General features: G+C 41.1%; 53 protein-coding genes, 1 tRNA gene, 1 pseudogene and 1 riboswitch (2 of these 56 running past the window's edge). Of the genes and pseudogenes, 19 read left to right on the forward strand and 36 right to left on the reverse strand.

Translation table 11 applies throughout. The annotated features are described in order from the left end of the window. The 4 genes from RMY00_RS17265 to RMY00_RS17275 all read right to left on the reverse strand — a co-directional run. A protein-coding gene (locus tag RMY00_RS17265; RefSeq protein ID WP_322648695.1) for a plasmid replication protein, CyRepA1 family crosses the window boundary here: on the reverse strand, positions 1-62 show its 5' portion. The gene continues 3,085 nt to the left of window position 1, outside the view; 62 of the gene's 3,147 nt are visible here — the first part of the coding sequence; the start codon lies at positions 60-62; its stop codon lies beyond the left edge, outside the window. A gap of 337 nt (positions 63-399) precedes the next feature. Then, entirely contained in the window at positions 400-531 is a 132-nt protein-coding gene (locus RMY00_RS36195; RefSeq protein ID WP_416212076.1) for a type II toxin-antitoxin system YoeB family toxin, read from the reverse strand. A 158-nt stretch (positions 532-689) separates the two neighbouring features. Then, complete coding sequence (locus RMY00_RS17270) at positions 690-1,034, reverse strand: HNH endonuclease signature motif containing protein (protein WP_322648696.1); 345 nt, start codon at positions 1,032-1,034, stop codon at positions 690-692. Between the two features lie 27 nt (positions 1,035-1,061). Next, positions 1,062-1,433 carry a group II intron maturase-specific domain-containing protein gene (locus tag RMY00_RS17275; RefSeq protein ID WP_322648810.1) on the reverse strand — a complete coding sequence of 124 codons (372 nt, stop codon included), beginning with the start codon at positions 1,431-1,433 and terminating at the stop codon, positions 1,062-1,064. Positions 1,434-1,938: 505 nt separating this feature from the next. Between RMY00_RS17275 and RMY00_RS17280 the strand changes: the two genes are divergently transcribed. After that, positions 1,939-2,196 (forward strand): hypothetical protein, encoded by a 258-nt coding sequence (locus tag RMY00_RS17280; protein ID WP_322648697.1) that lies wholly within the window; start codon positions 1,939-1,941, stop codon positions 2,194-2,196. Continuing rightward, positions 2,186-2,611 carry a type II toxin-antitoxin system VapC family toxin gene (locus tag RMY00_RS17285; protein ID WP_322648698.1) on the forward strand — a complete coding sequence of 142 codons (426 nt, stop codon included), beginning with the start codon at positions 2,186-2,188 and terminating at the stop codon, positions 2,609-2,611. Before RMY00_RS17280 ends, RMY00_RS17285 begins: the two co-directional genes overlap by 11 nt. Positions 2,612-3,297: 686 nt before the next feature. Here the strand turns inward: RMY00_RS17285 and bchB are convergent. The 7 genes from bchB to rpmI all read right to left on the reverse strand — a co-directional run bounded on the left by bchB (position 3,298) and on the right by rpmI (position 10,356). After that, entirely contained in the window at positions 3,298-4,824 is a 1,527-nt protein-coding gene (gene bchB, locus RMY00_RS17290) for a ferredoxin:protochlorophyllide reductase (ATP-dependent) subunit B (RefSeq protein ID WP_322648699.1), read from the reverse strand. 695 nt (positions 4,825-5,519) lie between these two features. Continuing rightward, a complete protein-coding gene (locus RMY00_RS17295) occupies positions 5,520-6,089 on the reverse strand; it encodes a peptidylprolyl isomerase (RefSeq protein WP_322648700.1) in 570 nt (189 codons plus the stop codon). A 120-nt stretch (positions 6,090-6,209) separates the two neighbouring features. Then, a complete protein-coding gene (locus RMY00_RS17300) occupies positions 6,210-8,192 on the reverse strand; it encodes a primary-amine oxidase (protein WP_322648701.1) in 1,983 nt (660 codons plus the stop codon). Positions 8,193-8,330: 138 nt separating this feature from the next. Then, on the reverse strand, positions 8,331-8,855 hold the full coding sequence (locus RMY00_RS17305; RefSeq protein WP_322648702.1) for a tetratricopeptide repeat protein: 525 nt from the start codon (positions 8,853-8,855) through the stop codon (positions 8,331-8,333). A 99-nt stretch (positions 8,856-8,954) separates the two neighbouring features. Then, a complete protein-coding gene (locus RMY00_RS17310; RefSeq protein ID WP_322648703.1) occupies positions 8,955-9,770 on the reverse strand; it encodes a transporter substrate-binding domain-containing protein in 816 nt (271 codons plus the stop codon). Between the two features lie 12 nt (positions 9,771-9,782). Next, entirely contained in the window at positions 9,783-10,139 is a 357-nt protein-coding gene (gene rplT / locus RMY00_RS17315; protein WP_229453438.1) for a 50S ribosomal protein L20, read from the reverse strand. Positions 10,140-10,158: 19 nt separating this feature from the next. Next, complete coding sequence (rpmI, locus tag RMY00_RS17320; RefSeq protein WP_109007939.1) at positions 10,159-10,356, reverse strand: 50S ribosomal protein L35; 198 nt, start codon at positions 10,354-10,356, stop codon at positions 10,159-10,161. A 236-nt stretch (positions 10,357-10,592) separates the two neighbouring features. On the opposite strand from rpmI, the gene RMY00_RS17325 reads away from it, so the two are divergent. Next, positions 10,593-11,870 carry an APC family permease gene (locus tag RMY00_RS17325; RefSeq protein WP_322648704.1) on the forward strand — a complete coding sequence of 426 codons (1,278 nt, stop codon included), beginning with the start codon at positions 10,593-10,595 and terminating at the stop codon, positions 11,868-11,870. Between the two features lie 409 nt (positions 11,871-12,279). Here the strand turns inward: RMY00_RS17325 and RMY00_RS17330 are convergent, their stop codons facing one another. The 4 genes from RMY00_RS17330 to RMY00_RS17345 all read right to left on the reverse strand — a co-directional run bounded on the left by RMY00_RS17330 (position 12,280) and on the right by RMY00_RS17345 (position 15,537). Continuing rightward, positions 12,280-14,340: a ribonuclease R family protein gene (locus RMY00_RS17330; protein WP_322648705.1), complete on the reverse strand. Its 2,061-nt coding sequence runs from the start codon at positions 14,338-14,340 to the stop codon at positions 12,280-12,282. A gap of 183 nt (positions 14,341-14,523) precedes the next feature. Beyond that, the gene (rpsR, locus tag RMY00_RS17335) at positions 14,524-14,739 is read right to left on the reverse strand and encodes a 30S ribosomal protein S18 (RefSeq protein WP_012411240.1); all 216 of its coding nucleotides are present in this window, start codon (positions 14,737-14,739) and stop codon (positions 14,524-14,526) included. Positions 14,740-14,741: 2 nt separating this feature from the next. Continuing rightward, positions 14,742-14,936: a 50S ribosomal protein L33 gene (gene rpmG, locus RMY00_RS17340; protein WP_012411241.1), complete on the reverse strand. Its 195-nt coding sequence runs from the start codon at positions 14,934-14,936 to the stop codon at positions 14,742-14,744. A gap of 43 nt (positions 14,937-14,979) precedes the next feature. After that, a complete protein-coding gene (locus tag RMY00_RS17345; protein WP_322648706.1) occupies positions 14,980-15,537 on the reverse strand; it encodes an RDD family protein in 558 nt (185 codons plus the stop codon). A gap of 843 nt (positions 15,538-16,380) precedes the next feature. On the opposite strand from RMY00_RS17345, the gene RMY00_RS17350 reads away from it, so the two are divergent. Next, on the forward strand, positions 16,381-18,048 hold the full coding sequence (locus tag RMY00_RS17350) for an MBL fold metallo-hydrolase (RefSeq protein ID WP_322648707.1): 1,668 nt from the start codon (positions 16,381-16,383) through the stop codon (positions 18,046-18,048). Between the two features lie 270 nt (positions 18,049-18,318). On the opposite strand, the gene RMY00_RS17355 is transcribed toward RMY00_RS17350, so the two are convergent. The 8 genes from RMY00_RS17355 to RMY00_RS17390 all read right to left on the reverse strand — a co-directional run bounded on the left by RMY00_RS17355 (position 18,319) and on the right by RMY00_RS17390 (position 24,483). Continuing rightward, a complete protein-coding gene (locus tag RMY00_RS17355; protein WP_012408115.1) occupies positions 18,319-18,630 on the reverse strand; it encodes a DUF6679 family protein in 312 nt (103 codons plus the stop codon). A gap of 215 nt (positions 18,631-18,845) precedes the next feature. Beyond that, complete coding sequence (locus RMY00_RS17360) at positions 18,846-19,004, reverse strand: hypothetical protein (RefSeq protein ID WP_322648708.1); 159 nt, start codon at positions 19,002-19,004, stop codon at positions 18,846-18,848. 210 nt (positions 19,005-19,214) lie between these two features. After that, on the reverse strand, positions 19,215-19,433 hold the full coding sequence (locus RMY00_RS17365) for a hypothetical protein (protein WP_322648709.1): 219 nt from the start codon (positions 19,431-19,433) through the stop codon (positions 19,215-19,217). A gap of 269 nt (positions 19,434-19,702) precedes the next feature. Then, positions 19,703-20,491, reverse strand: coding sequence for a Nif3-like dinuclear metal center hexameric protein (locus RMY00_RS17370; protein WP_322648710.1), 789 nt, complete (start codon positions 20,489-20,491; stop codon positions 19,703-19,705). A 38-nt stretch (positions 20,492-20,529) separates the two neighbouring features. Continuing rightward, on the reverse strand, positions 20,530-21,279 hold the full coding sequence (locus RMY00_RS17375) for a hypothetical protein (RefSeq protein ID WP_322648711.1): 750 nt from the start codon (positions 21,277-21,279) through the stop codon (positions 20,530-20,532). A 302-nt stretch (positions 21,280-21,581) separates the two neighbouring features. Beyond that, a complete protein-coding gene (locus RMY00_RS17380; protein WP_322648712.1) occupies positions 21,582-21,995 on the reverse strand; it encodes a secondary thiamine-phosphate synthase enzyme YjbQ in 414 nt (137 codons plus the stop codon). A 73-nt stretch (positions 21,996-22,068) separates the two neighbouring features. Further along, positions 22,069-23,175 carry a glycosyl transferase gene (locus RMY00_RS17385; protein ID WP_322648811.1) on the reverse strand — a complete coding sequence of 369 codons (1,107 nt, stop codon included), beginning with the start codon at positions 23,173-23,175 and terminating at the stop codon, positions 22,069-22,071. A gap of 114 nt (positions 23,176-23,289) precedes the next feature. After that, positions 23,290-24,483, reverse strand: a complete 1,194-nt coding sequence (locus RMY00_RS17390) for an aminotransferase class V-fold PLP-dependent enzyme (RefSeq protein ID WP_322648713.1) — start codon at positions 24,481-24,483, stop codon at positions 23,290-23,292. 167 nt (positions 24,484-24,650) lie between these two features. Here RMY00_RS17390 and RMY00_RS17395 point away from each other — a divergent pair, with 167 nt between their 5' ends. From RMY00_RS17395 to ftsH2, 8 genes are all read left to right on the forward strand, one after another. Then, complete coding sequence (locus RMY00_RS17395) at positions 24,651-26,111, forward strand: TM0106 family RecB-like putative nuclease (RefSeq protein ID WP_322648714.1); 1,461 nt, start codon at positions 24,651-24,653, stop codon at positions 26,109-26,111. Between the two features lie 130 nt (positions 26,112-26,241). Further along, entirely contained in the window at positions 26,242-27,426 is a 1,185-nt protein-coding gene (locus RMY00_RS17400; protein WP_322648715.1) for an esterase-like activity of phytase family protein, read from the forward strand. A 286-nt stretch (positions 27,427-27,712) separates the two neighbouring features. Next, positions 27,713-29,341 carry a serine/threonine-protein kinase gene (locus RMY00_RS17405; protein WP_322648716.1) on the forward strand — a complete coding sequence of 543 codons (1,629 nt, stop codon included), beginning with the start codon at positions 27,713-27,715 and terminating at the stop codon, positions 29,339-29,341. Positions 29,342-29,442: 101 nt separating this feature from the next. Further along, positions 29,443-30,969 carry a serine/threonine-protein kinase gene (locus tag RMY00_RS17410; protein ID WP_322648717.1) on the forward strand — a complete coding sequence of 509 codons (1,527 nt, stop codon included), beginning with the start codon at positions 29,443-29,445 and terminating at the stop codon, positions 30,967-30,969. 110 nt (positions 30,970-31,079) lie between these two features. Further along, a tRNA-Asp gene (locus tag RMY00_RS17415) sits at positions 31,080-31,153 on the forward strand. 138 nt (positions 31,154-31,291) lie between these two features. Beyond that, positions 31,292-32,737, forward strand: a complete 1,446-nt coding sequence (gene gltX, locus RMY00_RS17420) for a glutamate--tRNA ligase (RefSeq protein ID WP_322648718.1) — start codon at positions 31,292-31,294, stop codon at positions 32,735-32,737. Positions 32,738-33,047: 310 nt separating this feature from the next. After that, complete coding sequence (locus tag RMY00_RS17425) at positions 33,048-33,542, forward strand: hypothetical protein (protein WP_322648719.1); 495 nt, start codon at positions 33,048-33,050, stop codon at positions 33,540-33,542. 357 nt (positions 33,543-33,899) lie between these two features. After that, positions 33,900-35,786, forward strand: a complete 1,887-nt coding sequence (gene ftsH2, locus RMY00_RS17430; protein ID WP_322648720.1) for an ATP-dependent zinc metalloprotease FtsH2 — start codon at positions 33,900-33,902, stop codon at positions 35,784-35,786. A gap of 195 nt (positions 35,787-35,981) precedes the next feature. Here ftsH2 and RMY00_RS17435 read toward each other — a convergent pair whose 3' ends face one another. Both RMY00_RS17435 and RMY00_RS17440 read right to left on the reverse strand, forming a co-directional pair. After that, complete coding sequence (locus tag RMY00_RS17435) at positions 35,982-37,151, reverse strand: hypothetical protein (RefSeq protein WP_322648721.1); 1,170 nt, start codon at positions 37,149-37,151, stop codon at positions 35,982-35,984. Between the two features lie 109 nt (positions 37,152-37,260). Continuing rightward, positions 37,261-38,565, reverse strand: coding sequence for a glycosyl hydrolase family 18 protein (locus RMY00_RS17440; protein ID WP_322648722.1), 1,305 nt, complete (start codon positions 38,563-38,565; stop codon positions 37,261-37,263). A gap of 144 nt (positions 38,566-38,709) precedes the next feature. Between RMY00_RS17440 and RMY00_RS17445 the strand changes: the two genes are divergently transcribed. After that, positions 38,710-39,288 carry a hypothetical protein gene (locus RMY00_RS17445; RefSeq protein WP_322648723.1) on the forward strand — a complete coding sequence of 193 codons (579 nt, stop codon included), beginning with the start codon at positions 38,710-38,712 and terminating at the stop codon, positions 39,286-39,288. A 197-nt stretch (positions 39,289-39,485) separates the two neighbouring features. Here RMY00_RS17445 and RMY00_RS17450 read toward each other — a convergent pair whose 3' ends face one another. Further along, positions 39,486-40,796: an aminopeptidase P N-terminal domain-containing protein gene (locus RMY00_RS17450; RefSeq protein WP_322648724.1), complete on the reverse strand. Its 1,311-nt coding sequence runs from the start codon at positions 40,794-40,796 to the stop codon at positions 39,486-39,488. 956 nt (positions 40,797-41,752) lie between these two features. Between RMY00_RS17450 and RMY00_RS17455 the strand changes: the two genes are divergently transcribed. Beyond that, positions 41,753-42,994, forward strand: coding sequence for a VCBS repeat-containing protein (locus RMY00_RS17455; RefSeq protein ID WP_322648725.1), 1,242 nt, complete (start codon positions 41,753-41,755; stop codon positions 42,992-42,994). A 110-nt stretch (positions 42,995-43,104) separates the two neighbouring features. Here the strand turns inward: RMY00_RS17455 and RMY00_RS17460 are convergent, their stop codons facing one another. The 8 genes from RMY00_RS17460 to RMY00_RS17495 all read right to left on the reverse strand — a co-directional run bounded on the left by RMY00_RS17460 (position 43,105) and on the right by RMY00_RS17495 (position 49,574). After that, positions 43,105-43,872, reverse strand: a complete 768-nt coding sequence (locus tag RMY00_RS17460) for an MBL fold metallo-hydrolase (protein WP_322648726.1) — start codon at positions 43,870-43,872, stop codon at positions 43,105-43,107. 3 nt (positions 43,873-43,875) lie between these two features. After that, on the reverse strand, positions 43,876-44,475 hold the full coding sequence (locus RMY00_RS17465; RefSeq protein WP_322648727.1) for an aminodeoxychorismate/anthranilate synthase component II: 600 nt from the start codon (positions 44,473-44,475) through the stop codon (positions 43,876-43,878). A gap of 254 nt (positions 44,476-44,729) precedes the next feature. Next, positions 44,730-45,185 (reverse strand): diacylglycerol kinase family protein, encoded by a 456-nt coding sequence (locus RMY00_RS17470; protein WP_322648728.1) that lies wholly within the window; start codon positions 45,183-45,185, stop codon positions 44,730-44,732. A 153-nt stretch (positions 45,186-45,338) separates the two neighbouring features. Beyond that, positions 45,339-45,866, reverse strand: a complete 528-nt coding sequence (ybeY, locus tag RMY00_RS17475) for an rRNA maturation RNase YbeY (protein ID WP_322648812.1) — start codon at positions 45,864-45,866, stop codon at positions 45,339-45,341. 110 nt (positions 45,867-45,976) lie between these two features. Continuing rightward, complete coding sequence (locus RMY00_RS17480; protein ID WP_100899181.1) at positions 45,977-46,132, reverse strand: DUF3285 domain-containing protein; 156 nt, start codon at positions 46,130-46,132, stop codon at positions 45,977-45,979. Positions 46,133-46,334: 202 nt separating this feature from the next. Then, positions 46,335-47,457, reverse strand: a protein-coding gene (gene prfB / locus RMY00_RS17485; protein WP_322648729.1) for a peptide chain release factor 2 whose coding sequence is annotated in 2 segments (ribosomal slippage) — positions 46,335-47,384 and positions 47,386-47,457 — 1,122 coding nt in all. Because the reading frame shifts where the segments join, the coding sequence is not laid out codon by codon here. A gap of 115 nt (positions 47,458-47,572) precedes the next feature. Next, positions 47,573-48,713 (reverse strand): PCRF domain-containing protein gene (locus RMY00_RS17490; RefSeq protein ID WP_322648730.1). Its coding sequence is split into 2 segments (ribosomal slippage): positions 47,573-48,637 and positions 48,639-48,713, totalling 1,140 coding nucleotides; the frame shifts between segments, so codons are not numbered across the junction. A 132-nt stretch (positions 48,714-48,845) separates the two neighbouring features. Further along, a complete protein-coding gene (locus RMY00_RS17495; RefSeq protein WP_322648731.1) occupies positions 48,846-49,574 on the reverse strand; it encodes a Bax inhibitor-1 family protein in 729 nt (242 codons plus the stop codon). A 337-nt stretch (positions 49,575-49,911) separates the two neighbouring features. On the opposite strand from RMY00_RS17495, the gene RMY00_RS17500 reads away from it, so the two are divergent. Continuing rightward, positions 49,912-50,697: an RNA polymerase sigma factor SigF gene (locus RMY00_RS17500; protein WP_322648732.1), complete on the forward strand. Its 786-nt coding sequence runs from the start codon at positions 49,912-49,914 to the stop codon at positions 50,695-50,697. A 58-nt stretch (positions 50,698-50,755) separates the two neighbouring features. Here RMY00_RS17500 and bchD read toward each other — a convergent pair whose 3' ends face one another. Next, positions 50,756-52,786, reverse strand: a complete 2,031-nt coding sequence (gene bchD / locus RMY00_RS17505; protein WP_322648733.1) for a magnesium chelatase ATPase subunit D — start codon at positions 52,784-52,786, stop codon at positions 50,756-50,758. Between the two features lie 90 nt (positions 52,787-52,876). Here bchD and RMY00_RS17510 point away from each other — a divergent pair. From RMY00_RS17510 to rnc, 4 genes and pseudogenes are all read left to right on the forward strand, one after another. Next, positions 52,877-53,110: pseudogene (locus RMY00_RS17510) on the forward strand (Uma2 family endonuclease); the annotation flags it as partial. Positions 53,111-53,231: 121 nt separating this feature from the next. Continuing rightward, positions 53,232-53,840: a hypothetical protein gene (locus RMY00_RS17515; protein WP_322648734.1), complete on the forward strand. Its 609-nt coding sequence runs from the start codon at positions 53,232-53,234 to the stop codon at positions 53,838-53,840. 514 nt (positions 53,841-54,354) lie between these two features. Then, positions 54,355-55,140 (forward strand): NYN domain-containing protein, encoded by a 786-nt coding sequence (locus RMY00_RS17520; RefSeq protein WP_322648735.1) that lies wholly within the window; start codon positions 54,355-54,357, stop codon positions 55,138-55,140. A 150-nt stretch (positions 55,141-55,290) separates the two neighbouring features. Then, a complete protein-coding gene (rnc, locus tag RMY00_RS17525) occupies positions 55,291-55,977 on the forward strand; it encodes a ribonuclease III (protein WP_322648736.1) in 687 nt (228 codons plus the stop codon). Positions 55,978-56,035: 58 nt separating this feature from the next. Here rnc and RMY00_RS17530 read toward each other — a convergent pair whose 3' ends face one another. Then, positions 56,036-57,226, reverse strand: coding sequence for a sensor histidine kinase (locus RMY00_RS17530; RefSeq protein WP_322648737.1), 1,191 nt, complete (start codon positions 57,224-57,226; stop codon positions 56,036-56,038). A gap of 417 nt (positions 57,227-57,643) precedes the next feature. Then, a riboswitch (cyclic di-AMP (ydaO/yuaA leader) is annotated at positions 57,644-57,671 on the forward strand; it runs 169 nt beyond the window's last position.

Raw genomic sequence — 57,671 nt, forward strand, 5'->3', positions numbered from 1 at the left:
TCTATACCACTACTCTTGACTAATTCTTCAAGGTGTTGGGGGTGTAAATAGTGCAGATGCATAGGGAAAGACCCGAAGAGAAGACGATGAGATTAAAACATTAACATGCATCTGCTTTTTTTATATAAGAGATATTGCGAGGCTTTTATGATGCTTTTTTTACTTAGTTACGGGAGACACATCGGTTAAGCTTCTAGTAAGTTATTCTGCCTATTAGATCCCCGAAGTAATAATTTTGTATTGTGATATTTGTTCGCTATTAATTTTTATTTATCAGTAAATTTTTCTATTAAGGAATGCGATCGCTTGAGGGGTTGCAGCAGCGATCGCTACAGGTTAACATCTTGCAAGATAAACTTTGTCAAAAATTATAGACGCATAGTGGCTTGTAGCTATGTGCTATGGTTCAGGTTTGCCAATACCTGTAAAAGGTTCTCGCATAATCGCTTCAACCAAGTTAAAAGCGCGAAGCGCAGTTTTGTGGTTTGTCTCTACCCAATAGGCAAAGTCCTCTCGAAATCTGGATGAAATACAACATCTCGAACTTTATTGTCTTAAGGTTGGGTTTCATCCTTCTTCGCCAATTCCCAACTCCTGACGTAGTTCGTTAATATTGGTAGGGTCGAGGTGTGCATTACTGCATCACCCCTCCCATTCGGAACCGTGCTTGCAACTTTCACCGCACACGGCTACTTAGTGTGTTGTCCATTTGTCATATCGGACTTCCTGACAGCATGACCTATGAAATTAGGAATATCATGTATCCACTCCCAGTTATATTTATTCCAAAATTGAGAAAGTTTCTCTCGGAATTTTGAGTGGTCTTTCTTCCTAATTTCTTTTAAGTCAAGTGCGGTCTTTTCGTCGTGACAATGCCGATGTAATAATTGCAGATTTTTATACTCATCCTTGCCTCTTAATGCTCTGGGGATTTTGTGATCTACTTCTAAAACATCCCGTTCTTGGAAGCTTAACCCGCACCAAGGACATTTACCCTTTTGAAGTTTTAGCAACTTAGCCTTACGATTAGGCATTTGGGGGTGTGTCCCTAGTCTTTTACTCTAGTAAACTGTGTCGCCATCGTAAGGGCTTTTATCGCTTTTAACTTTTACATAGTCAGTGCTACTGCAAGCAAACTCACTATGATTAAGTAACCGGAAGGGGTTCACTCGCCCTTGCCTGGTTGCGAATACCCAGTTATCGTTGCCAATGGAAGTCCAATATTTGATGTGTCCATCATTTATGTTTCCACATCGGTGTTTTGCCCACCGTCGAAGTTTCAGGTATGTGAGGTAGTCTTGTTTCGCAAGTTCTCCGACGTTTTTTGCATCGGACTTTGAGTAATAAGAAGTCCATCCCCTTATTACAGGATTTAGGTCTTTTATGAGAGCCATTTGGGGCGATGACCTATGTTTAAAGATGATTCTTTTGATCGCAGTCCCAAAGTCCTGATAGACTCTACCTTTGTCGGATTTTCCCGACCCAAGGGTGTGGCTTTATGCCACTAGCTTATAACCCTCTTTTATAGCTCTGAAGAAATTTTTCAACTTCTCTTCCAAAAGCAATGATGTACTGCTCTGACTAAAGTTGTCCTGAGTAATGCTACTAAAAAATCGTTTCGCTAAGATATCAGCGAAACAATTGAAATTAATCTCAAAATTAAAAATTGTTAACTCGCGAAACTAAGCCCCGACATCTTCTTTCGCAGCGTACAACATCTCAGAGTTGATTTCTTTGAAACTGCGATCGCGATTAAATTTATTAGTTCTGCACTAGATTTATATTTTGTTAACTGAAATTATTACTGAATAGTAGGTAAAACTTATAATTTACATTTTACAAATAGTTGCGATTATTTTCAAGGTAGACAAAGACTTTCTTCTACTTGCTATACCTATATATAATGGGATTATTGAATATCCATAACTGGTGAATAAAATGGCTAAAACATTAACAATACAGTTGTCAGATGACTTAGAAAGGAAATTAACTGCTCAGGCACAAAAGCTCAATCTATCTTTAGAAGATTTAATTCTACAATCCTTATCTCAATCAGCTAAACAGGAAAATATCTCCGAATTCGATCCAATTTTACCTTTACTAGGTACATTAAATTTTGATAATTCTGATGTAGGAGAAAACCACGATCAATATCTCCAGCAAACTTTGCAACAGGAGTTAAAAATTGGCGAATAAAGTCTTTATAGATACATCTGGCTGGGCTAATTTATTTATTGCAACTGAGTCCCACCATGAACAAGCAAAGCAGTGGTTTCAACATAAACGTCAGCAAAATCAAGCAATGGCAACAACTAATTATGTTGTTATTGAACTAGTGGCTTTGCTGAATAGCCCTTTACGCGTACCTCGTCCCCAATTATTTAAATACGTAGAAGCTGTCAGAACTGCTACCTATATCAATTTAATTTATATTGAACCAACAATAGATTCAGCAGCTTGGGAGCTACTCAAAACGAGAGAAGATAAAGCTTGGTCTTTGGTGGATAGCACTTCTTTTATAGTCATGCAACAGCTTGGGATTAAAGAGGCATTAACCACAGACCACCACTTTGAACAAGCTGGCTTTATTCGTCTGCTGAAGTCAGAATAAGTAATAAGAAAAGGCACTCATTAAGATATGCCCTTTATTATTAAAAATCTCTAACCCTTTAACCTACGCCCCGACAGCTTCCTTCGCGGCGTACAATACCTCAGCGTTGATTTCCTTGAAACCGCGATCGCGGGCAAATTTCTCGGTGTTACACTAGATTTATATTCTGTTCCTTCTTTACAGTTTGGGGACGTTGTAACGCCACGTTTTCCTTAACAAAACCCTTTCAATGTATGATTAGCCCTTAGTTATTGTTCAGACCTGGTATTCCGTTCTATCCTGCTTAAAAGGTCAATAATTGCTGTTAAAGCTGCTGTCAGAATATATATAATAATACAGGTAATAATTATAGAAATAAAAGGTAAGAAAATAAATATATTACCTGTACCAAACCTGACAAATTGACCGACAAATTGACCAAATACTGAAAATATTACAATAAAAAAAATGACTACAATAAAAAAGCCGACAAACTGAAGGATCTTGAGTGTAGTAACTAATCTGGTATACAGTCTATTTTCGTTATATCTGCTGGGTAATTGATTGTTGCTCATAAGTATACCATTTTTAATAAATTAGTTTGGCATTAAAATTTATTTCATAATAAGCAGAAGAGTGTTTTTTCAAATAAACACTCTTCTATGGAATTCTAGCTATCAGTTTTATAGCTGATAACTGAATTCTCATTAAGCTCCGACAGCTTCCTTCGCGGCATATAATACTTCAGCGTTGATTTCTTTGAAACCGCGATCGCGGGCAAATTTTTCAGTATTTCGCTTCACTTTGCCGCGAACAAATCCCGGAATCTTATTTAATTCTGCTTGACCATCTTTTGTCCAATTCAAATCAGAATCAGCAGAAATCCCTCTAGTAATAACTTCTTTAGTATCGTGACCACCAAAGATTTCTAACAGGTGATCTTCCATTCCCAAAGTGAAGGAATTGTAGATCAAATCTGTAATCTGATTCGTGCCTTCGTAACCCATAAATGGTTTGTAACCAATGGGGAAGTTTTGGACATGGATTGGTGCTGCAATTACGCCGCAGGGAATATCCAAACGTTTACCAACGTGGCGTTCCATTTGAGTGCCGAAAATGGCAGAAGGTTCGACGCGAGCGATCGCATCCCCAATTTCACCATGATCTTCGGAAATTAGCACTTCATCGCAATACTCGCTCACCTGTTCGCGGAACCAGTCTGCATCATATTTACAGTAGGTTCCAGCCCAAACAACATGAATCCCCATTTCTCGCGCCAGAATTTTGGTGATGGCGGCGGCGTGGGTGTTGTCACCAAAAACCACAGCTTTTTTGCCAGTCAAGTTTTGACAGTCAATAGAACGGGAGAACCAAGCAGCCTGAGATACATGCAAGGTTTGCTCATTAATGAAGTCTTCGTAGTCAACTTCTGCACCTTGAGCGTTAATTACCTGCTGAATCTTGCGAATACAACGGGCAGTTTCCACTACACCCATTGGAGTAATGTCTATATAAGGTGTGCCAAATTGTTCTTCTAGGTAACGCGCTGTGGTTAAACCGAGTTCACGGTAAGGCACTAGGTTAAACCAAGCTTGGGACATCTTTTTCAAGTCGTTCACCGATGCACCTTCAGGAATTAAGGTATTTACCTCAATACCCAAGTCAGCCATCAACCGTTTGAGTTCGGTGCAGTCGTGATTGTTGTGGAAACCAAGGGTAGTAGTACCGATAATGTTCACCGAGGGTTTGGCAGTTTTACCCTCAGCCAATTCACCGCGCCTCCGGGCTTTTTCAATGTAGTATTGGACGATTTGATCCAAAGTGCGATCGGCGGCTTGCAGTTCGTTGTAGCGGTAGTGATTCACATCCGCCAGCATTACGTCTCCTTTTGCTTCCAACTGCGCCCGTTCGACAAAGTTGTGCAAATCCTCTTGCAAAATGCTGGAGGTGCAGGTGGGAGTTAACATAATCAAATCTGGGTGTTCCTCGGCATCCTTGCGGGTGATGTTATCTACCACCTTCTCTTGAGATCCGCGTGCCAAAACGTTGCGATCGACGACACTGGTTGTTACCGGAGTAAAATCCCTCTCCCGCGATAGCATAGAGCGCATGACGTTAAAGTAGTCATCGCCAAGTGGGGCGTGCATGATCGCATGGACATTTTTAAAAGAGCTAGCGATTCGCAGAGTGCCGATGTGGGCTGGGCCTGCATACATCCAGTAAGCCAATTTCATGTTTGTGTTCTCCCTTTTGAATAGAAATAACACGGAGTCCAATAAGAGTGGACTATAAGTGCTTGATTATTATTAAATCGTTTCTGATTGTCTCAAAAGTTGTATCTCTGATGAAGTGAAGACTTGTAAGGATTTTACCTGGGCTATGTAGGCGTAGGCATCGCTCAAACCTTGTTCCTGATTAGAATCTAGCCTCTGAATTTAACAATATTACTGTTGCTTTTTTAAAATAAATCTTAATTTTTCGGCAAATTTGTTTTCAAGGTGGGGCAGTGTATTATACCAATTCTCTATGAAGATGTGCTAAATCAGATTTAAGTACAAGAAAGAAGAACGAACCGCAAAGGACGCCTAGACACGAAGTGGCTTCCCGCAGGGTAGGACACGAAGAAAGAAAGAAGTTAAAAGAGTTTGACGCAGTGTGACAAATAAATGGTATTAACTATCACCAATAAATTTAGAAAATTTATGTACAACTTCTCAATAAACACAAATATCCTCTGAGAAGATGTTTGTAAAGAATTAGGTTGTAGTATCTAATATCCCCCCTAATCTTCGTTAAACAAGGAAAAAAGGGGGGAATAACACTAGTACAACACGGCGGAAATAAACAGACCATTTCAAATGGTGTAAAAGTTTGGAATACAATTCTTTTGACTTTTGACTTCCGCCTTGCTGTACTAGAGAGGTGTTAGTTACTGCCGAAAAATTTCTACTTTTTCTAACACTACGTCTTGATTTGGACGATCTCTTGTCGTAGGCACATTGGCGATGCGGTTGACTATATCCATACCTTCGACAACTTTACCAAAAACACTGTGTTTGCCGTTCAGATGAGGCGTTGGCCCTTCTGTAATGAACCATTGCGAACCATTAGTACCGCGTCCTGCATTTGCCATTGAGAGAATACCGACACTAGAGTGTTTCAATTCAGGATGAAACTCATCTTCAAATTGATATCCGGGGCCACCAGTACCCCAACGGTTGGCCATATCTGGATAACGAGCCAAGGGATCGCCACACTGAATCATAAAATCAGGGATGACTCGGTGAAAGCGAACTCCATCGTAGGCAGGAGTCCCTTTCTGAGATTGACCTGTCTTAGGGTCTTTCCAGTCGATTGTTCCGGTTGCTAAACCTACAAAATTTTTGACGGTGTTGGGGGTTTTGTCTTCCTCCAAACGAACTATAATTTCACCCAAGGAAGTAATTAAACGAGCGTGCAATGTGCCTTCACCGGGAATATTAATTTCTGGAAAATTCATGAGGTATCCTATGAATGAAAACTGCCAGTATTTTACCTACGATAAGCTTATCAGCATTCAAGTTACAGGTTTACATATTGCGAAAACACTGAACCAAGGAAACTTTAGAAAACGAATATTTTACTCTGGTAAATTAATTGCTGGATTACGGCTAAAGAATCCTCTAGGCATTAGCTTAAAGCCAACTTGGTGAACAGGCATTATAGGCCAATCTTCTGATCGCGGCACATGAGTTACGCCCATTGTGTACCACAACACTATATCTTTACCCGTCAAAGATTCATCGTCTGCAATATATTTAGGTAAACCCTGTCCTGGTTGAGTCTGGTTGGGATAATCACCGCCAGCATAGAGTTCAGCAGGTTTATATTTTGTTACCCAGACGTGGTGACTCGCAAATTCTGCCTTTTGACGGATGTTTGAGCCTTCCACAGGGAAAAATATGGAGTTTCCACCAGGCATCAGCATATATCCAGGTGCAACCCCTAGCGTATTTTTCTTATCTGCACTCACAATCATCCATTCCCGACTGCTTTTCATATCCAAATCGCGGACAGCTGCCGTTTCTTTTGTGAGTGGAGTTTTTGTAACTGCGATCGCATTTCCTAAAGGATTCTTCTCATCCATCGGCAAAGCTTTTACATTCATTTCCATCACAGAATTAGCCTGTCCATCGACATCGAAATCTAGGCGATAGTTGAAAAAGTGCTGGTGATTTACTCCGAAGATATTCTTAGCAATTAGCCGACCATAGGAATCATCCTCAGATTGCTTTTGGGCAGCCGTTCCTTGTACCAGTACGATACCTGTTAGTTCATTTTGGATTTCCAAAGTCCCATCCTGGTGAAATATCCAATTAATGCTGTAATCATAGTTGTCTACGGCCGCAGTCATCGACATCACTAATTCTCGATTCCGACGGACATCATTACGCTGAGTACTGTAGTCATAGTGTTTCCACAGCATTCCGCGATCGCGTTCATAGATACCGATAACTCCTGGTATCTTATAAGGTTCTCCTTGCTCATTAGCAAATACAGCATCCAGTAAAAGACCATTTTCAGGAATTTCTTTACCTAACTCCATCGTATTTGCTAGCAAACCAAAGTTGTATTCTCCAACATCAAATGCATTCCTAAACGACCAAGTGGGATTTGGATCGCCGTAAGGAACTACCATCTCTGATAGGCTAGCGCGGTATAAAACTGGTCTGACATTTTCCCCGTCGTCGTGTGTTACTTGGTACAGCACCAATCCACTACGAGGATGCATTAAATAGCGAAACTTCCAACCTTGCCAGCTAATTTCATTGTTATTAATTCGGAAACTTGCACCATTTGGTTGCAGAATCTTTAATGCTTTAGGTGCTGAAAGTAAATTGCCTAAAGACTTTACATCATAGTTCCAGTTTTCTTTAGAGAAAGGTACGTTTCCCTTGTCAACGAAACTAACAATTTTACCTGCGTTCAAATTTACCGTTACTAAGACTCCTTCAATGGGACTACCGTAATAGTTCCAGCTTTTGCCTTTGTAATAAGATAAAGCTCGACACAGACGATTACCTGCTACCTCTTCCTGTTTACTTAAGATTCCTGGTGCCCAACAACTAATTGTGACTTGATCAAAATCGGTAATTCCTCGCCTTTGCATCGCTTTTTGCCATCGGGAATCGGCTTTAACTACCTGAGTAGCGAGTTCATATTCTGGATTGACGATCGCAGGTTGAACAGAGGATATTTCTTTCCAAGAACTTAAGGTTTTGCTTGTTAGATTAACAATTCCTTCATAGGTTTTATTTTGCGATCGCTCATAGATTACCAAAAAAGCTTTTCGCCCAAAAGCTTTACCAGGTGTAAATTTCAGAACTTCTTCTTTATCTGGTTCTTGTAAAGCGATCAGTGGAAAAACTGCCATTTCACTCAAAGTTTTTTCTTTTTTGATCACCGAAACGGCTGTACTAATTTCTGCCTCTGTTAGTGAAGTGAGAGGATGGGAAATCGAAGGCTGTTGAGCAGTCAATCTTCCCATTAATCCGAGTGATATAGAAATGGCGACAATCATGGCAATAACTAGCCATAAAAAACGCTTTAGTCGCTTAATCATCTTTTACTTTTTTAAAAAAGACTTATAGTTATCTATTTCCAAGCCTAAGCATGAAAACCGATAAATTAAGAGGCTAAAGCCAAATTAATTTGTTAATAGTTGGGCAGTAGGGAGAAATAACAATGCCCAATGCCCAATTTACGCAGAAACCAAACGACGTAAAGATTCAGCGCGGCGTTTAGCAATAGGGTTATTTGGAGCCAATTTTAGTGCTTCTTCGTAACTTTGTAACGCCTGAGCCGTTAACTTTTTCTTCTCATAAGCGTGACCGAGATTATTCAACCCTGTTACGTAGTCTGGTTTAGCTTTTAGGGCTTCTTTATACTGACGAATTGCTAGGTCATATTGCTCTTGGATAAAATAAACATAACCCAGCCCGTTGTAAATGGGAGCGATATTTTCTTCTCCCTCTTCTTGGGCAGCTTTAATAGCTTTTTGAAACAGCTGTATCGCTTGGGAATATATTTTCTTTTCTGAATAAATACTGGCTAACTCATAATATTCTTGAGTCGTACCCTTTTCTTTCTCTAACTTCTTTCGCAATCTTGCAAAGGAGCCTTCAATCTTGCGAGTTTTGAAAATCTGGCGAAAAACACTCACGCCTGCAATTGTGAGTATACCTACCAAAACTGAGAGATAAACAACGGCTAGACTGTTATCCATTGCTGCAAATACAAATATTAAAAGTTACTTCTATAATCTATTATCAGCCTATTGGGGATGAGGGAGATAATTCTTCACTTCTAACTCCTAACTCCTAACTTACGGTAAACCCCAATATTGAACACGTTGCTGGAGCCAGCCTTCTGCTAAGTAACGAGCGATCGCTTGATTCACATTTCGTCTTAACTTATCGTACTGCAATCCCTTGGGCATGACTACAGACAAGGGTTCAGTAGATAGCTTAATTGGCAGTAACCGATATTGGGGATATTGTTGCACCCAACCACTCAGAACGCTAGCATCTGCGGCAAAGGCAAAGGCTGCATTAGTTTCTATTTTATCTCGCGCTTCTTGATATGAATTCACTCCTACTAACTCGGCGTTTGATACAAAGTAACGCACTTGAGCAATGGTGCTGGAGTTATTCAGTACAGCAATTTTTTGTTTTGCAAAATCACTCAATTTCTGTACAGAGGCATTTTTTGTAACTAATACAGTGCTATCCAAATAGTAGGGAACACTGAAACTAACTATGCGGCTGCGAGATTCAGTTGCTGTTACCCTAGCGATCGCAAAATCAACTTTCTTGTCTAAGACTACAGCCAAGCGATCGCGATTCGCTACGGGTTTCAATTTCACAGCCTCGGCTTTACCTACCAAGTCAAGTGCCAATCGCTGTGCCAAGTCAATTTCTAAGCCTTGCAAATTACCGTTAGCATCTCTAAATCCCAACGGACGCAAGTTATCTTTAACGGCAACAGTTAGATAGCCTCGTTGCTGAATTTCTGGCATTTCGGCAGCAGACGCAGTAAATCCCGTCCCCATTATGGAAAAGCAAGATATCCAAAAAATAGTGGCGGATAATACCAGATGTAACCGAGTACTTATTTCCCATTTGTTACATCTGTTATACATCCCTTGCCACCTTTATCCTTTAGCTTGATTTGCGAGTTCAGCAACTTTGCCAAAGCTAGCTGGATCGAGGACTGCTAATTGTGCCAACATCTTGCGATTTAGTTGGATATCAGCTTTTTTCAAGTTACCGATCAACTGGCTGTAGCTTAAGCCGTGTTGCCTTGCAGCAGCGTTGATGCGGGTGATCCAGAGGCGGCGAAAATCGCGCTTTTTCTTTTTGCGATCGCGGTAGGCACTCCGTAGCGCCTTCATTACTTGTTGGTTGGCAGTTCTAAACAGAGTAGAGTGAGAACCGCGAAAACCTTTAGCTAGTTTGAGAATTTTATTGCGGCGCTTCCGAGCTACATTACCGCGTTTTACCCGAGTCATAACTTATTTCCTAAAATACTTACAAATATGGGAGCATCAAACGCACGTTAAGTTCATCGCGTTCATGTACAAGCGCACTCTGACGCATACTACGCTTTTTGTCAGACGATTTGTGCTCTAAAAGGTGGCTTTTGAACGCTTTACGACGGACGATTTTGCCGGTGCCGGTGGCACGGAATCGCTTTGCCGCAGCTTTACGAGTCTTTAGTTTAGGCATTGTTTAGCTTTAATTCGACACGATCCATTATTATACTAATAAAATTGCTGGAATGGAAATTAAATAAAGGATTTAACCAACTAACGCAATGTGCGACTTAATATTCTGTAACAAGTTCATCGAACTCTTATAAAGTTAGTGATATACCCTATAAACGCAATCGTACTCTTATTATCTGTAGCAATCTCATATGTTTTAAGGATAAAAGGGGCACAACCATTTAGTCGAGGTTACAGGTGTCAAACAAAAAAATAGGTTTTTGGTCTGTGTGGGCATTGGGTGTAGGAGGTATTGTCGGTGGGCTTTTTCCAGCGATGGGAGTTGCAATCCAAATAGCTGGTGTAGGCGCACCACTAGCATTTGTTATAGCAGGGATAATAGCTTTGATAACTACTTATGCTTATGCCAAACTTTCGGTAGCTCATCCATGTCGAGGCGGGACAGTAACTTTCTTAAATCAGGCTTTTGGTCGAGGGTTGTTTAGTGGGACACTGAATCTTCTACTATGGTTTAGCTACATAGTCATGCTTTCCTTTTACTTGCAGGCTTTTGGTAGTTATGGAGTTAGCCTGTTCACAGAATCTACTCACCCTATTTGGAAGCACTCACTGATTAGCTTGGCAATTTTAGGGACAACTGGACTAAATTTACTAACTGCCAATTATATTGGAAAATCTCAAATCTGGATTGTAAGCTTCAAACTCTTAATTTTGATACTGTTCATTACTATGGGGAGCAGTCACATCGATATTTCCCGTATTGAACCAGCTTCAGCGTCGTCCCTACAGTCAATTTTTGCAGGAGCAATGGTGATTTTCTTGTCTTATGAAGGCTTTGAGCTGATCGCCAATGCAGCAGAGGATCTTGTCAATCCCAAGTACACTTTGCCACGAGTTTATTACTCTGTAATCGGGTTCGTTATTTTGCTTTACGTTTTGATCGCACTGGTCACATTAGGAGCAGAACCAATAGAACAGATTTTGGCAGCAAGAGACTATACTTTGGCTGAAGTTGCCAAACCAATTATGGGGCAATTGGGATCTGTTTTGATTACTATTGCTGCTCTTTTCTCAACTCTCTCGGCTAGTAACGCAACACTGTACGGCTCATCTCGTTTTAGCTCTGTTATTGCTCAATCTAGGGGGTTTGACTTTGGCAGCCAAATAAATGGCCCTGACCAATCTTCAATGGGCTTATTTATTACTAGTGGTATTACTCTGATTATCGCCAATTTCTGTGATATAAATCGGATCTCAACGATGGGTAGTGCTGGGTTTCTGTTGATCTTTGCTGCGGTTAATTTAGCAAATGCTCGTATGCATCGTTATACAAAAAGCAAGCAGTGGATTTCACTTCTAGGTGCTGGAATATGTTTGGTGGCACTAGGAATGTTAATTTGGTTTGCTTTGCAAACAGATCCACCAACTGTCTGGGTTTTAATCTTCATGGTGGTAGTATCCATCGGTCTCGAAGTAATCTACTATCTGTCAACCAAACGACCGCTACATCTTTGAACAAGAAAAAGCTAAACTCTAGGACAATTCAAAAATTATTGAAGTATTCAACCATGTCCTGGAAGAGCAGCAACTTTTCGGAGCAATTGCGAGGCTTATACCAATAGTAAAAATGATTATATTCAGGCTGTGATGGCAAAAGCACAGTGTGAAGAGATGGGGAAAATCCCTTAGACCTCATTCCATTTACTCTATATCCTAACCGATAGCAATTGGAGCAAGACCAAAATCATTCGTAATTATTTGGTGAAATACTCTTGTGTAGTAGCTATCTCATCTGGGAATGAATTCCAAGGTGAGATAGAAACTTAGCGCGAGATCCATTAATATCCATTTATTAAAGATATGCCTGCTGCAAGACTTGTGTATACACCGTAGCCCTAATTTGTATTCAATTACGAATTACGAATTAATTTGCTGCTGTTTGGGCTTCTTGATAAACTATTTCTTGAAACTGGATCATATCTTTTTGCGGATCGGCGTGGCTGACTTTCACCAATATCTGTTCGCCTAACTTCACAGAACGTTTGAAAACCATTGGTAACTGCAAGCCCAAATCTTCTAACAAAATTAGAGCCAAGTTGCTGTCTTCTCGCAGCCACATTAACACTGTTACCTCCCAAGTTTCTTCTGGATGACGGCGTAAATACTCTAGAGCATAATATCTATTAGTTTGCCGTTCCACCATCGTTACCTCTTGGGTAATGCTAGTAACAGTCATCATCACTTCTTTAAGTTGATCTGCGGAAAATGGTAAAACTTCACCCCGCAAATGGGCTTTAAGTTGGAAGTGGGTAAGCAAGTCACTGTAACGACGAATGGGAGAGGTTGCTTGGGTGTAAGTATCCAAACCCAAACCAGCATGGCGCAGAGGCGTAATGCTCATTTCGCTCTTGGGCATACAACGACGCATAGCGCAAGCGCGAACGAATCCGGCGGGAAGTAGCAGCAACTCTTCTTCTGGGGGTAATTCTGGTTGCGGCTGACCGCGAAAGGGCAAAGGTATGTTGTGAGCTTTACCATAACGTGCCGCAACTTCACCGGCAACAATCATCATTTCTGCCACTACTTGCCGCGATGGAGAATCATCCAAAATATCAATATTGATCTCATCATCTTTGACTTTGATCATTGCTTCCGGCATGGTGATGCTAATTGCCCCTTGAGCGTAACGCCAAGCTTTGCGCTTCTGCGCCCAACTAGCGATCGCAGCAATTTCCGGTTCTGCCTGTACCCGTAATTGCAGCATTTCATCTACATCTTCGTAGGTGAGGCGATAAGTCGGCTTAATCGAACTGGTATGAATGCTGTAATCTTCTACTCCCCCAGTTGTATCTAAAATAATTCCGAAACTGAGGGCGCAACAAACCCGTCCCTGGATCAGACTCATTGGCCCAGTCGCTAACACCTCTGGGAACATGGGAATCATCCCCGTAGGTAAATAGACTGTACTACCCCGCTTTCTAGCTTCTAAATCTAATTCATCTTCCGGTACTAACCATCGTGTCGGATCGGCAATATGCACCCACAGGCGCTCCCGGCCATCGGGGAGTACTTCCCAACTCAGACCATCGTCGATCTCTGTGGTAGTTTCATCATCAATGGTGTAGACCTTCAGGTGAGTCAGATCAAGGCGGTTTGTATCTGAGTCAATCGGCGGGAAATCCAAACGCTGTTGCGCCACTTCTAATACCTTATTAGGAAATTGGATCGGAATTGAAGAACGACGCAGGAACAAGTTTTCATAAGGACTCCAGCAACCTAAATCCACTAACAGCTGAAAGGCTCCTTGGGGTGTTGTGGGCCGTCCCAGCATGGTCATAGTTTCTAATACTGGAGCGCTTGGCGGATAAGCGCGAGCCAAGGAATCATAATTGACTCCTGTCCGCACGGTGTCAGCAAGCAACGCGGCGTATTTTTCTAGCCCTTCTAAGCGTTGGCGATCGTGACGCCCCCACTCTACTGCTTCACCTTTGAGCGCCTGCTCTACACGAGTTAAAAATTCCTGCTGTCCCTTGGCTTTTAGCGCCTCTACTTCCATTTGATGCTTGCGTTCTGCCACTTGAGCAGCAGTTCGCGGCTCGTAAGCGTCTCCTTTTTGCTTGAAATAAAGTTTGTCGTCTGACAACAAGCAATAGGCGGCGTAACAAGGAGGGGCAGTTGAGTCAGAAAATAGCAAATTTGCCATTTGGTCAGGGGTGACTGTTTCCCCATCTTCAACCAGTAGTTCCCAAGCTACTTCTAAGCTAGATGGGTCTAAATAAGGCTTGATCTGTTCTAGAAAATTGGCAATCTCTGAGGGCTTGTACGTCTGTCCGGTAACTGTATAAGTTATTTGTCTAGGCGCGAGGCTGTGGGATTGACCACGTTCGTCTACCACAAACCAGCGGGTTTTACCGTCTGGACGTTCTACGATGCCCAGACGGCGATCGCCTTGAACCCTAAATTCAACTAGCGTCCCCTTCTCCACAACTCTCGCACTTTAATTTGGTGAACAGTTTAAATAGTTTTAAGTTAGGAGTTAGGAGTTTTGATTCTTAACTCCTGTACAGACGCAATTAATCACGTCTCTCCTGTACAGACGCGATTAATGAGCCAGCGCGTTGCGGGGGTTCCCCCCGTTGTAGCGACTGGCGTCGCGTCTCTCCTCTTTTTAGCCTTCCGCATTGATAAATGGCAACAAAGCCACAATCCGCGAACGTTTAATTGCTAATGTCAACTCTCGCTGTTGCTGAGATGTAAGCCCAGTAATCCGACGTGGCAATATTTTACCCCGCTCAGTGACAAACTTACGCAGTAAATCAACATCTTTATAATCGATTGGTTCTCCTGGCTTAATTGGAGAAAGGCGACGACGGAAATAACTCATCTCTACTTAATTTCCTTGTGAACGGTATGTTTGTTGCAGTGGGTGCAGAACTTTTTCAGTTCTAGCCTGTTAGTGGTGTTGCGGCGATTCTTGGTGCTGGTATAACGTGAAACACCAGCAGAACGCTTATCTGAATTTGTCCGGCACTCAGTACACTCTAGTGTGATAATAATGCGGGCACCTTTACTCTTAGCCATAATCTTACAAACAGTGAAGCCTGAAGAGAATTAACACAAATGACTATCTTCTCACATTCCGCCGCATATTTTCAACTAATCTTTTGATTTTTATGTCGAGCGAATAGCCACGACGCGACGAAACTATGAAAGTTCCACAATAGCGATCGTGTAAAGCCTGCCGCATCTGGGTATCAGAGAAGGCAGTCCCGCAATCAATTGCTAGGGGAATTACTAGCAGTATAGCAGTGGGATTGGCTCTAATATTGCTCAGGGCAATTGATACTAAAAGCGCACCCAAACCAACGATCGCCTCTCGCTTCACTAGTGAGAGCAAATCTGGAATTCTGCCCACTACTTCTCCATCTTCAACTTCCAATACCTTTAAATCGAACGCCCAACGCCCTAAACTTTGCCCTTGATTGTTGTATACCACCAGCACTCGCAAAATCAGCCAGAATACCACAAAAACTAGGATTTGCAGAAATTGAACCCCGATATCGCTGCCCCCCAGTAGGGAACTGACTAACCAGACACCAAGGAAATCAAGCCCCAATGCCATACCTCGCCGCCCAATTTCAGCCTTGGGATAGTGTTTTTGGGGAAGTCGTTCAATAGTCATACAACACAGGTATTTTTATTGAGGGGTTGGGAAATAATTGTTCCTGTTTTTAATATTAAGGTCATGGCTTGGTTTTGGCGTTGAGACTATTTTTGGATGAAGAGAACGTTTTTGGTAAATTTTAGTAAATTATTAAACGCTTGTATCTAAAAAGCCTCAAAAGCTTATTTTAAAAATGGGCCAATCTTAACTACTGAGAATTTTTAGAGGTTGTAGAGGCTTGCTCATGGTGTCATATTGGTTTACATCTAGATAAATGGACAGGTGAACCGAAAAGTTCTACAATCTGACTGATTGCGGTAAATTTACCTATTGCCCAATCCATATAAGCATAGTAAAGATTTTCTAGTGATTACGTTTGATTGCGAAAGCACTAAATTAATATAGGAAAGTCTTTAAGTAAGGGGCAGCAAAAAAATGGATGTAAAGCTGATTCTAGCTGGATTGACAGTTATCTTTACGCTTTCGTGCTTATTTTTTGGTACGAAAAATGGATTTTATGATTCGGATAACTATCACGGCAATGGCTCTGCACATTGAGATAAATCTGTAAACGCTTGGGCGACTTCCCATAGATAAGGTGAGTTGGTTAAGAACGTTCAGAGCTTCCAAAGGGAAAATAAACAAGAGGCATCTTTGAGCTAGTAATACTATGGCTTCTGGTTAGTCCACCTTTCTGAACCATTGCGGGTTCGGTAGAGGCGTCCTCCCCAATCAAAAATCTGTATTCTCAGGGTGTAGGGGCGCGCGATAAAACTTACCCCTAAGTCACAAAACCAAAATTTGTGTAATTTTTGGCTTTTGGGATATGTCCATGATGATAAGGTTTGAGGGGAGGAGAGCATGAGGGATAATCTATCGGCATCCTCTCGCGTAGATGCTGCGGAAGGGGGTACTGAATTAGAATGTTTCCCCTATAGTGTCCAGCATTACGATGAGGGCGTGTGTTTATTGGTGAAGATGGGCCCACACCGCATCCTATTGGATTGTGGTTTAGAGGATATTTCATCGCTGGCGAAGGGGCTTACTAAGTCGGTACGTGGAACTGGTTCGCTTCCACCAGCAGATTTCGTTTTGATTAGTCATGCTCACCCAGATCACTCCAGAGGCTTACTGGCACTTCATAAAGCTTTTCCAAAATTACCTATTTATGGTAGCGAAGTAACCAGCAAGTTACTGCCTTTGAATTGGCTAGATCAAGATCCTGAGAAAATTTCCGAATTTTGTCATGCCTTGCCGTTGCGATCGCCTGTGGAATTCCAAGATGGTTTGGTGGCAGAATTATTTCCCTCCGGGCATCTACCGGGGGCTGTGGCAATTCTCCTTACCTACACCACTAAGCAGCGTACTTATAAGCTACTGTACACAGGAGATTTTTTCCTGTCAAACTCTCGGTTGGTAGAAGGTTTGCGTTTAGAGGAACTACGAGGATTAGATTTGGATGTGCTAATTATTGAAGGTAGTTATGGCACATCCCGTCATCCTCACCGCCGCAACCAAGAAAATCAACTAGCAGAACGAATTAATCGGGCGATCGCTGACCATTGTTCTGTAATCCTTCCCACTCCGGCTTTAGGATTGGGTCAAGAATTATTAATGCTTTTACGCTCTCATCACCACTTCACCGGACGAGATATAGATATCTGGGTAGATGGTGCTGTGGCTACTGGTTGTGATGCTTATCTAGAACTTTTACCCCACCTTCCCCCATCTGTACAGAACTTCGCCCGGCATCAACCCTTATTTTGGGATGAACGGGTGCGTCCGCGCGTGCGTCGTTTACAAGCAGAACATCGTCCCACTGTGGGGAAATCACCTTGTATTGTCCTCACCGACTCTACAGATGATTTGGGTAAGCACTGCCAACTAGACACTGGGCCTTGGCTAATCCTGTTACCAGAAAAAATTGATATAAAAGTTAATAAAGAATATTTAGCACCCACCACTGTTGAAACTTATCTGCTGGCTCAACATAGTGATGGCCCTGGTACTACGCAGCTAATTCATAATTTGCGACCCCAGCACGTCATTTTTGTTCACGGTTCACCTGCCTACTTGGCAGATCTGACTAGCTTAGAGGAGTTGCAAAACCGCTACCATGTCCATTCCCCGGCGGCTGACATTTTAGTAGAATTGCCTATCGGTGATACATTTTTACAACCCGCAGCACCAGAAACTAATTACGAAGGTGAACTGACAGAGTTGGGAACAGTAATCACAATCACCTTAGCCGATGTGATTACGACTGATCCTCGTTGGCGGCAATTTGCTGATACTGGTTTAATCGAAGCTCGTTGGCAAGGCGAAGAACTAGTATTGAGAGGATTGTCTCAACGAGAATTGCTCAACCAAAATAGCGATCGCTATACATGGACAGATGTAGACTGTTGCGGTACTTGCCGACACCAAAGGGGGCAGCGATGTTGGAATCCAGCTTCCCCGTTGTATAACTTTAAGGTAACTTTAGAAGGTTACTGTCCTGCTTTTGAAGGTTTGAATGATAGCCAATAGTCATTAATCCGATGCCTTTGGTCATTTTTAATTAATGACTAATGACCCTTACGGGTGACGCTCGTGCCGACGCTCGATGACTCGCTAACGCTGCACTAACGCCGGTCGCTCATAGGGGAAACCCCCAAGACCCTTCGGGTTCGGCAGTCCCCCAGACGCTCGATGACTCGCTAACGCTACGCTATCGACGGAAACCGCCAAGACGGGGGCTACCTCACCGCACTGGCTCACTAATGACTAATGACTAATGACTATTAACTAATGACTGAATTATTCTGGATTCGAGTCAGTGTAACGGTTGTGGATGCGTTCGGCTTCGGGACAATCTTCAGTCATCAAAGGTTCCACATTACCGCGTGGTACTGAAGCCAGTTTTTGCGTTACAGCACCAATGCTCTCGAGGCGAACCATTTCTTCCCAAGAACAAACTTCGTCCTCTTCTTCTGTTTCATAGCGTAGAGTCACTAAATCTCCCTCTATGTCGATGATGCGGGCGCGTTCAATCCAGCGTTGCTGGTCCCGCAAGAAAACACATACCTCGCGCCCATCGCAACAGAGTTGATAAATCTTGCGGTGTAGCATGTACTGTTTCTGCCTTTTTAAACAACGTAGTTAAACCTGTCAAAATCTGGGTTCTACCCAATTACATTACACCTTTAAGAGGTTAATTTCACTGTTCAGAACAAGTATGCTTCATCACCCAATCCCAAGACTTGCATGTAGTTGTCAAATATTGGGAAATTTGGGGTCAGAAATCAATGCTTGCAGCAATGAACTTAATCTCCCTCCGGCTCACTTTACTCAATGTCTGCTTCATGGAAGTCAAACAATTCGGAACCTGTCCTAACCAGGCTCATATTTGCTGGTGAGTCCTTGTTACTATTATGTAATAAAGAATACTCAAAACCAATCGTTGATTGCGGTTGTTTAACTTGCCTACTTTTAATCATTGGCATTGCTGGGAAGTCCGGGGACTTGATTTTACTTTTACCCATGTGTATATGATCTTAACTCATTCTCTTGCTGACCTTGATGGTTTTCAACAATAACACCTAAATAGTTTTGATTTTTGCAGGTTTTTGCCTGATGATAGCTAATTAAAAGGCAACGGAGTAGAAGGGATAAGGGGAAACATCAGAAAATCATCCTCCGCTTATTTTGGAGTATCAGCAAGATTTATATGGTAGCGGAAATTCCATAAGCACGTTCGATGAGGAGGCTTCTCGTTTAACTTTACCTGCTCGAACTGCATCGTATAGGGCTGCAAGGGCTGACAAATCCTCTTCCTTCCAACATTTAGTGACAAGCACTTGATGGAGTAATCCCTCAGATTCAACACTAAGATATCCAGTTTGGAAAGCAGATTCAACGAGTGTGCGAATCATCTTGGTTAGGACAGAGTAAACAAATTGTTATGTCAAGTGTGGAACATTTAGCTTTGATATTAATTGATATGGAACATGAATATGATGTGATTATCATTACACTTAGTTAGTGATTTAGATCACATCAATAGGTTACACTATGATGTCTGGGTGCATCTATCTATTTGTGTACGCAGATAATAGTTACAAAAAAAATGAGCGCCAGTACTGAGATGGCGTACAACTCGACAAGATTAAAAGATAGGGAAATTTTAGTGAAACATAAGCAATCAAGCAAAAAACTGGCGGAAATCTTCATCCTTTTGGCTTAATTGCACCCAGTCTAAATTTAAGGACTGGAATTTTTGCGCCAAGCGATCGCAAGCTGGACGTTCTGTAGCGTAATGTCCGGCATCGATTAAAATGAGATTGCAATCGCGGCTTTCTTGAAACTGATGAAACTTACAGTCAGAAGTCAGATAAGCTTGGGCACCAGTTTTGGCGACGGCTGAAATATAACTGGCCCCCGAACCACCTAAAACAGCAACTCGTGAAATTGTTTGCTGTAAATCAGTAGTTGGGGAAAAAATCAAATTAGGGGGAGCAAGTCGGGTTTGAATGGCTACAAGTAACTCTTGTAATGTTAGAAACGGCTCTAGCAAACCAACACGACCATATCCTAATCCTCCTTGTGTCGGTACTATGGGAGTAACTTCTTTGAGTTCTAAAATTTGAGCTAAAACGTCAGCAGTACCATCCTGTACTTGATCGAAATTCGTATGGGCGCTGTAAATACCAATATTGTGGGTAAAGGATAACCGTACCATTTCTGCGATCGCTTCACCAGTGCGTAAAGATTTGGGAGGAGTAAAAATCAAGGGATGATGGGCAAATATTAGATTAGCATTCAGAGCGATCGCTTCCTGCATTACTGCCAAAGTCGGTGTCAAACATACTAAAATCCGTGCTTTTTCTTGCAATACTCCTGGTTCAATCTGCCAGCCGCAATTATCCCAACTTTCACACCAGGCGGGATTTGCCCATGCTTCAAACCAAGTAATTAAGTCAGCAATTTTCATAACTATTTTCTTCAGCAATTTTTAATTTTAATTGCTAATCAGTGTTTCTGTGGTTGAATATTTAATTTTAATGCTAATTGCTGGCGCATTTCTTGGAAAGGTTTGTTCCAAACCGGGTTGGCATTCCAGTTCCACATTGCGACTGGGATAAGTTCTTCTTGGGCAAGACAAGTTAACAGACGATATTCATCTTCTGGTTCACGAGAAAAGGTGAAGGGATTACGGTAGCCTGTATCACATAGTTTATAAGCTGTAACTTGACCATGATTGATCCGTTGTAAAAGTTCTTTGCCTTTGACAAGCAAATAATCCAAAAAAACTGGACTAAAAGGCTCTATGTGTGCGCGTTTTTGTGGCTCTTTTTGTACCCACCTTGCCCACTCAAACCCATACATAAAATCGTGAACATAACGAAAGCGGATTTCGCTTTTGTTTCCGAACATCTCCGTCAGTAAAACCATCTTTTCACCAAAAAGCTTTAAAAAAGGAACAGCACCTTCATCTGCTATAAAAGCCTGCCTTAGTATACTGCTAACCATAAAATCAAAATCCCAGAATATATTTTCTGGAAAGTTTTGTAATTGAGTACGGACTATAGATTCGATAGTTTCCTGAAGGTTTATGAGGAATTGAATTTCGGTGTTTTCTTTAGTAATTAAATTTCCCAATTCTGCAAAACTGGTAATTAATGTTTTTTTAGGATTAAGTGATAATAAATTAATAGACTGTTGGGCAAGGATTTCATCAATAAATTGGAAAGTATGAGTTGGTGTCAATTCTTGCTTCATAGTAATTGAAATAGCCCAGACAGCTTACATTAAATATTAGTTTATATCGAAATAAGTAGGTTTTTAAATAATCATAAATAAACTTTACTTTTTAATTTACAAATTTACACGAATTATTTAGCGTGTATCTTAATTAATTTTCATGACAAAGCGATGGCTTCGCCAACGCCAAGGGCGAACGCGGCGAAATTTATTTCATGTATATCACCGCGAGTTTATGAGATTATAGCCAAAGGGTAAGCGGTATAACTAGAGTATTTAAACTCTATAGAAGTCCACCTTAAATAAAATTTGAGAATCAGCTATCCAGAAATATGGATAACCAATTCTCTTAAATGACTGCGTTGGCGGTGTTCCCAAATATAAATTCCTTGCCAAGTTCCTAATACCAAATGACCACGATTAATGGGGATATGTTCAGAAGTGTGGGTGAGTGCGGTACGAATGTGTGCCGGCATATCATCGGGGCCTTCTGCATCGTGAATGTATTTACCTGATTCTGGCACGAGCTTTGCCATAAAGTTAGCTAAATCCACAAGAACATCGGGATCGGCATTTTCTTGGATGACTAAACTGGCTGAAGTGTGGCGTAAAAATAGAGTACAAAGACCAGTTTCAACTCCCGATTCTGCAACGGTGGCTTCAATTTTTGCAGTGATATTGTAAAAAGATTTACCAGTGGTGGAAATTTTTAGTAGCTTTTGGTAGTGAGTCATTTAGAACACTGTTATTGATGTTGGTAAGAGCTAATTAGCGATTGAATCTGCTGATATTGTCATTGTTACACTATTAATTTATGTTGTTTTGAACAACTTTATTGGAGTCAAAATAATTAATTACAGCATGAGCGATCGCTTCATTACCATCCAAAGCAATTGGTTCAAATTGCTTTGGTAATTGGGGTAACTCATGCAGAAAATCCCAAGTCCCTTGAAAAAACTCAGACGGAGTAATGATTTGATGCTGGTTATAATTTGTTATGCCTTCTATTAGAAAAGTTGCTTCGGCAAAGTTTTCACGAGGGATAGTAATAATAGGTACTCCTAATAGTGTAGCTTCAGCAAAAGTACTGTAACCAGGTTTAGAGACGACTCGTCCACAAATAGACATAAAATCTACAGGGCGGTATTTGCGGTCATCAATTTGAACTAAATTAGGTAAATCAGGGGCAGATTGATCAAAGACGATAAATTGCCAATCTGGGAATCGCCGCAAGTTATCGTAGGGAATTTGCTGTAAACCCAAGCCGCCAAAGGTTAACAAAATAGTTTTTTCTACTGGTGCAGTTATTCCCCAAAAAGAACGTAAATCATCAGCAGAGTGACGGGGAGAACCGCCTGTTAAACCGATATCTGTGATATTGTTAAAAGCTTGCATTGGTTCGTGAAAGGGGAGACGAAACAAGCGATCGCATTTTGAGTACCAATCACTAATCCAATCTGCAACTGCGCTAAATTCGCCTCCCCAATCTCGGTAGATAAAGTCCCAACCAAAGTTACTCATCATCCAGCAGGGAATATTTGCACCTTTGGCAAATCCAGGAGTAAGGAAAGGAATGTCTGCCAAAATGAGATTAACGCGATTTTGGCGGATAAAATTCACTTCTGAGGCAATGAGCGAATTTTGATGCTTTTTAATATCTAGCAACTTTTCTAAAGTTGCTATTTTATCCATTGTCAAACTATCGGTTTGCACTACACCCAAATCAAATGCACGGGGACGATAGATAAAATCACCTTCTATATAGCACTCTAGCAACCAACGCGGGGCTGTAGTTACCAAAATTAGCAGAACTTCTGGACATAATTTTTGAATTGTCGCAGCTACAGAAGCAATGCGGGTAGCATGACCAAAGCCGTGGTTAGTTATGGCTAAGTATAAGATTGGGCGTTCCATTTTCAAGTTAGGAGTCATTCAATTTTGGATTTTAGATTTTAGATTTTAGATTTTTACTTCAATCCAAAATCTAAAATTGGCAGAGTTAGGGATGAAAATTATAATTCCTAACTTTTAATTAATTTTGCTAAAACTTTGAATCGCCTCAATCAATTGGTCTATTTCCGATTCTAAAGTAAAGTAATGAACAGTAACTCGTATACAGCTAGGATCGGCAATTGTCCGAGTTAATATTTTTTGTGAGTCTAAAAATTGCACCAACTTGAGATGAGGCTGGGGCTGATTATTTTCAAGTTGAAACGAGACGATACCGCTTTCGGGTGGGGAAGTTCGCAGACACTTAACATCAGGTAACGCTACTAAGCGCCGCCAGAGGTAGTCACTGTTTTGGCAAATTTGCTCGTAACGTTCCTGTGAGGTTCCCCATTGCTGATGGATTGCGATCGCCTCTCGTAATCCAACATACAACGGATAAGCTAATGTAGACACTTCATATCGTCGCCCATCGGGAAGCCAATCCACAGGTTGAGATTGACTATCCACAACAATGCCATTCAAACCAATAAATGTAGGTTTCAGGCTTTCTCGCGCTTCTGGCCGGACATACAACCCACCTGCACCCGCAGGGCCACATAACCATTTGTGACCAGTGAAAGCATAAAAATCTACTCCCAATTCAGTCAAGTTTAAAGGCAACAAACCAGCAGATTGGGCAGCATCTATCAGTAAAAAAGAATGATTATTCCCGCATACTTCGGCAATTTTATCAAGAGGTAAAACTTGACCAGTATTCCAGAAAACATGACTTAAGATTACAAGACGGGTATTGGGGCGCAAATGCTGGGCAATGATTTTTACGGGGTCGCCCTCATTTAAAGTCGCTTTGAGAGGACAGGTAGTAACTTCTACAGCAAATCTCCGTGATATTTCCTGTGTCGTGGCAATTACCCCTGGATGTTCGCAGTCTGAAAGCAGTATATGGTCGCCAGCACGCCACTCGATGCCCCATAGAGCGATATTACAGCCAACAGTGACATTCTGCGTCAGAGTAATTGTTTCGCTTGGTGCATGTAACTCTGAAGCGATCGCAACTCTAGCAGCTTGAGTCTGGGGCGCTATCCAGCGATACGCATCATTACCAAAAGGGCCTATTTGCTGAACATAAGCTTGAGTTTGGGCGATCGCATCCATTGCCCTTTGGGGCATCGGCCCTTGTCCCCCATAATTGAAATAAGTCTTATTCCCTAAAGCCGGAAATTGCTCTCGATGGCTATGCAACCTAGTTTGTGTGGCAGAAGTACTGGTCATACCAATTTTAGATTTTAGATTGTAGATTTTGGATTAGTCAAAAGCCATTGATCGTTAGTTATTTTTTACTCATCTCCCTGAACCTCGTCATCTCCTCCATTCTCCCACTCCATCATTAGTTGTCTGAGGTACTCCCAGACTGTACTAATTCTTGTTAACTTAAAAGAATGCTAATTAATGCTGAACTCCTACTGCAATACCAACGCTGTAAACGTCGCACTTTTCTAGATATCCACGGTGACAAAAGTCAGCGTGATGCTCCTAATGAGTTGCTACGGAAACTACAACAAGATAAAATCGCTCATCAGCTGAGTGCTTTGGCAAAGGTAACTTATCACCAAGCAGATTATTCTTATGGAAACTGGGAAGCGGCAGAGGCAGCTACTCTAGAATTAATGCAGCGTGGGGTTGAGTATATCTATAAGGGAGTATTGTTAGCAAATTATTCTGAAGGATACACTCTGCTAAGTCGTCCAGATTTACTCGTCAAACGACCAGGAAAATCTTGCTTTGGAGATTGGATATATGTTCCGGCTAATATTGAACTGGGTAAGCGCCCTAAGCAAGAATATCAAGTTGTTGCCGCATTTCACGCCCAAGTATTGGCAACAATACAAGACTTGGCACCAGAAACAGCTTGGCTGATATTGCGTACCAAAGATATAAATTATCCTGTGGATTTGCTCAAATGGACACCACGGATGCAGCAGATTCTAGAAGAGTTGATTCAAGTTTTAGAATTACCGAATCCGCCAGAGGTGTTTATTTCTCGGCAAAAATGTAATCTTTGCCATTGGTATAGTCAATGTTATGCGATCGCTCAATCTGAAAAACATCTCTCACTATTACCAGGTGTAACACCTCTTCGCTACACTCAATTACAAGACGTAGCCATCACCACACTAGAATCTCTGGCTAACACCAGTCCCAGCGCCTTAGAAAACCTAGTTGGTTTTGACAGAGAAGTTGCGCCCAAACTCATAGTGCAAGCTCAATCTTCACTGGAAAAACGACCGTTAATCTTACCTTATCCGCTACCAATCAAAGATATTACATTTACAGCACCCATAGAGCTTTACTTTGATATTGAAGCACAGCCAGACTTAGATTTAAATTATCTTTTAGGGGTTTTGGTCGTTGATAGACTTGCCAATACAGAAAAGTTTTATTCGTTTTTAGCAGATAAACCAGAAGACGAAGGATTAGTTTGGCAGCAATTTTTGGATTTGGTTTGGCAATATCCCGAAGCGCCAATTTATCATTTTTGTGTGTACGAGTTTGATACAGTTAAACGGTTGGCAAGGCTTTACAACACTCCTGCCTCCTTAGTGCGTCCTGTACTGAATCGATTTGTGGATGTATATGAACAGTTAACCCAAAGTGTAGCATTGCCTATAGAAAGCTATGCCCTGAAAGCGATCGCACGTTGGTTAGGATTCGAGTGGCGGGAAAAAGAAGCTAGTGGCGCTAAATGTATTTACTGGTATGATCAGTGGCTAGAAACAGGCGATCGCAGCTTACTAGAAATTATCCAAAGCTACAACGAAGATGACTGTCGCGCTACTCTCAGAGTGAAAAACTGGTTGGTAAACTTTTTTCAGGATGAATATGGTTTGCGCCTAGCTTAAGTTATTTCGGATTTTTTAAAGCTTTTCAATTGCTTATAATACATGTTATTTGTAGCAGTGTACAGATGTGAACTCTGCTAGTTTTAACGTGATATCTTATTTATAATTTTTCCACTTCAACCAAAAATGTATGCACCTAATTAAAAATATATTCAAATTTCCACGAATTATTTACTTTTTTATTCCAATTATAATTATCATCATTTTATTCAATTTTTTACCCATCAATGCTATTGAAATAAGTAAAATAGAGTTTATCGGGGAAGCTACTTTAGCAAAAGGTTTAACCTTACAAAAAACAGAAATTGGAGGTTTATCTGGAATTACGTATAATCCCAAAAACAACCTCTATTATGCTATTTCCGATGACCGTGGACAAAAAGCTGCTGCCCGTTTCTACACTCTGAAAATTGACTTAAGCAAGGGTTCCCTACAAAAGGGTAAAGTTGTTCCTGTCAGCGTTACCACATTATTAAATGAAAATGGGCAAACATTTCGCCCTGGTGAAACTGATACAGAAGGTATTGCCTTAACTAATAAAGCAACTGTATTTATTTCTTCTGAAGGCGATGCTGCAAAATTAATTAATCCTTTTATTAAAGAGTTTTCATTATCTTCTGGTAGAGAAATTACTACACTTCCCATACCAAACAAATTTTTGCCCGAAAAAAGTGGTAGACAAGGTATCCGCAACAATTTGGCTTTTGAAAGCCTTACCATCACATCCGATAAAAAGCATCTATTCACAGCCACTGAAAATGCTCTAATTCAAGATGGTGTCGCAGCGAAAGCTAACATCGGTACTCCTTGTCGGATTTTGCAATACAACTTGCTCAACAACCAGCCAGAAAAGGAATTTCTTTACCAAACAGAACCAGTTTCCCCCTTTTTGAATGTGACTGGCAAATTCGCTAGTGGATTACCTGATTTACTTGCTTTGGATAATCAAGGACACTTCCTAAGTTTAGAACGGTCTTTTACTGGCTTAGGATTTGCTATTTCTCTGTTTCAGGTTTCCTTAGAAGGATCTGATGATATTCATCAAATAAATAGTCTTTTAGCAGTTGACTCTAAGAATATTAAACCAGTTCAGAAAAAACTTCTATTAGATTTGAGAACCCTAGATGTACTGCTAGACAACATTGAAGGCTTAACTCTTGGCCCTAAACTACCCGATGGTCAGCAATCATTAATTCTCATCAGCGATAACAATTTCAACTCCCTGCAACGCACCCAGATACTAGCCTTTAAAATTAAAATTGAAACACCACTAATCAGATTATTACGCCGTTTACTCCCGAATCTCAACCCTTAGCCATACAGAGGTAGCAGGGTTTTAATGTTATTTACTTTTTCCTGTGTATTCACGGAATCTACTAGCCAGCTTTATCTAGCTTATTTGTAGCTTCCGTGTAATTTCTCAACCGTATTGCTTAATAGATATGTTACACAATATTTAGGAGATTTTTCCGACAGATTAATCATAATTATAAAATATGATTAGTTTTCTACAAATTATGATTGTTTCTAAATTTAAATTTAATAATTAGCTAAGACTTATTAAAGTATTTTGCCAACAATATTTTTCATAAATGATTTTTATGCCACAAAATAAAATTGAGAATATGGTAGGGCAAAAAGCGGAATTAGACAATTACATTGGACAGTTCTTAAATAATCGCTATTTAATCAGAGATTTGATTGGTAAAGGTGGGATGGGTAGAGTTTATTTAGCAGAAGATACTGCTAAAGGTGGTATGCCGATCGCAGTCAAAATTTTATCACTGAGTTTGGCGAACCAGCACATGTCCCAACGCTTTGCTAGAGAGATTTTTATCGGCGCTCAATTGGGGCGTAAAAGTAAACATATTGTTCGCATATTAAGTTATGGCATTACTGAAGATAAAACTCCGTTTTATGTTATGGAATACCTACAAGGAAAAAATCTCAAACAAATTCTCAAAATTCAGCCCTTAACAATATCAAAGTTTTTGGAGATTTGTAATCAGATTTGTTTAGGCTTACAATGTGCCCATCAAGGTATCAGCCTCAAAGGAGAGATTTATCCTATTGTTCACAGAGATATTAAACCAGAAAATATATTCATTACTGAAAATAGTAAACAAGGAGAAATTGTTAAAATACTAGATTTTGGTATTGCCAAGTTTTTAACAGAGCGAAGTGGGATGACTCTAACAGATTCTTTTATTGGTAGTTTACCTTACTGTTCTCCCGAACACATGGAAGGGCGAAAATTGCTAGATGTTCGCTCTGATATTTACAGTTTGGGAGTACTAATGTTTGAGATGCTGACAGGAAAGCATCCATTTCAGATTCAGACAAAAAGTAACTCTTTTGGTACTTGGTATCAAGCGCATCGCTTTCAAATTCCACCTACTCTTGAGGAAGTGAATCCGCAAGTCAAAATCCCGCAGGTGTTAGAAAAAATAGTGATGAGTTGTTTGGCTAAAGATGTAAGCGATCGCCCTCAAAATGTCAACCAAATATTAGAAGATTTAAAAAAAGCTAGTATTCAGATTAATGATGGTATTCCTAACAATAGCAGTGACATTATTAAACTTCCACTTCCGGTTCAATTAGTACCTTCAACTTTATTATCAGAAAAAGAGTGTTTACAGAAGAACTGGCCTAAAAATAAACCAATTGCGCCAATTGGGTTTCCTCATTTACTGCAAACGGCTGAAAGAGCTATACCAACTTTTTGGGCAATGTTACCCAAACAAGAAATTACAAAATTTTTGGATAAAATACATAGTACTGAATTTATTAGTAAAATCAATGTTTACCCGATGCTATTGTGGGTAACTATACTATATGATACCCAACCTTCTATAATTAAGTGGTTACCTTATTTTCTGGATTTGAAAGATAATAAAGGTCAGAATATAGCACGTACTTTAGCTGAAGTAGGTTACTATCATCTACTATTTTTTGCCATAGAAGATCCAACTCGTTGCTCTCATGTAACAACTCTAAGCCTAACGGCTAACCAGCGCCAGCAACTTATAGATTGTTTAGACATGAGTCAACATTCAAATGAATTAATTCTGTCTAATCAGGCCAAAAATCTTCTAAAAGCAGATTATGAAAAGCTGAAGTTAGACATCTTGCATAAGTTAGCTGTATATCAAAAATCTGAGACAGAAGGTTTAAAAAGCTGGATGGATAAATTTTTGGAGATTTTTTTAAACCTTTTATCACGTCATTGAAAGTCTGTTATCAAAATAAAAATGCTTGCTTCCATTACCTAATGATATTTTTATGTGTGTATTGCTAACTTTAAATAGACTCAGCAACAGAGGTGAATAAAGTGAATAAAAGCCCATTTACATCTCCAAGTAGTACGGGCTTGCTTGCCAATCGTTATCAAATTAAGCAATTAATTGGTAGCGGTGGCATGGGTGAAGTTTTTTTAGCAAATGATATTTTGTTAGGAGGCACACCAGTTGCTATCAAGTTTTTGACTCAAACTGTTGTCGATAACAAAATGCAACAAGACTTTGCTCGTGAAGCCTTAATGAGTGCAGCTTTGAGTCAAAATAGTTTACATATAGTCCGGGCGTATGATTATGGTGTAAATGAGAAAGGAAAACCATATTACGTCATGGAATATCTATGTGGTAAGAGTTTAAAGGATTTAATTCCACTACCACTGCCCATGTTTTTGACTCTCTCACGCCAAATTTGTTTGGGCTTACAATGCGCCCATCAAGGTATTAACATTGATGGCAAAATTTGTCCGTTAGTTCATAGAGATATTAAGCCTGCCAATATATTAGTTATTCCCGATCCGATATTGGGACAGTTAGTTAAAATTCTCGATTTTGGTATTGCTAGATTTTTAAATTATGCATCATCAACAGCTAGTACAAGCAGAGGATTTAATGGCACTTTACCCTACTGTTCACCAGAACACCTAGATGGAGAAAAATTAGATAGTCGCTCTGATATTTATAGCCTGGGTGTGATGATGTTTGAAATGCTCACAGGCAAAAAACCTTGGCAACCAGAAACTGATTACTTTGGTGCTTGGTATAAAGCACATCACTTTGAGCAACCAAAAGCGATCGCAGATGTTCAACCTACTCTTAAAATACCTCAGAAACTAAATAATTTAATTATGTCCTGTCTTGCGAAAAAATCTTGCGATCGCCCCCAAAATATCGCTCAAATTTTGCAAGTCTTAAACAGTTTAGAAGAGTCTAATTATCCCAGTATACCTACAATACCTTCTAGTTCCATCCTTAGCCGTCCTTTAAATTCAGGTTTACCAATCACAGTAGAACAAAGCTGTCATAAACTTTTGTGGCCTCAAAATAAACCAATTCAAGAAATTGTTTTTCCCCAGCTTATAGACACCGCACAGGGAGCTATGACAGCCCTATGGTTGATGTTGCCTAAACAAGAAATCAAAAACTATGCACTTTCTACCCGTTACAACCACTTTATCTTTATGACATCCCCTCACCCAATGCTCTTATGGGTGACTGTACTCTACAATCGGCAATTGGCTCCTAAGTGGCTACCTTGCTACTTAGATATGCAAAATCCCCAAAATCTTAAGCTGGTAAGTTTACTGGCTGAAAATGAACACTATCCTTTGATTTTCTTTACTCTGGAAGCACCACATTCCTGCACCAATGTTCTCAGTAGCCGCATCGAGTCAACTCAGCGACAAATGTTGAAGAACTGGGCGCAACAAATTCATACTCTACCACCTGCTTCTCAACCCCAGTTGAGCAAACAGCTATTAAAGCAGCAGTATAAACAAATGCAATCTCGCATATTGCAGCATCTAGAATCACAGCCACAGGTTGTATTATCAAGCTCTATTTGAGGAAAAATCTGTACCTTGGAGAGACTAGACAAAAATAATTCCTAATTTCTAACTCCAAAACGCTTGACAATTAAAAAAAAAATAGTGATAATAGCAAAGTTGCCAAACAAGGGACTGTAGTTCAATTGGTTAGAGCACCGCCCTGTCACGGCGGAAGTTGCGGGTTCGAGCCCCGTCAGTCCCGTTCTAAATTTATGAGTAGTTAATCGCCGAATTGAATTTTGGTGATTTTAGATTTTGAATTACCCAAAAGGATTGACCCAGAATTTAGGGTTTGAATATAAGCTACATTTATCATGCTTTGCGAAAGAGAGAATTAACTGTGACTGTCAGAGTCAGAATTGCGCCGAGTCCAACCGGAAATTTACATATTGGTACAGCTAGAACGGCTGTATTTAACTGGTTATTTGCCCGCCACCACGGTGGGAAATTTATCCTGCGAATAGAAGACACAGATTTAGAGCGATCGCGTCCCGAATACACCGACAACATTCTTGAAGGATTGAGTTGGCTAGGGCTTAACTGGGATGAAGGGCCTATTTTCCAATCTCAACGCCTGGATTTTTATAAAGAAGCAGTGCAAAAACTGCTAGATCAAGGATTAGCCTATCGCTGCTACACCACTTCTGAAGAACTAGAAACTCTAAGAGAAGCTCAAAAAGCTAGAAACGAAGCTCCTCGCTATGATAATCGTCACCGCAATCTCACGCCAGAACAACGCGCCGCATTTGAAGCAGAAGGTCGCTCCTCTGTGATTCGTTTTAAAATTGAAGATGGGCGGGAAATTATCTGGAACGACCTAGTAAGGGGAAAAATGTCTTGGCGAGGTAGCGATTTAGGTGGTGATATGGTCATCGCCCGCGCCTCAGAAGAAGGAAGCGGTCAACCTTTATACAACTTTGTAGTTGTAGTGGATGACATCGATATGCAAATCACCCATGTCATTCGAGGAGAAGACCACATCGCCAACACCGCCAAACAAATTCTGCTGTATGAAGCAATGGGTGCAAAAATTCCAGAGTTTGCCCACACGCCGCTAATTTTGAACATGGAAGGGCGCAAACTTTCTAAGCGAGATGGTGTCACTTCCATTTCTGACTTTCAGCAAATGGGTTTTACTGCTGAAGGCTTGGTGAATTACATGACATTGTTGGGTTGGTCGCCACCAGACTCGACGCAAGAAATATTTACCTTAGAAGAAGCAGCCAAAGAATTTGGTTTTGAACGTGTAAATAAAGCAGGTGCAAAGTTTGACTGGGACAAGCTGGATTGGTTGAACAGCCAGTATATCCATAAGACGCCAGTAGATAAACTTACAGATTTACTCATACCCTATTGGCAAGCAGCTGGGTATAAATTTGATGGTGGAAGAGATCGCACCTGGTTAGAACAGCTAGTAACTTTAATTAGCCAGAGTTTGACTCGTTTAGTAGATGCAGTACCTCAAAGCCAACTGTTTTTTACCGACACAGTTGAATTTAGCGACGAAGGTAGTACACAACTGAAGCAAGAAGGTTCTACTGCTGTCCTTGAAGGAATTGTCACAGCTTTAGAAAATCAGCCGCAACTGTCAGAAGCTGCCGCCCAGGACATTATCAAACAAGTGGTGAAAGAACAAAAAGTCAAAAAAGGCTTAGTAATGCGATCGCTCAGAGCAGCCTTAACTGGAGATGTTCATGGCCCCGACCTTATACAATCTTGGTTACTACTAAATCAGATTGGTTTAGATAAGTCACGCTTGAGTAAGGCAATAACAGAAGCTAATTAGCGATTACAACAACGAATTTTAGATGGATTTGGGAGTAGGGATAATACGGTTCGGATAAACAGGAAAGGAAAAAGAGTTATTGCAATTTCTCTTCCCCTGCTTCTCTTCTCCCCCTGCTTGCCTCAACAGATAAGATAACTTTGTTACCCGAACCATATTGGGAGTAGGGAGTGAGAAATTATAAGAATTTTTTCCCTATTTCCTATTTCTTAATTTCAAATCTAAAATAGGTAGTCAATTATCCTCACGTTGGGAACTTGGTGTGTAAAATTCATGTCTTCAAAAACACTTAGAAGCGAACGTAATTACAATGCCAACAAAAGCGCTCAATAGTGGGATGAGATTATCGTTCATGATAGTTATGCTGTTCATCACATCAACAGTAAATGCTGCCGTTGATGCTGAGGAAACGCCAACGATATTTGGAGATGTCACCATTAGCCCTCAGTTTTCTCCAGATCCCTTGACAGTTCGCGGGATGAGTGGTGGTTCAATATCTGGGAGTCAAGTAGGTGCCAGAAGTGAAACAGCCACTGGGCCTTGCACCGGCTTTGTTGATGAAACACCAGACCACACATTAGTGCTAACAAGTAAATTTGATTACCTAAAGCTGCAAGTACAAAGTCCTGAAGACACCACCATCATCATTAAGGGGCCTGGTGGTACTTGGTGCAATGACGATTTTGATGGCAAAAATGCTGGCATGATTGGTGAATGGCTGCCTGGAAATTACGAAGTTTGGGTTGGTTCCTACGAAAAAGACAAGTATCTTCCTTACACTCTACAAATTACAGAAGTTAAGTAGGGAATGGGGAATGGGGCATTGGGCATTGGTTATTTTCCTCATCTTCCTCACTCTCCCATAATGATGATTAAGAGAGGCTGGAACGACACGAAGAACATTCTGGAGAAATTATCCGTGTCTTTGCATCCCGTTGCGCTCTCTTTTCTCGTGCGATTTTGTATTAAAATTAAGTTAACTTTGATTAAGATTCTTGTTGGCATCGCCATAATGCTCTAATTGCCTTATGGAGTGCATATAAGAGATCAAATTAAACAAAATGGATTTATAGACATCCGTTTAACAGCTTAAAGTGACAGAGTGATGAACATTCGGTTGCTGAGGCTAATGAGTTGTATAGGCATCTAGAGGCAAATTAAGATGAAATTCTCTTGGAAAGTCGTAGTACTCTGGACATTGCCTGCTTTGGTAATTGGTTTTTTCTTCTGGCAAGGGGCCTTTGCAGGCGCTCCTACTGACATGAGTAAGAATGCAGCCAATACGCGCATGACTTATGGTCGCTTTCTAGAATACTTAAATGGCGATCGCGTCACCAGCGTGGATCTGTACGAAGGCGGTAGGACAGCAATTATCGAAGCCCGCGATCCAGACATCGAAAATCGTGTCCAAAGGTGGCGTGTGGATTTGCCTGTTAACGCTCCTGAGTTAATTAGCAAGCTCAAAGAAAAAGACATCAGCTTTGATGCTCACCCGATGCGTAATGATGGCGCAATTTGGGGATTGTTGGGCAATCTGATATTTCCAGTTTTATTGATTACTGGGCTGTTCTTTTTGTTCCGGCGTTCTAGCAACCTCCCCGGTGGGCCAGGCCAAGCGATGAACTTCGGCAAATCCAAGGCGCGTTTCCAAATGGAAGCGAAAACCGGGGTCAAGTTTGACGACGTAGCCGGGATTGAAGAAGCCAAGGAAGAATTGCAAGAAGTTGTCACTTTCCTAAAGCAGCCAGAAAGATTTACCGCAGTAGGCGCACGGATTCCCAAGGGAGTGCTATTAGTTGGGCCTCCTGGAACTGGTAAAACTTTACTAGCAAAAGCGATCGCTGGTGAAGCAGGCGTACCTTTCTTCAGTATTTCCGGTTCGGAATTTGTGGAAATGTTCGTTGGTGTGGGTGCATCCCGCGTCCGCGATTTGTTCAAGAAAGCTAAAGATAATGCCCCCTGTATCATCTTCATTGATGAAATTGACGCAGTTGGACGCCAACGGGGTGCTGGTATTGGTGGCGGTAACGACGAAAGAGAGCAAACCCTCAACCAGTTGCTCACCGAAATGGACGGGTTTGAAGGTAACACTGGCATCATTATTATTGCTGCTACCAACCGTCCCGACGTACTAGACTCAGCATTGTTACGTCCCGGTCGCTTTGACAGACAAGTAACTGTCGATGCACCCGATATCAAAGGGCGTTTGGAAATCTTGCAAGTCCATTCACGCAACAAGAAATTAGATCCTAGTGTATCTTTGGATGCGATCGCTCGCCGCACTCCTGGATTTACTGGTGCTGATTTAGCCAACTTACTCAACGAAGCAGCAATTTTGACTGCGAGAAGACGCAAAGATGCTATCACCCTCCGCGAAATTGATGACGCGGTGGATCGGGTCGTCGCTGGGATGGAAGGCACTCCTTTGGTAGACAGCAAGAGCAAGCGCTTGATTGCATACCATGAAATCGGACACGCTTTGGTTGGCACTTTGTTAAAAGACCATGACCCAGTACAGAAAGTTACCTTGATTCCACGCGGACAAGCGCAAGGTTTGACTTGGTTTACTCCCAACGAAGAACAAGGGTTAATTTCTCGTTCTCAGTTGAGAGCAAGGATTACTGGTGCTTTGGGCGGTCGCGCTGCTGAGGAAGTAATTTTTGGGGCTGCGGAAGTTACAACTGGTGCGGGTGGAGACTTGCAACAGTTATCGGGAATGGCACGGCAGATGGTAACTCGTTTCGGCATGTCCGACTTAGGCCCACTTTCGTTAGAAAGCCAGCAGGGTGAAGTGTTCTTGGGTCGTGACTGGACAACCCGATCTGAGTATTCCGAATCTATCGCCTCTCGCATTGATGGACAAGTGCGAGCGATCGTGGAAGAATGCTACGAAAACGCTAAAAAGATTGTCCGTGACCATCGCACTGTCACTGATCGCTTAGTCGATTTGCTCATCGAAAAAGAAACCATTGACGGCGAAGAATTCCGCCAGATTGTGGCTGAGTACGCTGAAGTACCTGAGAAGCAACAGTACGTACCGCAACTGTAATAGTTAGCTGTAGTCAGCAATGCTCACTTAATATTTTGCAAAAGTTGGGGATGGTATTTACCATCCCCAACTGATTTTTTAGCTATAGAATGAAGTATTTTGCGATCGCGCAGCGTCAAGCCTCCGGCTTATCGCCCTCAAAAATCCACTTGTAAATGTTTGTAGTTAAACGCTCCGGCTTAATGGAAGCAGGAATTAGAATTCATCGTGATCTGGAGGTCTACCATCTTCAATTAAAACCTTTATATTATATCCCCCCGATTTCCCACCAAATTCATCTTCATATTTATTTACTTCCTTGGGCTTTGATTTCAGTTTAGATGCCAAATCTTTTATTCGGTTTTGGTAGTAGTCGTTGTCGATCCAAAGTCCGACTTTACCTCCTTTACGCAACATCCTTGCAATTTCATTTGCATTATGTTCGGTAAGTGGAGCACCTTGCATGGTAATGTAATCAGCAAAGCCATCAGCGAAAGGATAAAACTCACTATAATAATTAACCAAAACCAGATGAGGAATCTCTATTTTTGGGTATTGTGAATCATTTTTTTGATCATTAAGATTAATCGCTGTTCTAAAACCGGAAACTACGCCATCTATCTCGTGGTATCCTTCTCCTCCCAAATCGAGGTGTATCTTTTGTTTTCCAATATTCAAATCACGACGGGATACTTTTTTCTTTCCTTTTCCTTTGGCAATCAGGTCGTTGATTTTTTCTACCAACTTAGTTAAAGACCCACAACTATCATCCTCAACATCAAATTGGCCCCGTATTCCAGACAAGCCCAAGGTGCTCTTAACAATTCGAGTGGGTCTATCAAACCATTGTCCTTTAATGACTGCTGAAGCATTGTTGCAAGCTTCCTCCCAACTCCCTTTAATGTCCAATAGTTGGGCTGAGTATTGCTTGGAACCATACCAAGTGCAATTCTCTTCCTTAAATTCACCCCATGTAGGGTTGCCTAAATTTTCTTTTTTAACATCAAATTCGCCCCACATTTCAATGCCTATGCCAAGAAATGTTATTTTCTTGCAACGAGTTGGCTTAGGAAAATATTGTCCTCTAATAACTGCTGGAGCATGTTCACAAGCTTCTTCCCAACCCTCCTTATTAGCACCGTATAAGCGGGCTGAGTATTGAGTTGTTTTACCATCAGCACTGGGCTTGTCTTTCTTAAACGCGCCCCAATATGCCTTGCTATATAAAGCATCATTGAACTTTAAATCTGAACTTGAAGATAAATTATCTTTTAATCCTAGTGGTGAAGATGAACGATCTTTTAATCCTGGTAATACTGGTCTTGTGCTTGGGTTATCTAAAATCTTTTTGATTGCGTTCTGCAATGGAAAACGGTTTGAGTCCATACTAATAATTTAACTCCGTAAATTAGCATCATCTGTAATCAACGAAATACCAAACTGAACCAATGTGATTATCAAGGTGATTTTGATTTCTCACACAGGTGCAGCAGAACTATTTATTATTAAAGTTATCTAAATCAATCGCCCATACCATTGCACCTCCCAATTCTTTTTCAATCAAATAACTGACTTTATAACCAAGTGATTTCGGGTTGTCATAACTTACCCAAAGTCCGGTTTTAGTGCTGTAGGCGTAGGGAGTCAAAGTGGCATCATCCCACTTTTGGACATTGAGTTCGCCACTGGCAATTTTCTCAAGAATTTCATAATAAGCGAGAATACCAGGGGTAGCTGTCGCTGCGCCTGCGGGGCCTGGGCCGCTAAAAGGCTTTCCGTAGCCATCGGTACGGTCTGCAACAACATAACTTCGTCCGTAGGTGGGCATTCCTAGCACGATCTTTTCCTTGGGAATATTTGCTTTGAGGTAAGATTCCACCGTATCTTTGATGCAAAACGTACCATTGGGTACGGAATCTTTCAAAAGAGGCGCGTTGACTCCTGTTCCCATTGTCTTGGGATCGTCAAAAGCCCCGTGGTAGTCGTAGGACATGACGTTGAACCAATCTAAATATTGACCACATTGAGCCAACCATAGAAAGAATTGGTCGCCCGTTTTGCTACCCTTGGGTACAGCAGCAGAAGCTATAGTGATGATAAAATTTTGCCCAGCAGTTTGACGGAACTCTTTGAGCAGTGTTAGGTAATTGTTGTAATCGGCATCTTGACCACCGCGTGCTGAGTCTGCGGGATATTCCCAGTCGAGATCAATGCCGTCAAAGCCGTACTTTTTAGCATAGGCGATCGCAGAATTAATAAACTGCCTCCTACCATTAGGATCGGCTGCCATTTTGCTAAATAATTTGCAGGTAAAGGGGCCGTAGGGGTGAGCGGTTCCGGCTGACTCAGGCGTGTCATCGCAACTGTTAAAACTCCAACCACCAATTGAGAGAATGGTTTTGAGGTTGGGGTTTTTCTTCTTTAAATTCTGCATCGCCGGGTACAGAACTGTCTGATCGTTCCATTCCACTGGTTGAATTGTGTAGTCACCTGTATAGCGTTGGTTTCCGGTTCGTGTTGATGGATCGACACTCCAACTCACAAAGCCGAACATCCCAAAGGCAAAGTTGATGTGTGTAAACAGCGAGGGGTCAATTTGCTCGGGAAAAAACTTCCCTCCGCCTTGGCGGTATTGTGCCCAGTTGCCAAAGTAACCAACAAATTTATATCTTTTAGATGTACTGCTCAAGGCTTGAGCAGTGAGAGTCTCAATCAGAGGTGCGCTTCCTGCTGCTACGGCTCCAGCTGCAAAACCGCCTGTGACTTTGATAAATTCACGTCGGGATAGACCATCAAACATAATGATATCCTGCAAAGAGAAAAAGCACTGTGCTTAACTATAAGTGGCCTAGGAAATGAAGATATGCAGGCTACTTACAATTTTGACAGTATTACATTACCATTTGTAAGCGTATAATATCAAGCTAGTTCAGCGCGGAGAATAATGTCAATTATCAATAGACATCTGGTGAAAAAAAATGATGGCAAAGTTAAATTATTGACTCTTAGTACTGCAACACTTGCCTTTTATTGTTTAATAATTGGGACAGTGCTAGCACAGACAAAACTGACAAATCAATCAAAATTGTCCATTAATGGTGTCGGACAAGTTAGAGTTGGGATGACTGTTTCCCAAGCGGCAAAGGCTGCTGGTACTAAGCTAGTGGGCGATACACCTAATAAAAATTGCTACTACGTTAAACCACAAAACGAACCTAAAAATCTTTTGTTTATGGTTACAAAAGGTCGCATTTCTAGAGTAGATGTACGGCAGAATACCCAAATTACTACCCTTAAAGGTGCAAAAATTGGCGACACGGAAGCGCAAATCAAGTCTTTCTATCCAGGACAAATTAAAGTCACACCTCATAAATACGTCCAAGGCGGACACTACTTGACATTTATCCCGAAAGATCGTGCTAACCAGAACTATCGTGTGATATTCGAGACTGACGGTAAGCGTGTCACTCAGTTTCGGTCAGGTAAACTACCAGAAGTTGAATTTGTTGAAGGCTGTTCTTGATCTGAGATATCATCAAACTTATGGTGTAGTTACAACAGGAACAGGTTGGAAATTTCTCAAACTTTGTGAGAATACCATTTTTATTGATAAGAAGGATTACTTTATTAAAGAAATAGACAAAATCTTAAGAATTCTGACAACGATGATGGCTTGTCCGCAATTTTAGCTTGGGGATGGTACACACCATCCCCATTTTTTTATCTTTCCACTTCATCCACTGCTTTGGGAACTCCCGCAGTTAACACTTCATGTCCATCAGATGTAACTAACACATCATCCTCAATCCGAATACCAATGCCAATCCATCGAGGATCAGTCTCTGGTTGATCTTCTGCTAGTTTAGTATCAGGCACAATATATAGTCCTGGTTCAACTGTCAAAATTTGACCTGGTTGTAAAATCTGCGATTTGTCTTCACCGTGCTGGTAAACTCCCACATCATGCACATCCAAGCCTAACCAATGACTGGTACGGTGCATATAATATGGCTTATACTTTTCTTCTTCAATTAACTTATCAATTTCACCTTTGAGGATGCCAAGTTCAACTAAACCTTCCGTGAGAACGCGCACTGCTGTATCATGAACTAATTTGAAGGGATTACCTGGTTTTACTTGAGCGATCGCTTGTTTTTGTGCCTCTAAAACAATCTCGTACAGCGTCTTTTGTTCAGACGTAAATTTACCCCCAACAGGAAATGTCCGGGTAATATCCGAGTTGTAATAACCGTAAGCACAACCGGCATCAATTAGCAGTAATTCTCCATCCTGCATTTGCCGATTATTTTCAATGTAATGCAGTACGCAAGCATTCACGCCTGAAGCTACAATTGAAGGATAAGCTGGCCCCATTCCACCCCGGACTCGAAAAATGCGTTCCATCTCCGCTTGAATTTCGTACTCATAACGTCCGGGTGCAGCAATTTCTTGGGCGTAATTGTGTGCTTCAGTTGCGATTGCAGCTGCTTGACGCATCAACCTCAACTCAGCTTCACTTTTGATTAGTCTCATGCTGTTGAGAACAGGGCCAGTATCTTCAATGGCGATCGGCCCAGTACCGCGTTTAGGATAAGTTCGTAGTAAACTTTGGTAATGTCGCAGGATTTTGTCATTAAAAGTGCGATCGCGTCCTAAATGATAGTAAATCCGGCTGGCTTTTTCCAAATACTGCGGCAACTTTTCATCTAACTCGCTAATGGGGTACGCTTCATCAGCACCATAAATTTCCTTGGCTGCATCTACCCCAGAAAGATAACCAGTCCATACTTCCTTTTCGCGATCCTTCGGTTGGACAAACAGCACAAACCGATGTTCTGAATGATGCGGCGCTAACACCGCTACTGCCTGTGGTTCATTAAAACCAGTCAAGTAGAAAAAATCACTATCTTGGCGATAAACATACTCGACATCGTTGTGCATCACTGCCATTGGCGCACTGCGAAAAATGGCTGTGCCATCACCAATTTTTGCCATTAACTGCTCACGACGCTGCCTATATTCTGCTTGCATAGCTGATGTATATATTAAGTTATTGTGCTATTTTACACTTACTACAGCTACAGGATGCACAGTTTGTGCCTCTTAATAGTTGCTAATCTAAGTTATTCTAACCAATATTTCTTTCCACTCAAGTCATAGATCATTAGAGAATAATCAATTATCTCGAAAGATTCAGATTTCCTACTTTTTAAATTGCTTGGAAATCTTTTTGTTATCGAATGAATTAGAACTAATGTAGCGATCGCTTCTTTCTTTGCGTATTTGGGACTTTGTATAAAAATACGGCTAGTACACTGTAGCTCCTAAAAGGAGAGAGTCTTTGAGTTTTACTCCCCAAAGCTACGAGGGAATGGGTTAGGGGTTAGGTTTATATTGGACTCAACTAGAAACTGCTATAGGACTAATATTTGATTTCTAAAAAAGCTCGCTCGGTACAGATATTCCCTACTCCCTAATACCAATTCACAATTCGCAATGACGCTCGTTCCTCTCTACAAGACGCTGCGCTAACGCAATGGGCTAACGCCCCGCTCCGCTAACGCAATTAAAAGACTTAGATATAGCAATGCTTTCAAGGTTTACATCTGTATCAGATTTTTCGTGAAATGGTATAATCCCTACTCCCCACCCGCGTAGATAATTTCAACAATCAAATACGGTTCCTATATAAGTATATTTTTGATCCAACATTTAAAAGTTAAAGCAAATAGATAAAATCTGATGATTTTATCTATAAATCATCATATATATAAGGCACAAAAAATATTTTTTAATTGCTTATATATGACTTGAAAATTTTATCATGGTCGTTTAAAATCAGCAGATATATATCTGCAAGTAATGACATTAATAAAGAAAAAATAGTTATAAAGAAATTTGGAACTCCTCGTAAATGTTATTTCGTTACAGAAAGAGATTATCAAAAAAAGTTAAAAAAATATGATAACCAACGATAAAAATACACCATGCCTGAAACTCTAAAGTCTTCACCCTTAGGTTTAAATACATCCGAATGGGCATCAGATTCTTTTGCAAAATCACAAATTTTGACAACTTCTATTGATAGTTTAACTTCTAATTTCGGGTCTAAACTTAGCAGTTCGTCACTACCACCACAACGTGAATCAGTAACCACGCCTGCCAAAACATCATCAAATCCCAATCCTAATCCTTACATAACTAGTGCGGCGATTACTCCTGACTTTAACGGTGATGGCAAAACGGATAAAGTTTGGGCCGATTCTACAACCGGTGAGATTATCATTCGGTTAATGGACGGGTCAAAAGTTATCGAACAGGGTTCTTTAGGTAAATTTGACCTAACTGCCTATGATTACAAAATTGCTGACTTCAATGGTGATAACAAAACCGACTTCTTATTACGCAATAAGACAACAGGTGAAAATAGCATTGTATTGATGGATGGTACAAAAGCTGCTAGTATGGCATCTTTAACCAGCGTTGATCCAGCGTGGACTCCTCAGATTGGGGATTTCAATGGCGATCGCAAAACCGATATCTTCTGGCATAATGCTACAACTGGTGAGAACGCCATTTGGGAGATGGATGGCACCACCGTTCTGAATGCAACTGTTTTAGATAAAACAGATCCAGCACTAACTCCTACCATTGTTGATTTTGACGGCAATGGTAAGAGCGATATTTTCTGGCGCAATCCAACAACTGGCGATAACACCGCTTGGTTTATGGATGGCGCACAAAAAACTGAATTCGCGCTGCAATCACAGGATGCTGCCTGGACTCCTACCTTTGGTGATTTCAACGGCGACTATAAGACTGATATTCTCTGGAGAGACACTCAAACTGGTGAGAACAAGGTTTGGACGATGAATGGTATCTTAGTCACAGAAGGTGCTTTAGGGACACTTGACTCAGCCTGGACTTCTAAAATTGGCGATTTCAACGGTGACGGCAAGACCGATATCTTCTGGCACAATAGCACAACTGGTGAGAATACCGCTTGGTTGATGGATGGTACAACAGTTGCTACTGAAGCTTTCTTACCGACTAATAGCGCAGCTTTGACACCATCTCTTGGCGACTTCAACGGCGATGGTAAGACTGACATCTATTGGCGCGATCAGACAGCAGGTGCAGACAAAATTTGGACTATAGATGGAACGACAGCCGTCGAGACTCCCATCAGCGACGCAGATAAGCTTGGCCCAGAATGGTATACGTTCTAAAAGCTGGAGTACAGACGCGATTAATCGCGTCTGTACAAAAGTCTTAAGTAGAGACGTAATTAATCGCGTCTGTACAGGAGTTAGAAATCTTCCACTGCTTCCCCTACTCCTCAAAATTTGTAACTCAAAACCTGAATCACGCTATTTTCCGGCAAATCTTTAGGGCTAATGGAAATACTATCTCCATTGCTACGCCGCACCGTCATACCTTGCATTAAGGTCAGAAAATTATCGAGTGGTGAAATATCGCACTTAGCAGCATCAGCGGCCTGTGTGCGGTAATGGGTTGGAATCACTATCTTGGGATTTAAGATTTGCACAGCCTGCTTTGCTTCCTCAGCATTGTAGGCTTTTGCACTGCCTCCCACTGGAATGAATGCTACATCGGGACGCCCCATCAAGATTTTTTGCTCAATGGAAATGGGTGCAGCAGCTCCACCTAAGTGTAAGATATTAATTCCGCCTTGCTTCCAACTCCAAGCGGTGTTTGAACCAAACTGTCTACCACCTTTGCGATCGTGGTCTATGGCAATTCCTTGGAATTTAATGCCTTTGAACTCATAAACTCCTGGTTCGTAGATGAGTTTTGCATTTCCTGGTAATACGTCCACAGCCCCTTCATCCAGCAATTGACTGCTAATCAGTACTAAATCTGCTGCAACTTTTGGTTGACGATACCCAGCAGTACAACCGGCTGTCCGAAATGGATTAACAAGAATTTTCGCACCGCCACCAGTAAAAAGAAAGCAAGTATGACCCAACCACTGAACTGATAAACCGCTAGATTGTGCGTCAGCTTGAGATTCAGAACCCAAGTTAGTAACCAAAGCTGTGACTAACCCCGCCCCAGCATAGCCCATCAACTGTCGTCGTTTCATTAATTATGCTCTCGACTGTAACTGTTCCAGAAAATTTCGCAATAACTGTTTTCCTGAAGATGTCAGGACACTCTCTGGGTGAAACTGGACGCCCTGAATATGAGGATACTTCCGGTGTCGCACTCCCATAATGGTGTTATCTTCAACCCAAGCGGTGATTTCTAACACATCTGGGCAAGTCTCACGTTCTATCACCAAACTATGATACCTGGTGGCGGTTAAAGGATTTTCTAATCCTTGAAAAACCCCCACCCCAGTGTGAGACACCTGAGAAGTTTTGCCATGCATCAACTCTGGAGCAGGAATTATTTTACCACCGAACACTTGACCGATGCTTTGATGTCCTAAACAAACACCCAAAATTGGCAACTCTTGCCCTAGCTGTTCAATCAATTCTAAAGAAATACCAGCGTCTTCTGGGCGACCAGGCCCAGGAGAAATAACTACGGCTTCCGGCTTTAATGCCTGAATCTCATCTATAGATATCTTATCGTTACGAAAAACTTTAATATCATCTGCTACTGGGAATTCTGCTGCCAATTCTCCCAGATACTGCACTAGGTTATATGTAAAACTGTCGTAATTATCGATAACTATAATCAAAGCTTATAACTCCTGTTTTTACCACTCATCAGTCGCAAAAAACATAGACAAATATCTCATGCTATTTGTTCGCTAGGTCTAAAAATAACGCTGATGTGGACGGCTAAAAATTACCAAGTAACCCTTTATCAAGGATGCTTGGCGCGATACCTTACTTTTGAATTGCTTATAATGTGTTCTTTAAGGGATCGGACAGAGTGTTTATCGGCTCACTTGGCGATGCCTGGGTTAGACTACGCCGGAGTAAATCAAGTCTACAAAGTCGATATAATTAACTTTACCAGAGGAGGGAGCAGAAGCGTACCAGCTACTAGCACCGCTACTAAAGCAGAGACAAGCACTGCACCAGCCGCACAATCTTTAGCAATTTTTGCCAATTCATGGTATGTCTGCTTAACGGTTAAGTCTACAAGAGACTCGATCGCTGTATTTAGCAACTCTAATGCCAAAACTAAACCACTAGTTATACCAATTACCGCTATTTCTACCGCTTGCAGATGTAGAAAAACGCTTAAAGCGATCGCTAAAGCGCAAACACTTACATGGATGCGAAAATTACGTTGAGTTTGAAAACTATAGCTGATTCCAGCCCAGGCATATTTAAAACTAACTAATAAATTAGAGGCTACTTTCCAGGAGAATTCCCGTTCGTTAGACACCAGTGTTTGTAACGAGGTCGGAGTTGGTGATGGAGAGATTTTTTGGGACATAGACTTAAAAACACAAAAACAGAGTTGCTACGTGGGAATATTCGCCGATTTTAATGGCGAAATTAACTTTGAGGCAATCTTTAAGCAATTTTCCACAGAAGTATTATAAAAGTATTACCCAAAATTAACATTATAGAAATACACGAAATACTGCTATTCCATGTCAATAGCAATACCTATTGCATTCAGCAATTTCACTTGCTGTTCTAACATTCGCCCCAAACTTTCTTCATCAGGATGATCCCAGCCTAAGAGATGTAGCAAACCGTGGCTAGCTAACCAGGCTAGCTCGGTGGGTAAGCTATGCTCCTGCTGTTGAGCTTGACGTTGTGCTGTATCTACAGACACGATGATATCACCTAAGTATAATGGTACAGAAGCAAGCATCTCTTTGCTTTGAGGAAAATCCACCTCCAAAGCAGCAAAGGCTAAAACGTCTGTGGGCTTATTTTGTTGACGATATTGGCTATTTAGTTCTTGAATTTGCGAGTCATCTGTCAAACGCAGCCCGATTTCATAGCTTGGCGCTGGTGGAATTTGAGGGTGAAGGATTTCCAACCAATGATTAAACCAATTTTCCCAAGTTTCAGGAGTGATTCGGGGATAAGTATGATCAATTTTTACAGATGTTGTCGGGGACAACTCGTAAAAATCATCCTCTACGTATAGTTCAACGCTCAGGGGCACACAGTCTCCTAGTCTGAGGTTTACGGTTTGTCGCTAAGACTGTCCTTTGTTATTGGTCATCTGTCCTTTTAAATATAATTAATGACTAATGACTAATGACTAGTTTAGTGAGTTAGGTAAGCAAGACCAACAAGGAGAGATAAAAGCCCTACGGCAGTCAACGCAAAATGCTTTAGGGAAGTTCCACCCTTCCGCACCATGTTTCGCATGGCGAGTTTTACGTAGCTAGGTTGAGGTTCTGTTGAAGGTGTGTTGCTCATAGTTATTTGTCCACAGACTCTTTTATAACTGTAACAGTTGGTCTGGAATAGAATGGCGATCGCCTGTATATTACTCAGGAATTTATCTAAAAACGCCCTAATAAAAAGGAATGGTATGCAATCGTGCCAATTTTAGAAAAATAAATAACAAGTGCTAAGTAATATTAAAATTAATTATTTGGCACTTGTAAATAATCCCAAATTATGCAGAGGTGTTTTCTACTAATTTATTTTCTTGGCGCAGATAAGCTTGAATGAATGGATCAATTTCGCCATTCATCACATCGCCAATCGCCGTTGTTTCTGTATTTGTACGCAAATCCTTCACCATTTGGTAAGGATGAAACACATAGTTACGGATTTGGTTTCCCCAAGAGGCTTCTACCATATCGCCACGAATTTCGGCAATTTCTTGGGCGCGTTGCTCCTTGGCGATGACCAACAGCTTTGCTTTAAGACGATTTAGAGCTTTTTCTTTATTTTGCAGCTGCGATCGCTCCTCTGTACAGCGCACAGCAAGACCAGTAGGAAGGTGAACAATCCGCACCGCAGTTTCTACTTTGTTGACATTCTGCCCACCTTTACCACCAGACCGAGTTGTAGTGATTTCCAAATCTTTATCTGGAATATCCAATTGCACAGAGTTATCAATCTGCGGCATCACTTCCACGCCTGCAAAACTGGTTTGCCGCTTACCGTTAGCATTAAAAGGGGAAATTCGCACTAAGCGATGTGTACCCATTTCCGATCGCAAGTAACCATAAGCATAGCGACCAGTAATTTCTAGGGTTGCGGATTTAATTCCGGCTTCATCACCCTCGGACTCTTCAGCTAAAGTTACCTTATAGCCGTGAGCTTCGCCCCAACGGGTGTACATCCGCATCAACATAAATGCCCAGTCTTGAGCATCTGTGCCACCAGCACCAGCACTAATCGTTAGTACAGCACCTTCCGCATCATAGGGGCCAGAAAGTAACTGTTGTAACTCCCACTGATCCAGGTCACGATTGAGTTTGGTGATGGTAGATTCGGCTTCTTGGAGTAGTGCCTCATCGGTTTCTAACTCCAACAATTCAACAACTGCCTTAGTATCTTCTAGATTGGCGTGCCACTGATCGTATTGCTGGAGGTGGGCTTTCAAGTCATTTAGTTCTTGCAGCGTTTGTTGGGCTTGGGTTTGGTTATCCCAAAATTCTGGCTGTGCTGATATTTTTTCGAGGTCTTGAATTTTGGCTGTCAGTGCAGGTACGTCAAAGATAGTCCTGGGTTTTACCCAGGCGGCTAGACAACGTTTCGATTTCGCGTTTGAGTTCTAAAACTTCCATAGTACTTGTTGAATGATAGATAGAGCGCTAGTAGTGGAAAATTGCTCTTTATTCTACTTATGTTTCTTGATTTTAGCTGTAGTTGGGCAAATTTTTTCTGCACTACTTATACAAGTTACAAAAGTGACTTGAAATTATCAAGCGGTTCTTTACCCACTGAAGAAGCGTGATTTAACTGTTGCAGATAGGCTTTGATAAACAAATCAATTTTACCGTCTAATACCTCTGTCGCAGCAAGTGTTTCTACATTGGTACGTAAATCTTTCACATTGGTGTCAGGATGCAAAATATATTCACGGATGAGTTTGTTGGATAGAGGTTTTATCTGTCGGCGTTGAATTTTGTCAATTTGGACACCTTGGGCTAGTGCGAGCGCAAACAGTTTACTTTTGAGAATAGCCAGGGCTTTCTCTTTATTTCGCATCTGACTGCGCTCTTGATTAGAAAATACACTAATACCAGTAGGAATATGAAACAACTGTGCCCATGTTTCTGGGCGGTTAACATTCCCCCGATGCCGCGGCAAAGTAATTTCTAAATGCTTCTCTGGAATCTCAAAATCAATAGATTCATCTAAAATAGGGCTGACTTCTACGCTAGCTAGGCAAGTATGCCGTCTGCCATTGCCATGAACAGGGGAAATTCGTTCTATTCTTGCATGAGTTCCTTGTTCCGATTTTAGCCAGCCATAAGCATAACGCCCTGTAATTTCTAGGGTGGCATGTTTGAACCCTCCTAAATCACCTGCTGACTCTTGCACTAGATGTACTTTATGATTCTGATTTACTGCCCAACGATAGTATAGATGTAACAACATAGCTGCCCAGTCTTGAGCATCTATACCTCCAACCTCAGCCGTAATTGCCAAGAATGCCCCCTTTTGGTCGCAGGGATCGGACAGTAATTGTTCTATTTCTACTGTTTCAAGTTCTTGTTGGAGTTGGGTAAGGTTGGTTTGCGCCTCTTGCAGCAATTCCTCATCAGCGTATGATTCTAGTAGTTCTAGTGCAGCTTTGATATCTTCTAGAATGAAGTGCGATCGCTGATATTGTTTCTTTGTAGCCTTGAGGAAATCAATTTCTTGAAGTATCTGATAAAAACTGGCAGAATCATCCCAGAAAGTAGCTTGAGAAATCAATTGATTCAACTCTTCAATTCTTGCACTCAGTTCTGGGAGGTCAAAGACAGCCTTCAGCCTTGGTCAAGATATTAGACAACCTTTGTACTTCAATTTTGATATTTAAGAGTTTAAGCATAATTTTGCTCACTTGAGGCTTAACTTATCTACATATTCTACTGTTAAACAAATAAAAAAAACCGTGGTTGCTAAAAATTTAACCACGGTTTTTACTTTATAAAACTTTACTTTTGTTAGTGCCTACAGACAATTAATCGCGGCCATTGATGGCAATTAGCAACCGCAAGATAAAGACAAACAAATTGATGTAAGTAAGGTACATCGACAAAGCAGCAGGCAGATATTGGTCATCGCTGTAAGTGCGAGGCAAAATGTAGAAATCGACAACAGAAACCCCAACAAACAAGAATACTCCTAAACCGGAGATGGCAATTTCTAACCAATTTGGCGTGTAAACACCAAACATCGCAAAACCGAATTGGGCTAGGCACACAACCACCAAGGCGATAACGCCGAGATTGATGGTTTTTGTCAAAGCCATGCCATCTTGTTCAGAGAGATTTGAACCAATTTGACGGGCAGCAATAAAGGTAACGCCACAACCAAGGGCAGCTAAACCAATACCTTGAATGCCAACACCTTGGGATCTCAAAGCGACATATACCAAGCCACTAAGAGTATACCCAGACAAGAGGCTGTAGGTTGCCAGCAGAGGTAGTGCAAGACCTTTATTACCTTTTTGGGCAACATTTTGGGCAACAAAGAACAAAATTAACTCTACAATTACCGCACCAATGAAGGTAGGAAAGAAGATTCCGGGGTTAGTACGGATAACTCCCAAACCGCCGTAGGTTCCTAATGCCGTTAGCACCAATCCACCACCGACGTAGGGTAGGGCGTTGGCAATTACATTTGGGCCAACGAGGGCGTGAGATTTCGCCTCACGGATAGCTTCACGAAAATTACTGGTATTGCTCATATTGAAAAACTGTTTTTTAGGAAAACGTTCAGCCTATTTCTATTCTTACCAAGATTTAAGGCAAGAAACCAGTAAAGGGTTAAGTAAGGTACGGGACAACTAAACAAAAAAGATTATGTAAGGTCGAAATTGTTATCTGAAAAACAAACATAACCTGAAACAGCGAGGGTAATAAAATCATGCGTACAAATACTGAATTATAGAGTACGACCCCTCACAAGTTCAGTGAAACGACGATAGCTTATTCTGCCCTTGCTAAGGAAAATAATAACAGCTTAGAAGAAAATATACGCAACTCCATTTTCCCAGAAATAGGAGTTACAACAAAGGAATGTATATGGCAGCAAGTGAGTCCTCTTTACGAACTGATGGTATAGAATTATTACACTTGTACCACCAGAATCCTTCTATTAAACTTCGTAATAAACTTGTACAGTTACATACCGGCTTAGTACGGAAGATGGCTCATAAATTCAGCCATCAATGTAATGAACCTTATGAAGATTTAGAACAAATCGGTTATTTTGGTTTGATTAGGGCAATTGAGCGTTTCGATCCTAGCCAAGGATATGCTTTTAGTTCCTTTGCAGTGCCATATATTCGCGGTGAGATGCTGCACTTTTTGCGCGATCGCAGTACTCTATTAAAAATTCCCCGTCGTTGGCAAGAATTATATAATGAAGGGCAAAAGATTCGTAAGGACTTGGCAATGTCTTTAGGTCGTCAGCCCAAGGATGCTGAAATTGCCAGCCACCTCCGGGTATCTGTGCAAGAGTGGCAAGAAACCAAGTTAGCTGCTCAAAATCGGATGCCTTTGAGTTTAGATGCAACCGCAGTTAACTATGTTGATTGCCAAATAACCTTGGGTGAAGCACTTCCTTGTCCTCGCTCTCATGTCCTCCTACAACAGGAAGAAGAACGCCAACAACTCCAAGGCGCAATCAATATGTTGGAAGAAAAGCCCCGCATGGCAGTTGAAATGGTATTTTTGAAAGAACTTTCTCGCAAGGATGCTGCTAAAAACATTGGTACTAGTCCAATGACGGTAACGCGCTATCTGCAAAAGGGAATCCAAGATTTGGTTTGCTATTTGCAACCACAGGCAATGCCAACTGGCTCGTAGTCATTAGTCAATAATCAGTGGTTAGTAGAAAAGCAGCTGACAAATGACAATTGATTAATTATCGAGATTTTAAATCAGCGATCGCACCTTTGGTCATAGCAGCAATAGCTTGATCTGTGGCTTTCGGCAAATGATAATATTTACCGCCTGCCGTTTGCGATAATTCTTTGGCAAAGCCAGTAGACACAAATTTACTTTCTGTATCAATTACTAATAGTTGCATCCCCAAAGCACGGATTCTGGCAGCAATTTCTAATAATTCTCCTTTAATATCTGGCTTTTCTCCTGGTTCTAGCTGTTCACCCAAAGAACGCGCTAAGGGAATATTACCCCGTCCATCAGTGATTGCTACAAGGACAACTTGTCCAATATCTCCACTCATCTGAGCATTTAAGCCGACGCGTACAGCTTGGGTTAAACCATGCGCTAAGGGCGAACCCCCACCACAGGGCAATCTTTCTAAACGGTTACGCGCCAAAGCAATAGAACGTGTTGGAGGCAATAATACCTCTGCTTGTTCTCCCCGGAAGGGAATTAATGCTATTTGATCGCGGTTTTGATAAGCTTCTGTTAATAGTTGCATCACCGCACCTTTAGCCGACTGCATTCGATTCAAGGCCATTGAGCCAGAAGCATCTACCACAAACACTACCAACGCCCCGGCTTTGCGTACCAAGCGTTTCGAGCGAATATCAGGCTGTTCTACAATAACTTTTCTATCTGGTTGTCTTTCTCTGCGTGCTTTTTGATAAGGAGCCGCAGCTCTGAGCGTGGCATCTACTGCGATGCGTCGCGCTTTCCCTTTGGGCAACATCGGCTTAATGTAGCGTCCCCTGTCATCGGAAAAGATGACGCTGCGACTACCAGATTTACCTTGTCGCTTCGCCATTTGAGTAAAATACAGCACGTTGTCATCAAGGATTACCCCTTCTGGATCAAAGATAAATTCTTCCGGGATGCTAGGGGGTTCTTGCTCTTGATTTTCTTCCTGTTCTTCTTGTTCTTCTTCCTCTTCAGATTCGTCCTGGGGTTCTTCTTGATTCTGTTGCGGCGGTGGTGGAGGCGGTGGTGGTGATTGTTCGGGTGGCGGTGTCTGCACAACTGTAGCGCGTGGTACAATCACCAATTCCACAGCACGGCGCAAATCTTCGGCATTAACTGTTGTCCGTCCCTCTAAAGCCGCCGCAGCTTTGGCAACCCGCGTGGCGAATAACTCAGCGCGATGTCCCTGAACTCCACCGCGAATGGCTTCATCTACTAAGTAGGCAATTTGTTCGTGGGTAATGATGACTTCTTTCAACCATTCCCGTGCCAAGATGATTTGGGTTTTCAGGGAGTCTAAATCTTCATTGTACTGTTCGAGAAAATCTTGGGGAGATTTAGAATAAGCGATCGCTTGCTCTACTGCTTCTACCCTTTGATCTAAGCCGAGTACACCGTCAGCAGAAAGTGCGATCGCAATTCTATCTAATAAATGCTCCCGTAATCCGCCTTCTTCTGGATTGTAGGTGGCAATAAATAGGGATTTGCACGGATGCTGAAAACTAATCCCTTCCCGTTCTATCTGGTTGCGTCCCTCAGATAATACTGTTAGAAGTTGATTTGATATTTGGTCATCTAATAAATTAATTTCATCTACGTACAGTACACCCCGGTTTGCTGTAGCCAGTAATCCCGGCTGAAAAATCGTATCACCTTGTTTTACCGACTTTTCAACATCTACTGAACCGAGGAGTCGGTCTTCTGTAATACCTAGAGGAATTTGTAAAAAAGGCGCGGGGATAATTTCGATGGGCACATCTTGAGTGTCTTTGTCTGTATACTCCGCCAAAAGTTGATCGTCCCATTCTTCGGGGTGGTTGGGGTCACAATTACTGATTGAGCCTTTGACAACTTCAATCGGCGGTAGTAGAGCATGGATAGCACGAGCCATTACAGATTTTGCCGTACCGCGACGACCTGCGATCGCTACTCCTCCCAAACCAGGATCAACTGCGGCTAACAGCAAGGCTAATTTAATTGCTTCTTGACCGACTACGGCTGTCAAAGGAAAGGCAGTGATGGTGGGGTTGATAGTAGGCGCAGGCATTGTTTTTTCAATAGCGAGTCTCGGCCTTTAGCATACCAATTTCTGACACATTTAGAATAAGTATTATGGCAATGAGAGAAAGGTAAAGTTATGAGTATTGCTCAGGCTAAACGCTTCACACTGGATGAATACCACAGGCTTGGAGAATTGGGATTTTTTCATGAAGATGACCATATTGAGTTAATCAATGGGGAAATTATTCAAATGGCATCCAAAGGTACAGCCCATGAAACTTGTTTGCGAAACTTGTTACGGGAACTTCCAAAAATTGTAGGTGATAAGGCAACTTTGCAATCTCAAGCCCCGATTGCTTTGCCACCGAATTAGGAAACGAACCGCCAAGGACGCAAAGGACGCAAAGGAAAGAAAAAAGACAGATATAATTTTCACGAATGATTGAGTACTGCTATATATGATTCGGTCATAAGACAAAGGAGTAAGTTTTATGGCTTATAGTGATTTTAAACTTATTGAAGTTATTGATTATTTTGGCTTAGTTATTCATGAATCATCTGGACTCTTTGCAAATGTACAGGAGCAAGAATGTAGTGATTTATTATCTACTATTCTTAGGGAAAATGTTGATTTAGCAGTAGCGATAAGTTCAGAAAAAGCTCGAAGTGAAATGATAACAAGTCCAATTTTATTAGAAATTAGACGTAAATTTAATTATGAAATAAGCTTTTTTTCGGGAGTTGATTTTACTGTTGATAGCCAGCGAGGATTAAACGGTTTTTGTGATTTTATTTTGAGTCTTTCTTCGGAGCAGTTGTTTGTACGTAGTCCGGTGATTGTTTTAGTAGAAAGTAAAAATGAGAATTTGAGGTCTGGTTTAGCCCAATGTATTGCCGAAATGGTAGCGGCTCAGTTATTTAACGAGAGAGGTGGAAATCAAATCAAAGCTATATATGGTGCTGTTACTATCGGTACTATCTGGCAATTTCTTAAGCTTGAAGGCAATGTAGTTTCGATTGATTTGAGTGAATATTATATTAAGGATATTAAGAGGATTTTAGGTATTTTGTATGGTGCGATCGCTCAAAGTAAACCGTAAATCATTTATTCATTAAAATGCTTTTGAAATAATACTATAGAGCATTTTTAAAGTTCATGGATATGGGTGAGCGCTTTAACGAATCTTCATGAATAAGTATATTGACAATCCAGAGTCATCCATGTAACTCTGTACATAAGACAGAACAAACAACCACACTCTAAAACGCAGGTTTTTGATGTTGTCTCAGCAGCAGAATTCCTAGTTTCCTGCCGAGCTTCGTGTTGTTCCTTCGGCTGAATATTCAGCCCAATGTCAGGTCAAATAATTGGCTAGACGTTCAATGGGAAGACAAGATGTTTGGATGAATATTCAGGGGAAAGGATGACGCGAAACTTGGTAGGAAGCCAGGAATTCTACGGCTGAGACTTAAACCAAACGAAAGCGGCAGTAGAGAGCTTTATTGCATGGAAGTACTTTTTAAGTAGAAATTCCTCGTATAAAGCCCTGCTACTGCTAGATGTGTGATTTGTTGAAGCTGTCCAGTTTACTAAAGAATACTGGATACATTACAATGGCACACGCTAATCAATCTTCCAAAAAACAAACAAGCCAGCAAAAAAATTCTGTAGGTATTTTTGCCGATATTCAGAACGTCTCTTCAATTAAAGGAAAGGGTCATTTTTTGCTGGAATTTGCCCAATCCAATGGGCGTATAGACTTCAAAAATGTCTACTATAATTCACACTACCTAAACCAAGTTTGTACCAAAAATGAGCTAGAACTTCTTGGTATGAAGTGTGTTGATGTTCCTGAGCATTCAAATAATAGTGCAGATTATCGATTGATCGCTGACTGTGTTAAAGCAGTTGCATTTAATCCTTCTCTAAAAACAATTATCCTATTTTCAGGAGATTGTGACTATGCTGGCTTAATTTGTATTCTAAAATCTTTGGGTAAAAAGGTGATAATTTTTGCTCAAAGAGGTAGTGCTAGTCAAAATTTGATTAAACTGGTTGGTAATGATAACTTCCACTTTGTAGATGAATTACCTCAGCTAGTTGGCAATAGCAATAAGACTCAACCTCCAAACACGGATCTTGTGTCTCAGATTAATTACAATGAGGCTATAGAGTATCTAACTGAAGCTATCAAAACTGCCTTAAGACAAGGTAAGCTTACCGTATTTGGTCGGATTGATAGATTGATGCGTCAACGTTGTGCTAACTATAAAGGATGCTCATCTATTTCTACAGGTGATTGCAAGAAATTTAAGAGTTTTAGTCAGTTTATTGATGCTGCTGTCAACGATGGCAAAGTCCGAAAGCAAGGTCAGGAATTGTTTTTAGTTGAGTTATAGAAATTAGCTGCTTAAAAAAGCTTTTAAAAACCCAGTTGAGTCAAAACTGGGTTTTAGCAACACCGCTATATGCGGTTTTTTCATGTCTGAAGACAATAGCATTCGTAAAGTTTCCAACAGCCAATTTACGCAACAAAACACAAAAGAAAAATGCACAAAATTCTAATGTTCCATAATGAAAAACTTTTACGCCGTGCGCTTACTCACCGTTCTTACGTCCATGAAAATCCCGGAGAAGGCGAACATAATGAACGCCTAGAATTCCTCGGTGATGCTTTGCTGAATTTCTTAAGTGGTGAATATCTATATAAGTGTCACCCAGAAATGGGAGAAGATGAATTAACCCGACGGCGTTCGGCACTGGTAGATGAGAAGCAATTGGCCAAGTTTGCCGAAGAGGTAGGTTTAGATTTTAGAATGCGGTTAGGAAAAGGCGCAATTCGAGACGGAGGCTTCCAAAATCCTAATTTGCTCAGTAGCACTTTTGAAGCTGTCCTTGGTGCTTACTATTTAGATAATGACTCCAATATTGAAGCAGTTCGCGCAATTATAGAACCGCTATTTGATTCTGTAGATCCTAAGCATATAATTGTGTCTCGTTCTAATGTAGACTCAAAAAATCGCTTTCAAGAATGGGTACAACGCAACGTTACTCCAAATCCCCCCAAATACTTTACAGAACAAATAGGAGGCCCCTCTCACGCGCCAGAATTCATAGCAAAAGTATTGGTAAATGAAAAAATTTACGGCGAAGGTAAGGGACGGAATAAGAAAGAGGCAGAAAAAGCTGCTGCTGAGGATGCGCTAGATAAGTTGAAAAAACAAGGGTTGTTGTAATAATGTCTTTTGATTTCACGCAAAGGCGCAAAGAAGAATTTTACGTCTTGGCGCGAAATCAACTTTCTATTCGTAAGGGCAAAATTACGGTAAAGGTAGAACCAACGCCTACCTCAGAGACTAGCTTAATTTCACCTTCGAGTAATTTTACTAAGCGGGAGACGATCGCTAATCCCAATCCTGTACTATCAGGGAGATAGGGACGATCGCTAAAACTGACGCGAAAGTAAGGTTCAAATATCTGGGCTTGGTTTTCTGGTGCAATGCCAATTCCTGTGTCAGAAACCGCGATCGCCCATTTCTGATTCTCCAATACCTGACACATTATAATAATAGTCCCCGATTCTGTATAGCGAATTGCATTACTAATAAGATTTGTAAAAATTTGTTGACATTGAAAAGGATCTGTAGTTATCTCTTTGGGAGCGCGATCACAATCGACTACGACTTTTAAATTTTTCCCACCAGCTAAAGGTTCCAACATTTCACAGACATTATTGATTAATTCACACACATCGGTGGGTGCTAAATGGAGTTTTATCTGCCCTGCGTCATACCGCGAAAGTTCTAATACATCGTTGATCAGATGGAGTAATTGTCTACCGTTGCGTAGTACCCGCTCAATATGTTCGAGATTGGCGGAGGTGTCTTTTATCCCAGCCTTTCGTCGTTGTTGGCGTAAAAACAAATCCGAGTAACCAATAATGGAAGTTAGAGGATGTTTCAATTCGTGGGCTAGCTGCGAAAGATACTCTTGATTAGCACTCATTAAGCGCGTAAGTTCATCATTATGAAGTGTTAATGATAACTGTAACTGCTGTAATTCTCGGAACCGCTCCTCAACATAACTCTTGAAACACCGAGCGATCGCTTCGTCTATGATAGCGTCAATCAAACGCATTGAACGAATTATCTCTACAGGTGTTCCCCCCAATAAATCTCGTTGTAGAGCATCAAATATTACTGTTCGCAGCAGATGATATTCTCTGGCAATTTCTGCTGGGTCAAAGCCTTGTTCCGCTCGAATCGCTCCATGCTGAAAACTGGCAGTAACTATTGACTGAATATCGTTATCCTGATGTTTTGAAAGCACTGTCACCATTGCTTTCAAAACATCAGGGATGTGATCCTTTACTGCTGTGTAAGATAGGTCATCAGCACTTTCAATTCGTCTATCCTTGCGAACTGCTGCAACCCATTTATCGATGATGGTGTCCGTTTTTTCAGCCAGTACTTGACTAAAATCCATTATGTTAAATATCAGCTAGGAGATAGATGAGTAAAGTTCCATATCCAATTAGTTTAGCGAGTGCAGGGAGTTTTTACCAAATTTAACAATTTTGTTCACCTACCAAAAGTAATAGATTATATATGCTCTTTTTTTGTTAATTAACTAACCGTATATAAAATTTTTTCAGTATAATATATAATTTGTATAAAAAAATATTAATCAAGCACGTAAGATTCTTGATGCTTGGCTCGACTATATTGTTTAGCGGTCTATGTAAGGAGTTCACTCACAATACACTTAAAAATATAAGTTTTATTTATTACAAAATCCCAAGATTAACACTGAATTTTGGTATTAAAATTAACAAGATTTATCATAAGATAGATAGCTTTTACTGAGCATCGATGTTATATTGTCCATAATTTAGTATCCATTAGAGTAAGTCAGCCTAATTCAGCGTGTC

The sequence above is a fragment of the Nostoc sp. ChiVER01 genome, from assembly GCF_034531155.1.
GTDB lineage: Bacteria > Cyanobacteriota > Cyanobacteriia > Cyanobacteriales > Nostocaceae > Nostoc.

Coding starts and splice junctions, on each gene's coding strand:
- RMY00_RS17270 (WP_322648696.1), bottom strand. CDS start 1,034: ATGCCTAATCGTAAGGCTAAGTTGCTAAAACTTCAAAAGGGTAAATGT.
- RMY00_RS17280 (WP_322648697.1), top strand. CDS start 1,939: ATGGCTAAAACATTAACAATACAGTTGTCAGATGACTTAGAAAGGAAA.
- bchB (WP_322648699.1), bottom strand. CDS start 4,824: ATGAAATTGGCTTACTGGATGTATGCAGGCCCAGCCCACATCGGCACT.
- RMY00_RS17295 (WP_322648700.1), bottom strand. CDS start 6,089: ATGAATTTTCCAGAAATTAATATTCCCGGTGAAGGCACATTGCACGCT.
- RMY00_RS17300 (WP_322648701.1), bottom strand. CDS start 8,192: ATGATTAAGCGACTAAAGCGTTTTTTATGGCTAGTTATTGCCATGATT.
- RMY00_RS17305 (WP_322648702.1), bottom strand. CDS start 8,855: ATGGATAACAGTCTAGCCGTTGTTTATCTCTCAGTTTTGGTAGGTATA.
- RMY00_RS17310 (WP_322648703.1), bottom strand. CDS start 9,770: ATGTATAACAGATGTAACAAATGGGAAATAAGTACTCGGTTACATCTG.
- rplT (WP_229453438.1), bottom strand. CDS start 10,139: ATGACTCGGGTAAAACGCGGTAATGTAGCTCGGAAGCGCCGCAATAAA.
- rpmI (WP_109007939.1), bottom strand. CDS start 10,356: ATGCCTAAACTAAAGACTCGTAAAGCTGCGGCAAAGCGATTCCGTGCC.
- rpsR (WP_012411240.1), bottom strand. CDS start 14,739: ATGAGTTATTTCCGTCGTCGCCTTTCTCCAATTAAGCCAGGAGAACCA.
- rpmG (WP_012411241.1), bottom strand. CDS start 14,936: ATGGCTAAGAGTAAAGGTGCCCGCATTATTATCACACTAGAGTGTACT.
- RMY00_RS17345 (WP_322648706.1), bottom strand. CDS start 15,537: ATGACTATTGAACGACTTCCCCAAAAACACTATCCCAAGGCTGAAATT.
- RMY00_RS17350 (WP_322648707.1), top strand. CDS start 16,381: ATGAGGGATAATCTATCGGCATCCTCTCGCGTAGATGCTGCGGAAGGG.
- RMY00_RS17355 (WP_012408115.1), bottom strand. CDS start 18,630: ATGCTACACCGCAAGATTTATCAACTCTGTTGCGATGGGCGCGAGGTA.
- RMY00_RS17360 (WP_322648708.1), bottom strand. CDS start 19,004: ATGCCAATGATTAAAAGTAGGCAAGTTAAACAACCGCAATCAACGATT.
- RMY00_RS17365 (WP_322648709.1), bottom strand. CDS start 19,433: ATGATTCGCACACTCGTTGAATCTGCTTTCCAAACTGGATATCTTAGT.
- RMY00_RS17370 (WP_322648710.1), bottom strand. CDS start 20,491: ATGAAAATTGCTGACTTAATTACTTGGTTTGAAGCATGGGCAAATCCC.
- RMY00_RS17375 (WP_322648711.1), bottom strand. CDS start 21,279: ATGAAGCAAGAATTGACACCAACTCATACTTTCCAATTTATTGATGAA.
- RMY00_RS17380 (WP_322648712.1), bottom strand. CDS start 21,995: ATGACTCACTACCAAAAGCTACTAAAAATTTCCACCACTGGTAAATCT.
- RMY00_RS17385 (WP_322648811.1), bottom strand. CDS start 23,175: ATGGAACGCCCAATCTTATACTTAGCCATAACTAACCACGGCTTTGGT.
- RMY00_RS17390 (WP_322648713.1), bottom strand. CDS start 24,483: ATGACCAGTACTTCTGCCACACAAACTAGGTTGCATAGCCATCGAGAG.
- RMY00_RS17395 (WP_322648714.1), top strand. CDS start 24,651: ATGCTAATTAATGCTGAACTCCTACTGCAATACCAACGCTGTAAACGT.
- RMY00_RS17400 (WP_322648715.1), top strand. CDS start 26,242: ATGCACCTAATTAAAAATATATTCAAATTTCCACGAATTATTTACTTT.
- RMY00_RS17405 (WP_322648716.1), top strand. CDS start 27,713: ATGCCACAAAATAAAATTGAGAATATGGTAGGGCAAAAAGCGGAATTA.
- RMY00_RS17425 (WP_322648719.1), top strand. CDS start 33,048: ATGCCAACAAAAGCGCTCAATAGTGGGATGAGATTATCGTTCATGATA.
- ftsH2 (WP_322648720.1), top strand. CDS start 33,900: ATGAAATTCTCTTGGAAAGTCGTAGTACTCTGGACATTGCCTGCTTTG.
- RMY00_RS17435 (WP_322648721.1), bottom strand. CDS start 37,151: ATGGACTCAAACCGTTTTCCATTGCAGAACGCAATCAAAAAGATTTTA.
- RMY00_RS17440 (WP_322648722.1), bottom strand. CDS start 38,565: ATGTTTGATGGTCTATCCCGACGTGAATTTATCAAAGTCACAGGCGGT.
- RMY00_RS17445 (WP_322648723.1), top strand. CDS start 38,710: ATGTCAATTATCAATAGACATCTGGTGAAAAAAAATGATGGCAAAGTT.
- RMY00_RS17450 (WP_322648724.1), bottom strand. CDS start 40,796: ATGCAAGCAGAATATAGGCAGCGTCGTGAGCAGTTAATGGCAAAAATT.
- RMY00_RS17455 (WP_322648725.1), top strand. CDS start 41,753: ATGCCTGAAACTCTAAAGTCTTCACCCTTAGGTTTAAATACATCCGAA.
- RMY00_RS17460 (WP_322648726.1), bottom strand. CDS start 43,872: ATGAAACGACGACAGTTGATGGGCTATGCTGGGGCGGGGTTAGTCACA.
- RMY00_RS17470 (WP_322648728.1), bottom strand. CDS start 45,185: ATGTCCCAAAAAATCTCTCCATCACCAACTCCGACCTCGTTACAAACA.
- RMY00_RS17480 (WP_100899181.1), bottom strand. CDS start 46,132: ATGAGCAACACACCTTCAACAGAACCTCAACCTAGCTACGTAAAACTC.
- RMY00_RS17495 (WP_322648731.1), bottom strand. CDS start 49,574: ATGAGCAATACCAGTAATTTTCGTGAAGCTATCCGTGAGGCGAAATCT.
- RMY00_RS17500 (WP_322648732.1), top strand. CDS start 49,912: ATGGCAGCAAGTGAGTCCTCTTTACGAACTGATGGTATAGAATTATTA.
- bchD (WP_322648733.1), bottom strand. CDS start 52,786: ATGCCTGCGCCTACTATCAACCCCACCATCACTGCCTTTCCTTTGACA.
- RMY00_RS17515 (WP_322648734.1), top strand. CDS start 53,232: ATGGCTTATAGTGATTTTAAACTTATTGAAGTTATTGATTATTTTGGC.
- RMY00_RS17520 (WP_322648735.1), top strand. CDS start 54,355: ATGGCACACGCTAATCAATCTTCCAAAAAACAAACAAGCCAGCAAAAA.
- rnc (WP_322648736.1), top strand. CDS start 55,291: ATGCACAAAATTCTAATGTTCCATAATGAAAAACTTTTACGCCGTGCG.
- RMY00_RS17530 (WP_322648737.1), bottom strand. CDS start 57,226: ATGGATTTTAGTCAAGTACTGGCTGAAAAAACGGACACCATCATCGAT.